The organism is Streptomyces sp. NPDC014891 (assembly GCF_043081085.1).
Classification (GTDB): domain Bacteria; phylum Actinomycetota; class Actinomycetes; order Streptomycetales; family Streptomycetaceae; genus Streptomyces.
The window spans coordinates 447091-504304 of the sequence record NZ_JBIBWF010000004.1; the positions used below are offsets into that span (position 1 = coordinate 447091).

The window sequence follows — 57214 nt, forward strand, 5'->3', positions numbered from 1 at the left end:
GCCAACGGCTGGACGCTGCGCGAGACCGTCATCGAGCTCGGCCCGCAGCGCGGTCACGCCGGGACGCCGGCCGGACTCGCCGAGAAGTTCGCCCGGTTCGTCCGGCACGGGGCCGTCGACGGCTTCAACGTCTCGCCCTACCTGGTGCCGGACGGACTCGACGACATCGTCGAACTGCTCGTGCCCGAGCTCCAGGAGCGGGGCGTGTACCGGTCCGCGTACACGGGCACGACGCTTCGGGAGCACCTGGGGCTCGCCCCGGCGGTGTGACGGCGGGAGGGGCGGGCCCGCGCGGGGGCGGCGGGCCCGCCCCTCCCGATCTCGACCGGCGCGATCCGTGCCGGGGCCCGGCCCGGGTCAGCCCGGCCGGGCCGGTTCCGTGCCGGAGCCCGGGTCAGCCCAGGGGCAGTTCCAGGAAGGACGGCTCCTGCTCGGGGGAGCCGATGACGGTCTGCGTCCAGGTGACGGAGGCGTCCCCGTACAGCGGGTCCTTGCTGTCGACGACCAGCATCAGCCGGTTCCCGGCGGGGAGGTCGTACGCGGCCGCCTGGAGCGTCCAGGCGACGGTGGTTTCCTGGTCGGGTGTCAGGCCGTACACGTTGAGGGGTTCGTGGCTGATGATCCGGGCCGTGCCGTCCGCGGCGACGTCCAGGAGGTGGGCGTAGAGGCTCGCGGAGGCGGCGGTGGAGCGGACGGTGAGACGGAGCCGGGGGATGCCCCGGATCCGGCGGCCGACGGTCCCGGCGCCGTCGCGCGGGACGAGGGGCTCCGTCGTCCACGCGACGGCGTGGCGGCGGTCGATCTTGTGGGTGTCGTAGATCTTGGGGTTGCCCCGCCACTCGGCCTGACCGGTCTTCATGAGGGCGTCCATGGCGGTGGCCTCGGTGTCCACGCCCGCGAGGAACGCCCGCCGCCAGCCGGTCTCCTCCGCCCCGGGCCCGCCCTGCGGGACGAGGCGTCCGTCGGTGCCGCCCGCACCGTCGCCGGTGAGACCGAACACCTCGGTCGCGCCGGTGACCTCGCTCCAGGTGGCGCTGGTCTCGCGGCGGGCGGGCACGACGATCCGGTTCTCCGCGGTGGGTTCGCCGGTCCCCGGGTCGAGGACGGGCTCCGTCACGTAGGAGAACATGACCTGGTTGCAGACCTCGGGCCAGTCCTCGACGCCGTTGCGTTCGCCCTTGAGGTGGTGGTCGAGCCAGGCGTAGGCCTCGGCCATGGGGAGGTCGGTCTCTCCCGGGACGGCGGGCGGCCCGATGAGCGCGGGACCCTCCGGTGCGGCGTGGTCGCCGATCCACAGGTTGAGCCGCTTGGGCACCTCCAGGCCGTTGAAGGTCACCAGGGTCTGGTTGACCGCGAAGAGGCTCTCGTGCCAGGTGTGGGAGAAGAAGGTGGGCGTGCCGTTCTCGTTGGTGAGGGCGAGGTAGGACTCGGGGGCGCGCCTGAGGCCCCACTCGACGACGGCGTCCAGGTTCCGGTCGGCCTGGAAGTCGGCGAGGATCGCCCGGTTGGCCGCGTCGAACCTGGTCTCGACCGGTCCGCCGGTGAGTGCGAGGAGGGCCTTCACCGCCGCGAGGTGGCGGGTGCCGTGGTCGTAGAGGCTGGTCGCGAGGTTGCCCCAGGTGCTGAGGGCGACGACGGCGGCGACCCGGTCGTCGTGGGCGGCGACGAGCTGGCTGATCCCGGAGCCGTACGACTCGCCCATGAAGCCGATGACGCTCGGGGCGAAGCGGTCGACGGCGAAGTCGACGACCGCGGAGCCGTCGGCCCAGTCGTGGGGGCCCGCGACGTCGACGAGGCCGCCGGAGGTGGAGGGGAGTCCGGGGAGGCCGAGGCCGCGCGGGGTGTAGGCGAGGACGTGGTAGCCCCTGCGGGCCAGTTCGAGGTACGACCAGAGGAACAGGGACCAGCCGAAGGGGGTCCATCCTGCGGGCACGACGACCAGCGGGTGCGGTCCGGGCCCGAGCTGCCGGAGGCTGAACGCGGACAGCCGTACGTTCTCCGCGGATCCGTCGGTCGCCGCGGCGCCCTCGACGCGGTGGTAGGCCGGCTGCGCCAGCCCGCGCACCTCCTCGACGGCCGCGGCGAGTTCGGCGGGGAGCAGCTCCGTGGCGGTGCCGGTGCCGTCGGGCCCGCACAGGAGCGCGTGGGCGAGGGTCTGGCCGAGCCGGACGGCGCCGGGGTCCACCGTGCCGTCCGCGGCCCAGAGGCCGCGTGCGGTGATCGCGGAGGTCTCGGCCGCGGTCAGGGCCGCCGTGACGTCCGGGAAGCCGGGGAAGTGTTCGGACGAGCCGGTGGTGAAGGCTTTCTCCTGGGGCACGGGCACCCGTTCCTCTCGCTGGGCCGGTGTCGTGGCGGTCCGCGCGGCGGACGGTCACGAGCCTCACGCATGCGGTGGGGAACGGGCCAGAGCGCATGAACGGCGCACGTGTCGCGCAACCGGGCGGGAACGACACAAGCCGCCCCGAACTCGATGTTTGGGGGTGCACGGGGGGCGGTCGGGTCAGCGGGGCACGGGCGGATACGCCACGACCACGGCGGCGACGTCGTCGTCGAGGCCGTCGGCTCCGTACGCGGCGAGGTCCTTGTGGAGGAGGTCCGGCACCTCGTCGAGAGGTTCCCGTGCCCAGCCGCGCAGACGGAGTTCCAGCGGATAGAAGGTGCCGGTCCGGTCGCGGGTCTCGCTGACGCCGTCGGTGTAGAGGAGCAGCCGGTCCCCCGGGCCGAACGGCACCTCCTCGACGCGGTGGTGGGACGCGGCGAGACCCGCGAGGTTCACCGGCAGCGAGGGGTCGGCGAACCGCACGGCCGCGACCTCGCCGCCGTGCTGGAGCAGCGGGGGCGGGTGGCCGCAGGTGAGCAGCCGGGCGACGTCCTCGTCGTCGGGGAGTTCCACGAGGACGACGGTGGCGAAGCGTTCGGCGGCGTCGGAGTCGGGGTCCCAGGCGCCGTACCGGGCGAGGCCCTCCTCCAGCCGGTCGGCGAGGGCGGGCAGGCCGGAGGCGTCGTCGACGGCGGCGCGGAAGGAGCCGAGCAGCACGGAGGCGGTCTCGACGGCGCCCAGACCCTTGCCCTGGACGTCGCCGAGCATGATGCGCACGGCGCCGGGGACGCGCACGGCCTCGTAGAAGTCGCCGCCGATCCTGGCCTTGGCCGCGGCGGCCACGTACAGCAGGCGGAGGTCGAAGCGGCCGAGGCGGGCAGGGAGCGGTCGCAGCACGACGCGCTGGACGACCTCGGCGACGGCGGTGAGTTCGCGCATGTCCCGCTCGTAGCGGGTGCGGACCCGGCTGACCCAGGCGGCGGCCGCGGTGACGCCGGCGATGACGGTCAGGTTGGCGACGAGTTCGGGCACTGCGGCGAAGTCGCCCCGGATGGCGCCGAGCAGCACCCGTGCGACGACGGCGAGCAGCCCGATGGCGACGGTCCCGCGCACGCTCCAGGTGACGGCGGCGAGCGCGGGGGCCGCGACCAGGAGCCGGTCGAAGCGCTCGCGGTCGGGGGTGACGAGATCGACGGCGAACGTCAGGACGAGGACCAGGAAGGGAAGCGCGCGGCCGAGGTTGAACTGGGCGCGCGCCGGAGCACCGGGGCGGCCCCGCTGACCTGCTGGCATCTCATGATCGTACGCAGGCTGGGCCGTCGGATCGGGCTGTCGGCGGCTCCGGGCGTGTCCGCCGCCCGCCGTCGCGGGGCAGCGCGAGCGCCGCGGGGAGCGCGAGGGCGGCGATCAGGACCAGGGCCGGGAGGGCGGCCCCGCGGGCCGGTACGAACCCGCCGTCCGGGACGAGGGCGAGGAGCAGGGTCGCCACGGCGACGCCGAGGGCGGGTCCGACGTTCATCACGGTCTGCTGGAGGCCGCCGGCGACTCCTGCGTGGGCCTCGGGGGCCCGGTGCACGACGACCGAGGTCGCGGTGACCATCAGGGTGACGAACCCGGCGCCGAGCAGGGCGGCGCTCGCCGCGACGGGTGCCGGTCCGGCCGTCGCGTCGAGCCGGGAGAGCAGGAACACGCCGAGGGTGAGCAGGGCGGCGCCCGCGGTCGCCGTACGGCGGGGGCCGAAGCGGCGCTGGAGCGGCGGGCAGAGCGGTGCGCCGAGCACCATGAGGGCGGCGAGCGGGAGCGTGCGCAGCGCGGACCCGAGGGGGTCGAGTCCCTGCACGTCCTGGAGGAAGTACGTCGCCACGAAGAGCGCGCCGAAGAGGGCGGTCGAGGCGGCCAGCAGGACGGCGAGGCCGGCCAGGACCGGGACGCTCCGGAGCAGCTCCGGGGGCAGCAGGGGGCGCTCGGCGCGGCGCTCGTGGCGTGCCAGGGCGAGCCCGGCGAGGACGGCTCCGGCGATGGCGAGGAGGCCGGCGGGGGCGCCGCCGGGGCGGGCGGTGCCGACGAGTCCGTGGACGAGGAGGCCGAGCGCGGCGGCGAGCAGCAGGGCGCCGGCGGGGTCGAGCGCGGACAGGCGGCCCGTGGGGGCGGAGGGCCGCGGGGGGAGGTCCGGCGGGGGCACGGCGCGGTCCCGGGTGGTGAGGGCGAGCAGGCCGATGGCCAGGGTCGGGGGCACGCCGAGGAGGAACACGGCCCGCCAGCCGTACGCGGAGACCAGCGCGCCGCCGACGAGCGGTCCGGCGGCCGCGGCGAGGCCGATGGCGGCGGTGCGCACGGCGATGGGGGTGCCGAGCCGGTCCGGTGGATAGGCGGTCCGGAGCATGCCGAGCGTGGCGGGCTGGAGGAGCGCTCCGCAGATGCCCTGGAGCACCCGCAGCGCGATCACGGCGCCGATGCCGGGGGCGAGGGCGATGCCGGTGGAGGCGGCGGCGAAGCCGAGGGCGCCGAGGGCGAAGACCCGGCGGTGGCCGTAGCGGTCGCCGAGCCGTCCGGCGAAGACGAGGAGGCTCGCGACGGCGACGAGGTATCCCGTGCTGGTCCACTGCACCTGGCCGATGTCGGCGTGCAGATCGCGCTGGAGCGCGGGCTGGGCGATGGTGAGGACGGTGCCGTCGAGGGCGACGACCGCCGCGCCGACGACGCTGCACGCCAGGACCGGGCCGCGGCGCGCGGTCACCGGGCCTCCCCGTCGGGTCCGAGGTGGGCGTCGAGGGCGGCGGCGAGGAGCGGGGCGGGGTCGTCGCCGCCGGTGGCGAGCCGGAGGCTGCCCCAGTGCCAGAGCTGGGCGATGCCGTGGAGGTTGGCCCAGAGGGCGCCGGCGAGGACGGTGGGGTCGGCCGCGTCGGGGCGGACGCGGGCGACGAGTCCGGTGAGGCGGGCGAAGAGCGGCAGGCTCGTCTCCCGCAGGCCGAGGCGGCCGCTCTCCAGCAGGTCGTGCCGGAACATCAGCTCGTACATGCCGCGCCGGGTGTCGGCGTAGTCGAGGTAGACGCGGGCCAGGAGCGCGATCCGTTCGCGTGGCCCGGCGTCCTCCCGGTCGTGCGCCGTGACGCGGTCGGCCAGTTCGGTGAAGCCCTGGCGGGCGATGGCCGACAGCAGTTCGAGATGAGTGGGGAAGTGGCGGCGGGGTGCGCCGTGGGAGACGCCCGCCCTGCGGGCGATCTCGCGCAGCGACAGGGCCTGGCAGCCCTCGGCGTTCACCAGCTCGACGCCGGTGCGGACGAGCCGCTCGCGCAGCCCTCCGTCTCCGGGCTCCTCGACGGGGCCGTCGCCGCCTCCGGTCGTCCTCGCGGGCGCCCGGCGGTCCTGTTCCGTTTCTTCGTCTCCCTGGTTCACAGACACTGTCTACCAAGATCGAGTAGACGCTGTCTACCCACTCTCGCGCCCCGGTCCGCTACACTGGGGCACAGCGAAGGGGAGTAGCCCTGCGAATCGGTCGTCGACATACTGGAGCCCTCGGGTTCCCGGTGACCGGGTCCGCGTTCCACGCGGGCGGGCGAGACCTTCGGCCAGGCATCAACCGCGTCCGCGTCTCCGTGGGCGTGGTCCGTCATGCCGGGCCGAGTGGTCCTCCCGTCGCCCATCGAGGCGCCGTGCCGGGTCCGCGGGCCCGGACCGAGCAGAGAGCCCCGGTATGCACCTCGACCCCTTGGCGATCCTCACCGCCTTCGGGCTGATCTTCCTCGCCGAGCTTCCCGACAAGACGATGTTCGCGTCCCTCGCCATGGGCACGCGGATGCGTCCCCTCTACGTCTGGATCGGCACCTCCACCGCCTTCCTCGCGCACGTCGCCCTCGCGGTCGGAGCCGGCAGCCTGCTCGGGCTGCTCCCCGGCTGGTCCGTGAAGCTCGTCTCCGCCCTGCTCTTCGGCTTCGGCGCGTTCATGCTGCTGCGCGGCGGGGGCGACGACGACGAGACCGACGAGGGCGGCACGACCGTCACCGGCTTCCTGCCCGTCTTCTCGACGGCCTTCATGGCCGTGTTCATCAGCGAGTGGGGCGACCTCACCCAGATCACCACGGCCAACCTCGCCGCCACGAACGGCACCTGGTCGACCGCGATCGGCTCCCTGGCCGCCCTGATGAGCGTCTCCGCCCTCGCCCTCGTCGCCGGCCGCTTCATCGCGAAGCGCGTACCGCTCAAGACCGTGCAGCGGATCGGCGGCGTCTGCATGGCCGGACTCGCGATCTGGTCCCTGACCGAGGTCTTCACCGGCTGACGCCGAGCAGCCCTGACCGAGGTCTTCACCGGCTGACGCCGAGCAGCCACCGCGACGGCGCGGCCTCCCCGCGACCACAGGCCCCCACCCACCCGGTGGGGGCCTCCCGCCGTCCCCTCCCACCGGCGCGGACCCCTTGATGAAGCGCTGAATCACTGCTTCACTCCTTCCATGCCCTACCGACGCACCCCCGCCGTCCAGGCCCGACTCGACGCCCAGCGCGCCTCCGTCGTCGACGCGGCCCGGGCCCTGCTCTCCGAGCAGGGCTACGCGGGATGCACGGTGGCGGCCGTCGCCGCCCGCGCCGGAATCGCCACCGGCAGCGTGTACCGCCACTTCCCCAGCAAGGCCGACCTCTCCGTGGAGCTCTTCCGGACCGTGGTGAGCCGGGAGGTCGCGGCCGTCTCCGAGGCGGCCGCCCACCCCGCCCACGACTCGGCCGCCGAGCGGGTGGTCGCCGTCATCGAGACCTTCGCCCTGCGCGCCCTCAAGTCGCCGCGCCTCGCCTACGCCCTGCTCGCCGAGCCCGTCGACCCGGCCGTGGACGCCGAACGCCTGGTCTTCCGGCGCGCGTTCCGCGACGTGTTCGCCGCGCGCGTCGAGGAGGGCGTGCGCTCGGGCGAGCTGCCGCCCCAGGACCCGGTCCTGACGGCCTCGGCACTGGTCGGGGCGGGCGCCGAGGCGCTCGTCGGCCCGCTGACGGAGGGGTCCGTCGGGCCCGGCGCCGTACCCGCCCTCGTCACCTTCACCCTGCGAGCTCTGGGAGTTCCCGATGCCGACCACGCATGAGGTCACCAACCAGGTACCGCCCCTGACCGGCTACGACGTCTCCGCCGACCCCGCGCTCCTGGAGGCTCTGCGCCGGGAGGGCGCGGCCTGGGCCGAGGCGGAGGTCCGCGAGCTCGGCGCACGCGCGGGCGGCGAGCAGGCCCAGGAGTGGGGTCGGCTCGCCGAGCGACACTCCCCCGTGCTCCACACGCACGACCGGTACGGCCACCGGATCGACGAGGTCGAGTTCCACCCGCACTGGCACGAGCTGATGGACGTGGCCGTCCGCCACGGGCTGCACGGCGCGCCCTGGCGCGACGACCGGCCGGGCGCACACGTCGCCCGCGCGGCCAAGCTGTTCGTGTGGGGCCAGGCCGACGCCGGGCACCTGTGCCCGATCTCCATGACGTACGCGGCGGTGCCCGCGCTGCGCGCCCAGCCCGACCTCGCCGAGGTGTACGAGCCGCTCCTGACCTCCTCCTCGTACGACTTCGGCCTCCGGGTGCCGACGGAGAAGCGCGGGATCATCGCCGGGATGTCGATGACCGAGAAGCAGGGCGGCTCGGACGTCCGGGCCAACACGACCCGTGCCGTACCGACGGACGAGCCCGGTCTGTACGCGCTGACCGGCCACAAGTGGTTCACCTCGGCGCCGATGTCCGACGTCTTCCTCACCCTGGCCCAGGCGCCGGGCGGACTCTCCTGCTTCCTGGTGCCGCGCGTCCTGCCGGACGGCAGCCGCAACGCGATCCGGCTCCAGCGGCTCAAGGACAAGCTGGGCAACCGCTCCAACGCCTCCTCCGAGATCGAGTACGAGGGCGCCCTGGGCCGGCTCGTCGGCGAGGAGGGCCGCGGCGTGGCCACCATCATCCGCATGGTCAACATGACCCGCCTCGACTGCGCCCTCAGCTCGGCGTCCGGGATGCGCCTGGGCCTGGTCCAGGCCGTGCACCACGCCACGCACCGCGAGGCCTTCGGCGCACGGCTCGTCGACCAGCCCCTGATGCGCAACGTCCTGGCCGACCTCGCGGTGGAGGCGGAGGCCGCCACCCTCGCGGCACTGAGGCTGGCCGGCGCGGTCGACCGGGCCACGCGCGGCGACGCGGAGGAGGAGCAGCTGCGGCGCCTCGGACTCGCGGTCACCAAGTACTGGGTGTGCAAGCGGGCGCCCGCCCACGCGGCGGAGGCCCTCGAATGCCTGGGCGGCAACGGGTACGTGGAGGAATCCGGTCTTCCGAGGCTCTACCGGGAGTCGCCACTGCCGTCGATCTGGGAGGGCTCGGGCAACGTCGCCGCGCTCGACGTGCTGCGGGCGATGGCCCGTCAGCCCCAGGCGGTGGAGGCCTTCTTCGCGGAGGTCGACCGGGCCGCGGGCGCGGATCGGCGGCTGGACGCGGCCGTCGCCGGCCTCCGCAAGGACCTCGCCGGGCTCGGCGACCCGGACGCGGCCGCCTACGGGGCGCGCCGCCTCGTCGAGCGGCTGGCCCTGGTCCTGCAGGGCTCGCTGCTCGTGCGGCACGGCGACCCCGCGGTGGCGGACGCGTTCTGCGCGTCACGGCTCGACGGCGACCGCGGCCTCGCGTTCGGCACGCTGCCCGCGGGCGTGGACACGGCGGCGATCATCGCCCGCAGCGGGCCGGACGCGGCGAGCGCGGCCTAGGGCAATGCGTACGGCGGTCGGCGCAGGCTTGGCCGGCCGTCCGGGCGACGGGCCGCGCCCATGTCGCCGGGCGCCGGGCCCTCCGTGGGCGCGGCGCCTCGGTGTCCCGGGGAAAACACCTGGCCCCGGCGCGCGGTGCTCGATACGATCATCGTGATGACGACTTCCTCTGCTCTCAGATCGGGGGTTCCGTCCGCGCAAGGTGAGTGCTGATGACCACTCCCCGCGTGAACGGCGACACCCGCCATTCCCTCTGGCTGCGCGTGCGCGAGTTCGCCGTGCCGCCCTCCATGATCGAGACCGCCGGCCGGCGCCGTTCCGTCGGCGACTGGGCGGGCGCCTGCGCCGCGGCCCGCGTCGACGTCGATCTCGACCTGCGCTCCGCCGCCCGCACGTACGGGCGGGAACGCGCCGCCCTCGTCAAGGCCGACCTCCGGCGACTCGCTCCCGACCTGCTGCGCTGGCACATGCCGCGGATCGCTCCCGACGGACTCCTGCGCCCGGGCCTCACCGTGCCGCTGGCGCGGTACGCGGCCCCTGGGGAGGACGGCTCGGGCGCCGCGCCCCCGGGCGCCGCCTCGTCGCCGCCGCTCTTCCTCGTGGTGCGGACCGCGCCCGCCTGGGCGGACGCCGGTCAGCGGCTGAGCCTCGCTCTGTGGGACGGTGCGCGGTCCTCCGAGGGCGAGCGCCGGCATCCGCATCCACGGCCGAGCCGGCGGTACCGCCTGGATCTGCACCGTCACCTCTGGGACGCGACCCGCAGTGACGAACTGCGGCTCCGTTCCGGGGCCGACACCGTATCGCCGCCGGATCCGCCGCTGCCGGACGAGGAGAGGGACGACCGGGCCGTCGACCGCTGGGCGGCGGAGGCCGGGATCCTCCTCGCGTCGGAGGGCCGGGGTTCCGGGCGGGTCGGGGTACGGCTCGGGGCCCGCCGGCACCTGGTGCTCGACGTGCCGCCGGACGGCGGCCCCGTCTCGATCCTGCCCGCTCCCCGCGCGGCGGTGGAGGCGCTGCCCACGCTGCCCGACGCGGCGACCTGGGTACCGCCCGACCTCGCGTTGCTGCGCGCCGGACTCGTCGAGGCCGGGCGGCTGCACCCCCTGGTCGCCGCGGCGCTCGTGCCCGGCCGGCCGGCCGCGGGACCGGCCCCGACCGCCGACCCGCCCGGGCGGCCACGCCTGGTGGACTGCCGGGGAGTCCCGCACCGCATCGGCTTCTCCGACGGCGTCCTGGCCCCGCTCGACCACGGTCCCGCCGAGATCCGGCGGGAGGAGCTGCTGGTCGCGCTCGGCGGCCCTCCGCTCCCCTGTCTCCAGGCCGTCGACGAGGCCCACCGGCGGCCGGACTGCCTGACCGGCGTCCGGGAGCGCCTGGACCACGGCGACATCGCGGGCGCGCTGGCCGTCGTCGAGGGCCTGCTGGGTCCCGGCGCGGCGCTGCGCAACGGCGCGCTGCGGGACGCCCTGGAGTCCGCCGCCCGGCGGCGCATCGCGTACGGGCTGTACCGGGCGGACCTGTACGGCCCTGGGCCGACCCGCGCGGGCCCTCCCGGCCCCGAGCGTCCCCGCAACCGTCGCACCCGCCCCCACCGCTCCCGCTGACCCGCGCGACACCGGCATCCGCGCCGGTACCACGTGTCCCCTTCCCACCACCGGTGTGCGCCGGTGCCGCCGACCACCACGGCAGCGCCGGTCCGCCCCACCGACGACGACCCACAGGTGATCACCCATGCCCTTGAGCACCCCTGCCCCCGCCCAGCTCGACGTCGCCGACGCCCTGCTCGCCCTGCTGCGCGACTCCACGACCGAACCGCGCCCGGACGACCAGCTGGAGGCCCTGACGCTCGCGGTCGCCGCCGACCTGCCCGTACTGCTCTGGGGAGAACCGGGCATCGGCAAGACGGCCGCGCTGACCCGGCTCGCCGAGTCCCTCGACCTTCCGCTCACGACGGTCATCGCCAGCGTCCACGAGCCGTCCGACTTCTCCGGGCTGCCCGTCGTCGGGGACGACCCGGCCGAACAGGGCGTGCCGATGGCCCCGCCGGACTGGGCGGTGCGGCTCGTGAAGGAGGGCCGCGGTCTGCTGTTCCTCGACGAGTTGTCGACAGCTCCGCCGGCCGTGCAGGCGGCCCTGCTCCGGCTCGTCCTGGAGCGGCGGGTCGGCGCGCTCCGGCTGCCGTCCGCGGTGCGCATCGTGGCCGCGGCCAACCCGCGCGCGTCGGCGGCGGACGGCTGGGAGCTGAGCCCTCCGCTGGCGAACCGCTTCGTGCACCTCCAGTGGACCCACGACCATGACGTCGTCGTCCGCGGCCTCGGCGGCACCTGGCCGCGGGCGACGCTGCCCCGGCTCGACCCGGAACTCCTCCCGCGGGCGGTGGACTTCGCCCGGCGCGCCGTGTGCGGGCTGCTCGCCACCCGGCCCACGCTGGTGCACCGGCTGCCCGGCGGGGAGGCCCGGCGGGGCGGCGCCTGGCCGTCCCCGCGCAGCTGGGAGATGAGTCTGTGTCTGCTCGCCTTCGCGACCGCCGCCGGTTCCTCCCGCGAGGTGCTCTCGCTGCTCGTCAGGGGCACGGTCGGGGACGGCCCGGGCCTCGAACTCCTGGCCCACCTGGACCGCATGGAGCTGCCGGACCCCGAGGTGCTGCTGGCCGACCCGGCCGGCGCCGAGCTGCCCGAGCGGGGCGACCTGCGCCAGGCCGCGCTCGACGGCGTGGTGTCCGCGGTCGGCGCGCGCCCGGAGAAGGCCCGCTGGGAGGCCGCGTGGGCGCTGCTCGCCCGGGCCGCGGAGACCGGCGCGCCGGATCTGGTCGTCGTCCCGGCGACCACGCTCGCCTCGCTCCGCCGTGCGGACTGGGACGTCCCGCCCGCCATCGAGCGCCTCGCGGGCGCGGTCTCGCTGTCCCGGCGTGCGGACGAGGCGGCGGCCCTGGTCGGGACCGGCGCACGGCGGGCGGGCCGCCCGGCGTCCTCCGCGGGCGCGCGATGAGCCCGGTCACCGGCGCCGGCCCGGCAGCGCAAGACGGCGCGGCAGCGCAGGCCGGCCCGGCAGCGCGAGACGGCGCGGGAGCCGAGCCGGGCCCCGGCCTCGACCTGGACAAGCTCTTCGCGGCGCGGCTGTACGCCGTCCGAGCCCGGCCCTATCTGGCGACCGCGCTGTTCGCCCTGCGCGTCGTGGAGTCCCGGCGCGTGCCGACCATGGCCGTCGACCGGCACTGGCGGTGCTACGTGTCGCCGGTGTTCGTGCAACGGACGCCCGTGGAGGACCTCGCCGGGGTCTGGGTGCACGAGGTGTCGCACCTCCTGAGGGACCACCACGGGCGCGGCGACCGGGTCGCCCGGGAGCGCGGCCTGACCGGACCGGGCGCCCGGTTGCTGATGAACATCGCGGCGGACTGCGAGATCAACGACGACGTGTTCGGGGACGGGCTCGTCATGCCGGAGGACGCGGTCACCCCGGATGCGCTCGGGCTCCCCTCCGGCGAGTTGATGGAGGACTACCTGCCCCGGATCGGGTTCGGCTCAGGCATGGAGCACCTCGCCTGGCTGGACTGCGGCAGCGGCGCCGACGGGCTGGACCGTGAGTGGGACCTGGGGGCCGACGGCGCGGACGGCCTCAGCGAGCAGCAGCGGGACGCCGTGCGGTTCCGGGTGGCGCAGGCCGTCAAGGGCCGCCCCGGGAACACGCCGAAGGCGTGGAAGCGGTGGGCGGAGGAGGTCTTCCACCCGCCGCAGGCCTGGCGGGACCTGCTGGGGGCGGCGGTCCGCTCGGCGGCGTCCGCGTCCGGGGCGGGCGAGGACTACTCGTACGGGCGGCCGTCGCGGCGCTCGGCGGGCCTGCCGGGCGTGGTGCTGCCCAGCCTTCGGCGGCGACCGCCCCGGGTCTCGGTGATCGTGGACACCTCCGGTTCGGTGAGCGACGCGGAGCTCGGCGGCGCGCTCCTCGAAGTGGCCGCGATCGCCCGGGCCGTGGGCGGGCGCCGCGACCTGGTGACGGTGATGTCCTGCGACGCGGCGGCCCGAACGGTGCATCCGCTGTGCAGCGCCGAGGGCATCCCCCTGGTGGGCGGCGGTGGTACGGATCTGCGGACCGGCTTCTCCCGGGCGCTGCGCACGGTGCCCCGGCCCGACGTCATCGTGGTCCTGACGGACGGCCAGACGCCCTGGCCGGAGGAACGGCCGCCGTGCCGGACGGTGGTGGGGCTGTTCCCGCGCTCCGGGCCGGGCCACGGGGCGTGGATCGAGAACGATCCCGACTACGAGCCGGACACCCCGCCCGACTGGGCGCGGGTGGTGACGATCGGCTAGCCCCCGCCGTACCGCCGGTGTCCCCTGCATCGACTCGACGACGTCCCCGGAGGCGGGCGCCGGCGACCGGCCGGGGGCGGGTCACTCCTCCCGTACCGTCCCGACCGCCGCGACGAACGTCCTGATCAGGGCCGATTCGGCGGCGGCGGGCCAGACCAGGCCGTACTCGAGGGGCGGGGCGTCCCGCAGCGGGACATAGGCGATGCCGGGGCGCGGGTGGTAGCGGGCGCCGCGGGCCGCACCCGGGGTGACGCCCCGGCCCGCCGTCACATGGGAGAGGACCTCCTGCCAGGTGGCCGCGACCGGCCCCCTGGGAATCGGAGCCCCGGACGGGGTGCGCCGGGGGTAGTGGTGGTCGAGCCAGTGGCGCGGATGGGCGCCCTCGGTGGTGATCAGGGGCAGCCCGGCAAGGTCCTCGAGACCGAGGGCGGTCCGTCCGGCCAGCGGATGCGAGGCGGGCAGCAGCAGGACACGGTCGTCGCGGACGGCGACGGGACCGGTGGTCAGCCCGGGCTCGCGCACCGGGAAGGCGGCCAGCTGGATGTCGAGGTCGCCGTCCAGGACGGGCCTGACTCCCCCGTCGAGGGGGACCTCGCGGACGCTGACCTCGCAGCCGGGGCGGTCGCGGCGGAGGGCTTCGGCGGCGGCCGTGAGGAGTTCCGCGTCCCAGGGTGTTCCGAAGCCGGCCCGCAGGCTGCCGTGCGCACCCCGTCCGGCCTCGGTGGCGCGTTCCACGGCGGCGCGGAGCTGCCGGTGGGCGGGCAGGACGTCCTCGTACAGGCGCCGGCCGACCGGGGTGAGGGCGACGCTGCGGCTGGTGCGGGCGAAGAGCGGGGTGCCGAAGCGGCGCTCCAGCTTCTTCACGGTCTGGCTGACACGGCCGGTGGAGACGCCGAGACGCTCGCCGGTGCGTCCGAAGTGGAGCTCCTCGGCGAGCACGAGGAACGTCTCCAGTTCGTACCGTTCGAGCACCGTTCCTCCCCCGCGGCCGCTCGGGTGCGGCCCCTCTGATCGTTGAGTGCGGCTCAACGCCGGTTCCATGATGACAGCTTGTTCCCCCGGTGCCGCGGCGGGGAGCCTGGAGGAGTCCCGCCCCCGGAACGGAAGAGACTCCGTGGACCCTCGCACCACCGACGCCCCCGCATCGACCGCCTCCCCCGCGCCCGCGACGCCGGTCCGGATGAACGTCCTCCTCCTCGCCGTCGCCGGCGCCGTCACCGTCGCCAACATCTACTTCCCCCAGCCGCTCCTCGCGGCGGTGGCGCGGAGCCTCGACGTCTCCGAGCGCACGGCGGGGCTGATCGCCACCGCCGCCCAGGTCGGCTACGCACTGGGCATCCTGCTGCTCGTCCCGCTGGCCGACACCGCGCGGCTCCGGCGTCTGACCTCGGTCCTGCTCGCCCTGACCGCGGCCGCCCTGCTCGGCGCGGCCGCGGCACCCGGCGTGCTCACCCTGGCGCTGGCGACGCTCGCCCTGTCGACGACCACGGTGCTCCCCCAGATCCTCACCCCCGTCGCCGCCGTGCTCGCGGGTCCCGGGCGGCAGGGCCGGGTCGTCGGGCTGGTCGGGCTCGGCCTCACGCTGGGCTCGACCCTCTCCCGTACGGTCTCGGGCGCCGTGACCGACGCGAGCGGCAGCTGGCGGGCGGCGTACCTCGTGGCCGCCGCGGCGACGGCGGCCGTGCTGGTCGTCCTTCCGCGCCACCTGCCCGAGCGGCTGGGGCCGCCCGGTCGGGTCTCCTACGCCGGGCTGCTCGCCGGACTGCCCGGGCTGCTGGCCGCCCACCGCGCGCTGCGCGTCTCGGCCCTGCTCGGGGCCTGCCTCTTCGGCGCCTTCAGCGTCTTCTGGGCGGTGCTCGCCTTCCACCTGGCGGATCCGCCCCTGGGATACGGCCCCGGCGCGGCCGGCCTCTTCGGCGTGCTGACGCTGCCCGCCGCGCTGCTCTCGGCCTCGGCGGGGCCGCTCACGGACCGCTACGGGGCGTCCCGGGTGAGCATCGCGGGCCTGGGGCTGGCGGGGCTCGGGATCGCCGTGGCCGGGCTGGCGCCGTACTCCCCCGTGGGTCTGGTCGCGGGGGCGAACCTGCTGGTGGTGGGGGTCGGCGCGGGGCAGGTGGCCCATCAGGCGAGGATCCTCGGCATCGGTCGCGCGGTGGCCGCCCGGGTCAACACGGTGTTCATGCTGGCCTCCTTCGGAGGCGGGGCGGTCGGTTCGCTCGCCGGGTCGTGGCTGTACGCCGAGCACGGCTGGTCCGTCGCGCTGCTCGGCGGCGGGGCGCTCGTCGCCGTCGGCGGGACCGCGGCGGTGCGCTCGGCGCGACAGCCGGTCCCGAGTTGCGTCCCGGACGCCACACGGGAGGCTGGGGTTATCCGCCCGCGCATCCCGCAGGGAGAGTCATGAAGCTGGACCTCACCGCCCTGGCCGACGAGCACATGGCCGCGGCCCGCATCGCGCCGCACGGGCGCAGCGCGCACCTGATCATGCACGACGGGGTGCTGCGGCAGTCCGTCATCGCCCTGACGGCGGGCACGTCCCTCGACGAGCACAACGCGCCGCCGGCGGCCAGCCTCCAGGTGCTCCGGGGCCGGGTGAACCTGACGATGGCGGGCCGGGCGGAGGAGATGTCGGCCGGCATCCTGCGGATGCTCACGGAACGGCACGGGATCACGGCGCTGGACGACTCGGTGGTGCTGCTGACGGCGGTGAACGACTGACGGCGGCCGCGCCGGGCGATGGTCTCCCGGGGTGGTGACGGCGCGCGGCCTCCTCCCCTCTCAGCCGATCGCGTCGAGGTCCCCGGCGTAGTGGTCGATGGCCCGGCGGTACTGCCGCACGGACGGGTCCTCGCTGGTGGCGGCGACGAGACGGAGCAGCAGGCTGGTGGACTCGTGGTGCCGGCCGGTGTTGTAGAGGGCCATCGCGAGGAAGGTGCGCAGGGAGCCGTCGTCCGGGAACTCCTCGACCGCGCCGGTCAGGAGCGCGACGGCGTCCTCGTAGCGGCCGAGGCAGCGGTAGGTGCTGCCGAGGCCGAGGAGCGCGCCGCGCCGGTCGTCCTCGTCAAGGGCGCCGTCGCCGGTCCCGCCGCCCGCGAGGGCGCGTTCGTAGTGGGGGACCGCCTCCGTCTCCAGCCCGAGGACGTCGTGCGCCCAGGCGGTCTGGTACGCGATCTCCGCGTCCTCCGGGTAGCGGGCGGCGAGGGCGACGAGCCTCTCGCGTGCCTCCTCCCGGTCGCCGCGGCCCCGCATCGCGACCGCCTCGGCCAGCCCGGCGTCCCTGTCCTGCTTCTCGTGCTCGTCGTGGTCGTGTCCCATGCCCGCATCCTTTCAGCTCCCCCGCGAGCGGCTCGGGGCGGTGCGGCCCCGGGCGGGTGCGGGACCGGGACCGGCGTCTCACAGGGCCGGGCGGAGGGCGACCGCGGCGCCGCCCGAGCGGGCTCCGGCGGCGCCGGAGGCGAGGGCGCTGCCGCGGAGCCACTCGGGCCAGCCGAGGTTCCAGTCGCCGAAGCCGTTGTCGAACGGGGTCATCGGTTCGCCGTGGCCGTTGACCACGCGGACGACGTCGCCCTCCCGCACGGTGGCGAACAGCCAGGCGGCGTCCTCGGTGCTCATGCCGGTGCAGCCGTGGCTGACGTTCTCGCTGCCCTGCGCGTCGAGCGACCAGGGCGCGGCGTGCAGGTACTCGCCGCTCCAGGTCACCCTGGTGGCCCAGCGGACCTTGAGGTCGAAGTAGTCCGGGTCGCCGCGGGTGATGCCGATGGAGTCGCCGCGCATCCGGACGAGCGGCTCCTTGCCGAGGACGACCTTGGTGCCGCCCCGGGTGCGGTACCCGGCCCTGCCCGTGGTCACCGGGAGGGTGCGGAGCGGCTCGCCGTCGCGGAAGACGGTCATCCGGAGCGCGGCGACGTCGGTGACGGCCTCGATCCGGCTGCCGGTGGTGAAGGTGACGGGGTGTGACCGGCCGCCGTACAGGCCTCCGGTGATCCTCGCCCCTTCGAGGCCGCTGCGCACCCTGACCGTGGTGCCGGCGGGCCAGTACACGGGCGGACGGTAGTGGAGCGTGTCGGAGTCGACCCAGTGCCAGGCGCCATCGACACGGGGCTCGCTCCTTACCAGGAGCGCGCGTTCCACGACCTGGCGGGCCTCGGGCTCGTCCGCCGGTACGGGATGGCTGAGTTCGGCGGTGACCGGCTGTCCCACCCCGTAGGTGCCGCCGTCGTCGGGGCCGAAGACGACCGTGAGCCGCTCCCCCGCGGGAGCCGGCGCCGTGCGGAAGTCCAGGCGGGCGCGGTGCCGGTCGGAGCCGAGGGCGCCGGCCCGCTCGACGACGAGGCGGGCGGCGTACCGGCCGCCCGCCGGGAGCGGGGCCGTACTGGTCCAGCGGGTGCCGTCGGCGTTCGCTGTTCCCGCGACGCGGCGGCCGCGCCGGTCGGTGACGGTGACGTCGGCGAGGACACCCGGGGTGCGGAGCGCGAGCTCCACCGGTCCGGTGGCCGGCGCTCCGAGCGTGAACGGCTCCCCCGTGAGGACCCGTCCGCCGCGGAGGGCGACGGTGTGGCGGGGTGCGAGGCAGAGGCCGTCGGGGGCGGCGCAGCCGTCGACCGTGACGAGGGCGGTGCGCTCCGGGGTCCCCCGGGCGCCTGCGGCCCGGACGGCCGGGGACTGGGCCGCCGTGCCGACGAGGACGACCCCGAGTGCCAGGGAGAGCGCTCCCCACCCCCGTACGTACCTGCGTGACGACGCGTCCGACACACCCTCCCCTTTCCGGCGGCGACAGGACGTCGGCGAACGGCACCGACATCGGCATCAAAACCGATGAAAGGAGGAAAGGATGATCCACGGCCCGGGCGTGGCGGCGCAGGGGCGGCCGAGACGACTCGAATGGGTCAGCGGCGGTTGCGCGCGGATCAGCGGGGTCGGCGGGACGTGCGGCATGGGTGGGTGGGGGGACGCACGCGGGTCAGCGGGGCGGTTCGGGGAGCTCCTCGCCCGTCTCCAGCAGGGACTTGAGGCTGGAGAGCAGCGCGGGCCACCCTTCGCCGATCATCCCCTTCATCAGGCCGTCGGGGGCCAGGTCCCCATGGGTGACGGTGAGTTTGACCGTGTCGCCCGAGGGCTCGATCAGGAAGGTCACCGTGGACCGGGGCTCCCGGGCGAGCCGCTCGTACACCTCACCGTCCAGGTGGACGGCCTCCGCCCAGGCCGGCGTGAAGGTGTGCCAGGTGTAGGAGAGGAGCCGGCCCGGTTCGGCCGCGAGCACGACCTGCTCCGGGTCGGCGGTACGGCGTCCGGTCTCGTCCCAGACCATGGGCGCGCCGGGGGTCCACTCGCTCTCGAAGGCGACGCCCCAGTACCGGCGGGTGGAGTCCGGGTCCGTGAGCGCCGTCCAGACCTCGTCGGGGGTGGTCCGGATGTAGGTGGTGTAGACGAACGTGTCGCTGTCCATCGCGCTGCCCCTCGGCTCTGCCGTCCCCCGCCTCCAGCCTAGGCAGGCGCCGGACGGACGTGCCAGCCTAGGACGCCCGTCCGACCCGGGAAGCGCCGGTTGAATAGGTGCGGAGGAAACTATTCAACGTGCTGCTAGCGTGTCGGAATGTCGCTCAAGCACGCCGTCCTCGCAGCTCTCCTGGAGGGCGAGGCATCCGGATACGACCTCGCCAAGATCTTCGACGTGTCCGTCGCCAACTTCTGGGCCGCCACCCCCCAGCAGCTCTACCGCGAGCTGGAGAAGCTCGCCGAGGCCGGCCTGATCACGGCGCGCGTGGTCGAGCAGGAACGGCGTCCCAACAAGCGGATGTTCAGTCTGACGGAGCCGGGCCTGCGGGAACTGGCCGCGTACACGTCCGCGCCGCCGCGCCCCAGCGCCGTCCGGGACGAACTGCTGGTCCAGGTGCAGGCGTGCGACGGCGGCGACAGCGCGGCCGTGCGCGGTTTCGTGGCCCAGCGGATGGAGGCGTCCCGGGCGAAGCTGGCCCGCTACGACCGGCTGCGGGAGCGGATGCTGGCCGGGCGGGACGAGGAGACGTACCTCGACGAGGCGGAGCGCGTCGGCCCGTACCTCACGCTGATGCGCGGCCGGTTCTTCGAGGAGGAGAACCTGCGGTGGGGCGAGCGCGCGCTGGCCGTGCTCGACCGGCGCGCGCGGGCCGGCCGCGGCATCACGGGCGTGGCGCCCGCCGTGCCCCGCGCCTGACCGGAACGGCCGGAAGGAGGCGGGGCACCCGCGAAGTTCCGGAAGGGTGACGGCGCGTCCTACCGTGCGGTAACGTCACCGGCCGGTCACCGGAGGCTCCGGTGACGTCGTACGTACGGATCGGGGACGGGCCTCTATGAACGTCGGTGACCTCGTCGAGGACTTCAGCCTTCCGGACGAGACGGGGGCCGACCGCTCCCTGAGCGGCCTGCTGGCCGACGGGCCTGTCGTGCTCTTCTTCTACCCGGCGGCGCTCACCCCCGGTTGCACCGCCGAAGCCTGCCACTTCCGCGACCTCGCCGCCGAGTTCCGCGCGGTCGGCGCGACGCCGGTGGGCATCAGCACGGATCCGGTGGAGCGTCAGCAGGAGTTCGCGGAGCGGCACTCCCTCGGCTATCCGCTGCTCTCGGACCCCGACGGCACCGTGCGCGACCGGTTCGGGGTCAAGCGCGGGTTCTCGCTGGCGCCGACCAAGCGGGTGACGTTCGTGATCGGCCAGGACCGGCGGGTGCGGGAGGTCGTCCGCAGCGAACTGCGCATGAGCGCCCACGCGGACCGCGCGCTCGCCGCCCTGCGCGGCGCCTGAGGGCCGTCCCCGGCCCGGCCCGCACGGCCCTGCCGTGCGGCGCGGGCCCTCCAGCGGACCACACCGCCGGGCCGCGCGCACGCGGAGCGGCCACGACGTGCGGGCACGGCAGGGCTGGGTGAGACTCGCTCCATGCCCGGCTTCCCGGCCGGTGCGGGAACGGAGTGCGCCGGTATGGACGACTACCCTCTCCTCAACGTGTTCTGGACCATGCTGTGGTTCTTCCTCTGGATCATGTGGCTGTTCCTGCTCTTCAAGGTGATCACCGACATCTTCCGGGACCACTCGCTGAACGGCTGGGCCAAGGCCGGCTGGCTGATCTTCTGCATCCTCCTCCCCTACCTCGGCGTGCTGGTCTACGTGATCGCCCGGGGCAGGAGCATGGGGGAACGCGACGTCAAGCAGGCCAAGGACAGCGAGGCCGCCTTCCAGGACTACATCCGCAAGGCCGCGGGCAAGCAGGGCGGCGGCAGCGCCACCGAGGAACTGGCACGGCTGGCGGAGCTCAAGGACAAGGGCGCCATCACGCCCGAGGAGTTCGAGAAGGCGAAGGCCAAGGTCCTGGCCTGAGGGCCGGGGCGGGCACAGGAGGAAGGCGCACGCCGAGGTGCGGAAGCGGACGCGGGCGGCACCGGCCGCCGGGCTCGCCGGCTCCCTGCTGAAGGAAGTCGTGGCGGATCCCGGCCGGCTCCCGGAGTCGCTCGCGTCCTTCGCCCTGCGCCACCTGGGTCCGGGTGCCGGACCCACCGTCGAGCGGCTGCGTGCCGCCCACCCCGAGGCCGACGCGGCCGCTCTGCGCTCCCTGATCGCGGCCCGGGGGCGCCGGGCCGTCACGGCCGAGGGCGCCTTCGTCGGCGGCCCGTTCCTCCTGCTCATCCCGGTGGCCTTCTGCGGCGCGCTCCTCACCCAGGTGCGCACGGTCCTGGAGATCGCCGCCGCGGAGGGCCGGAACTCCGCGGACCCGGAACGCGCCGCCGAACTCCTCGTCCTCCAGGGGGTGTATGAGGACACCGGGACGGCACGGGCCGCACTCGACCGGGCCGGGGCCCGGCCGGGAACCCGAGGGGACCGGGGGCGCCCGGCGGCCTTCCTGGACCTGATCGCCCGCATGGCCCGGCTGCTCGGCCTCGTCACGCCGGACGACGGAACGGGGCGCTGGGTCCGGGTCGGCAGGTGGGCCCTCCTCGGCGCGGTGTTCCTGGTCGGCCTGGTGGCGCCCCTGGTCTGGCTCCCGTACATGGCCTCGGGGTACCACCGGGGCACGACACGCATGACGGACCGCGCCGTCGTCTTCTACGTCGGGTCCGCCGACCCGCGCTCACCCCGGGCCGTACGCCTCGATCCGTACATGGCGCGGGCGGGACTGCGGGCCGTGGGATCCGTCCTGCTCCCGGCGGTCGCCCTCTTCCTGGTGGTCGTCACCGACATCCGCATCGCGGGCGGGCGGTGGCCCGTCGTGGGGATCGTCCTCACCACCAGCTGCCTGCTCTCGGGCGGATGGTGGCTGTGGCGGCACCACCGGCGGCGCTCCCGATCGACGGACGGGACCCGCTCGCGACCCTAATACGCATGCGAGATGCGGGTTTGATACGGTCACGGCGTGAGGCTGACGAAGTTCACCGATCTGGCGCTCCGTGCCGTGATGCGCCTGGCGGTCACCACCCCGGAGGAATCCGTCACCACCCGCGAGGTGGCGGAGTCGATGGACGTGCCCTACGCCCACATGGCGAAGGTGGTCACCCGGCTCCAGCACCTCGGCGTGGTCGAGGCCCGGCGCGGGCGGGGCGGCGGCCTGGTCCTCACGGAGTCCGGGCGCCGCTCCTCGGTGGGCTGGCTCGCCCGCACCCTGGAGGGCGAGGAGGAGGTCGTGGCCTGCGACGGCGACCCCCCGTGCCCCCTGCGGAGCGCCTGCCGGCTGCGGGGAGCGCTGCGGGAGGCACAGGAGGCGTTCTACCGCGTGCTGGACCCGCTGACCGTGGCGGAGCTGGTCGACTCCCCCACCGGCCCCCTGCTCCTCTCCCTCACTCCGCGCCCCACCTCCTGAGGCGTCGGCGCGCGGCGGCGGCGACGCGCGGCCGCTCGCGCACGAGGCGCCCGCGCGCCGGACCCGCGCACGGGCACGAGGCACGCCCCCGTCCGACGCACGCCTTCGCGCGCGGCACAGCCGCGCGCGATCTTAAATACGTAGATCATCTACCAGATTGAGAGTTCCCATGCTGTCCGAGCAGGCCGTCCCGGTCGTCCGCGCCACCCTGCCTGCCGTCGGCGGCGCGCTCGACCGCATCACCGAGCGGTTCTACGACCGTCTGTTCGCGGCTCGTCCGGAGCTCCTGCGCGACCTCTTCAACCGGGGGAACCAGGCCGGCGGCGAGCAGCAGAAGGCACTGGCCGGGGCCATAGCCGCGTTCGCGGGCGCCCTGCTGGAGAGGCCGGACGAGCGCCCCGACGCGATGCTGTCGCGGATCGCCCACAAGCACGCCTCGCTCGGCGTGACGTCCGCGCAGTACAAGACGGTCCACGAGCACCTGTTCGCCGCGATCGCCGAGGTCCTCGGCGAGGCCGTCACACCCGAGGTCGCGCGGGCGTGGGACGAGGTGTACTGGCTGATGGCGAACGCGCTGATCGCCGTGGAGGCGCGGCTCTACCGGCGGACCGGCGTCCCGGAGGGACAGGTATGGCGGTCGATGGAGATCGCCGAGCGCCGGGAGGAGACCCCCGACACCGTCTCCTTCGTCCTCCGGAACCCGGACGGGACGCCCACACCGCCGTTCCGGCCGGGCCAGTACGTGAGCGTCCGGGTGCCCCTGCCCGACGGCGCACGGCAGATCCGTCAGTACAGCCTGTCCGCCGCGCCCGGCCGGTCGCAGTGGCGGATCACCGTCAAGCGGGTCGCCGGAGAACCGGCCGGGGAGGTCTCCTCCCGCCTGCACGACCGGGCCCGCGCCGGTGACGTCCTGACGGTCTCGGCACCGTTCGGCGACCTCGTCCTGCCCGAGGGCGAGAGCCCGCTGCTGCTCGCCTCCGCCGGCATCGGCAGCACCCCGATGCTGTCCATGCTCGACCACCTGGCGTCCACGGGGTCGACCCGGCCGGTCGTCGTCGTCCACGCCGACCGTTCCCCCGCGACGCACGCACACGCCGCCGAACTGCGGCGTCTGGTGGCGGCGCTGCCCGGGGGAGCTCTGCACCTCTGGTACGAGGAGCCGGGCGACTCCGGAGCCCGGCCGGGCCGCGCCGACGTCACGACGCTCGACCTGCCGGCCGGGGTCACGGCCTACCTCTGCGGACCGCTCCCCTTCCTCCGTGCGGTCCGCGGCGATCTGCTCCGCCGCGGCGTCGCGGCCGCCGACGTCCACTACGAGGTCTTCGGTCCCGACCTGTGGCTGGGCCACGAGGGCTGAGGGAGCCGTACCGTCCCGCCGCCCCGCCGGTAGGGGCGGGGGCGGCAGGACGGTCGTCCGCTCCGCGACGCGGGGAGACGCGGTGGAGCGGTCAGCAGCCCGTCGACCAGATGTGGGAGTCGCCCCGGTCGTTGGCCGCGCCGTTGTAGCCGACCTCCTGGCCGGGGGCGAGACAGATGGTCATGCCGCCGCCCTGCCAGGCGCTCTCGTAGACCTTGACGTGGTCCTTGATCCCCGGTCCGGAGATGCCGTGGTTGGCCCAGGAGGAGTCGGTGTCGGAGATCCAGCTCTCCCACCAGCCGTCGTCGCCGCTCCAGTTGGCACGCTGACCGCCGAAGTGGGCGTCCTGCCACACGCAGAACTCTCCGCTGGGACACTCGGCCGCCCCGGCGGAGGTCGCGAGGGCGAGGCCCGCGGTGGCGGTGAACAGGGCCGCCGCGGCGGCGGTGACGAGAAGTCGCTTCACGAGGAAGTGGCGCCTTTCTGGGGTGGGGTGGAGGCGGGCAGTTCGACTGCCCGCCGCAGTGCGCGGTCGCGCAACTGCCGGTAGGTGGTGAGTTCGTCCCGGCGCAGCGCGCGCACCGTCACCAGCTCGACGGCCTCCAGCCGCCCCCGGACCTCGTCTAGTCCGCTCTCGCGCGCGCAGCGGGTGGCGACGGCCGGATCGGGTCGGTCGGGACGGGGGGCGCCCGCCGGTGCCACGCACCGGGTCCACCGGGCGAGCGCCGCCTGATGAGCGGGATCGGCGCGCATCCGCGCCTGGGCCTCGGTGCGGAGGTTGTCGACGACGACCTGCGCTCTGAACCAGCGGCGCTGGTCGCCGTAGAGCCGCCGGCGGGACTCGGCGACGCAGCCGTCCTCGTGGGCGGTGACCGTGGCGCCCGTCGCGAGGGTGACGGAGAGCTCTTGTGGGCCGGCGCCGAACAGCGCCGCCTGGAGTTTTCGCTCCTCGTCCGGGGCCCGGGGGCGGGACGCCAGGGACAGTCCCCGTCCGCTCAGGCAGTCGACCACGAGCCGGTGCTCGGCGGCCTCGAGGAGTGCGTCCTGGGCCGTCACGGCGGCCGGGGCCGCGGGGGCCGAGGAGGAGCCCGGACCCACGGCCGCGCAGCCGGACAGCAGGAGTGCCGCGGCCGCGGTCAGGAGAGCGCTGGGCCTCCGCGGGGCGCTGCTGAACATGGGATCCCCCTTCGATCGTCCCTGGTCGGAGCGCCGACAGGTGATCGGATCGGCGCTCGGGACGATCACTGCCCGAGTGCGGGACCGCCATGCCGTGGCTCACTCGAACGGGTCGAACGCGCCGGGGTGCACGCCGCTCACGCGCTGCGGTCCTGCCCTGCGGACGGGTGACCCACGCCCACGGGGCCGCCGGGCGGGATGCCGGTCGGGTTTCGGCCGGGATGCCGGTCGCGCGTCGGGGTGCGGGCGGGGCTGCGGGCCATGCCGGCCGGATGGGGCCGCGTGGCCCGGGAACGACAGAGCCCCGGTTGGACGGGGGATTCCAACCGGGGCCGTTCTGCCGCGACGCGAAGGGCGGTCACCTCATGGGGGGGACCTTGGGGACCGGGCCCCTTGGGCGTCACATACGTAGCAACGGTCGACCTTTCCCGAATGTTCCGAGCATCCCTTTGTGGGCGGTGTGAGTCACCTCACCCTGTTTCGGGATCTCCTCCGCTCAGTCCTTCTCGGGGCGGTAGACGGCGCCCGGCTCGGCCCTGCCCGGGGCCAGGAGCTCGGGGACGGTCACGAAGGTGTAGCCCCGCCGCTTCAGCTCGTCGATGATGGAGGGGACGGCCGGGACCGTTCCGTCGTAGATGTCGTGGAGCAGGATGATCGCGTCGCCGTGCGCCTGCTCCAGCACCCGCTGCCGTATGAGGGCGGAGTCGGTGGTGGAGTAGTCCTTGGCGGTGACGCTCCACAGGATCTGGGCGAGTCCGAGTTCGCGGCTGACGTCGGACACGGTCCCGTCGGTACGGCCCTGCGGCGGGCGCATGAGGGTCGGCTTCCGGCCGGTGATCTTCTCGACGGCGTCCTGGGTGCGGGACAGCTCCTCGCGTATCTCGGACTCGTCGAGGTCGGTCAGGATCCGGTGGGTCCACGTGTGGTTCGCGACCTCGTGCCCCTCGTCGGCGATGCGCTTGACCACCTTGGGGTAGCGGTCGACGTGCTTGCTGCCCAGCAGGAAGAAGGTCGCGGGGACCTGCTTCTCCTTGAGCACGTCGAGGAGTCGGGGGGTGTCCTTGCCGGGCCCGGCGTCGAAGGTCAGCGCGATGCACTTGGCCTTGGCGCAGTCCACGCGGCGGGCGGCGGCGCCCGCCTTGTCGTCCGATCCCCCCTCCCCCCGTGCGTCCTGCGGGGTGACGGTGTCGACCCCGCAGCCTCCCAGCGTCAGCGTCAACGACGCCGCGGCGATCAGGGCGGTGGCCGTCCCCCTGCGTCGGCCCGGCCTGGATCGGAACATGGTGGAACCTGCTTTCCCCGGTGTTGTCTGCGATACGGCCGGCGACCGCCTGGTCAGGGCGGCTCTCACGGCAGATCGAGAACTCTACACACGGTGTATACCGGGGAGGGCAGGGGGGTCCCCCATACGTTCGAATCTCGGCACGGGCGGTCCTCACCTGCCCGGGACCGTCCAGGAGGGGGTCCGCCCCCTCACGGCCACGCGCACGGGCGCCGGCGCGAGCGGAGCACGCGGACGGACAGGCTGAACGCGGGGGCAGGAGAGCATGAACGGACGGACACGCGGACACGCACGGGCGAGCGACGGGGCGGCACGGCGGACGGGCACACGTGAACCCCGGACGGCGCCCGTCCGCTCCGTCCGGGGAGTCACCGCCTCCGGCTCAGCGGGAGGCCAGCATCAGTCGGGCCTCGGTCTCCTGGTCACCGGAGACGGACTGCTGGGACTGGATGTCGAAGCCGGCGGCGAGCACCTTCTCCACCTCGTGGACGGCGTGGTAGCCGCCGCTCAGCGTGGCCCCGACCGGCGAGGACAGCCGGGTGGGAGACGCATCCTGGTGGCGTCCGCCGGCGGTGTCGAAGGTCGCGGTCCAGACAGTGGGGGACGGCCCCGCGGCCGCCTGGGAACCGGGGGCCGCCATGTCCTCCAGCTCGTAGAAGCCGCCGAGGACGCCGAAGACGGCCTGCGCGTCCTCGCGGCTGCAGCCACTGAGCTGCACGGTCACGTCGGTGTCGATGTGCAGGTCGTACACGTCGCTCATCTCCTCGCGGCCGGCCGGTCTCTCGTGGCGCTCCGCGCTCGTCGGGCCGGCGCTCGTCGTGCCACGTCTCCAGGATCCCTCGCGGGGCGGCTTCCCGCGAGGCCCGGCGTCCTCCGCTCACGTGCGGCCGATGATCCCCTCGACGGTGTCGGCCTCGGCCGCCCGCTTGTCGGGGCGGTGGCGGAGCACGCGGGCGAAGCGCAGCGTGACACCGCCCGGGTAGCGGGTCGAGGCCTGGAGCCCGTCGTAGGCGATCTCCACGACCAGTTCGGGCCGCACGCGCACGGTGAACCCGTCGTCCTCCACGGCGAGTTCGCCGAGCCGTTCGGTCTGCCAGCGGAGCATCGCGTCGGTGAGGCCCTTGAAGGTCTTCCCGAGCATGACGAAGCCGCCGTCGGCCGCGCGCGCACCGAGGTGGAGGTTGGACAGCAGCCCGGTTCTGCGCCCGTGGCCCCGCTCCACGGCCAGCACGACGAGGTCGACGGTGTGGACGGGCTTCACCTTCAGCCAGGTGCGCCCCCTGCGGCCGGCCACGTAGGGCGCGTCGAGTCCCTTGACCAGGACGCCCTCGTGGCCCCTGGCCAGGGTGTCGGTGAAGAACCGCTCGGCCGCCTCCACCTGCGCGGGATCGGCGGGGTCGGTCACGACGAGGCGGCGCACCCGACGGTCCTCGGGCAGCAGTCGCGCGAGGGCCGCGTGCCGTTCCCGGCCCGGCCGGTCGATCAGGCCCTCACCGCCGACCGCCAGCACGTCGAAGAAGACCGGGGTGAGGGGAAGCGTGGCGTGCGCGCCGGCGACGTCGGTACGGGAGCCCACCCGGGAGGCGATGGACTGGAACGCCGCGGGGCGCCCGGTCCCGGGATCGAGCGCGATCACCTCACCGTCCAGGATGAAGTCGTCGGCCGGCACCGCGCGGGCGGTCGCGACCACCTCGGGCAGCCGGTCGGTGATGTCGTCCAGGGAGCGGGTGTGGACCCTGACGTCGTCGCCGCGCCGGTGGACCTGTACGCGGATCCCGTCGAGCTTCTCCTCCACGACGCAGGGTCCGAGGTCGCCGATGGCCTCGGTGACGGAGGAGGCGGTGTGCGCGAGCATCGGCTGCACCGGGTTCCCGACGCGGAGGGTGAAGCGGTCGAGGGCGGCGGCGCCGTCGGCGAGCACCGCCTGGGCGACCGGGGGGAGCGAGCCTTCGAGCATCACGGCGCGCCGCAGCTCGGCCGCGGGCACGCCGGCCGCCTGCGCGACGCCTTCCAGAGCGACGGCGTCGAGGGCTCCCTGGCGCACCTCCCCGGTGAGCAGGCGTAGCAGCAGCTCCTGTTCGGCGTCGGTGGCGGCGGCGAACAGCGCGTGGACGAGTCGGGTGCGCTCCGCCCGGGAACCCGCGCCGGAGACCACAGCGAGGTCCGCCATCGTGCGGTCGACGCGCTCCAGGGTGAGCCCGGGCCGGTCGGCGGGCGGGACGGCGGGCGGGGCGACCTCCTTGAGGACGCTCCAGCCCACCCCGATCCGGCCCTGTGGCAGCCGTCCCGAGAGGTAGGCGATGACGAGGGGGCTCTCCGCGGGCTCCGCCTCCGCGAACAGCTCGGCGAGGAGGCGGATCTTGCGCGAGCGAGCCGACTCGGCGGCGACCTGCCGGGACACCTCGGCGACACGGGCGAGCAGCATGGGCCCATCCTCTCCGGACCGCGCCCGCACCGCACGCCGCGCGGCGCCGTCGGGGCCGGGACCACGCCGGGGCCGCAAGGGCGGCACGCCGTAAGGGCGCCAGGGCCTCAGAGCGTCAGCGCTCCACGCCGTGAGGACGTCAGGGCCAGGACATCGGGCGCTTCCGTCCGCCGACGTGCCTGCCGCCGCCCGCCCTCCTGCGCCGGAGCCGGGCGAGGAGCCCGGCGCGGGCCGCCGTCCGGCTCGACGGTGGTTCGGTCACGGCAGGCCGCCCGGCCGGAACCAGGAGGGGCCCGGGTGGGGTCGACGCCGGCGGCGGCGCGGACCGCGCGGGCGGCACGGGAGGTCCGGGCGGGAGAGAGGGCGCCGCCGTCAGGACCGGCTGTCGGCGCATGCGGCCAGGCACCCAGGGACCCGGCGCCTCCCCACTCTCCCGTGGCGGACCCGCATCGCCCGGGTGGGGCGCCGGCCCCCTGCTGCGCGCCTCGTCGAGCGCGAGGGCGAGGCTCAATCGGTGCCAGAGGATCTCGTCCGGGTCGTCGGCCCGCGCGAGCCGCTCGGCGATGTCGCGCGCCGCCGCCCGCACCGGCGTTCCCGGCGGCTCCGGCGGGCGGAGCCGGTCGAGGTGGGCGCGCTCGTACGGGTCGTCGACGACCTCGGCGACCTGGACGGGGTCGAGCATCGAGGCCATGGCGGCGGCCTGCGCCCACGGGTCGTCCGTGGCGCGGAGGAGTACGCCGAGACGCCGCGCACGCCAGTTCCTCGGCCTCAGGTCCTCGTGGGCGGCGAGCCGTTCGCGGAGTTCCGCCGGCAGTCTCCCGCTGAGCAGCGCCGGGCAGGTGCGGCCGAGCGTGGCGACGTCCTCCGCGAGGTACGTCCAGACCACCGCCCGGTAGCGGTTCAGGGAGAACCGGACGGGGCTCACGTGCCCCGTCCGGGCGAGCCGGGTGAAGCGCTCGGGTGAGATCTCCAGGAGCGCCGCCGCCTCCGCCGTACCGATCGCGTGCACCCGGTCGCGCAGGCCGGCGGGGAAGTCGGGTGCGGTCCTGAGCCGGTCGAGCTCGGCCCGCTCGACCCGCCGGCGGCCGCTCTCCCCCGCCGGCACCGTCCTCACCAGGCCCAGCTGGACCGCGAGCCGGAACTCGTCACGGCCCAGCTCCAGTTCCTGTGCGGCCCGCCCCGGTGTCACCGTCACCGTGCGCGCCCCGCCGTCCACCGCCATGCCGCGGCCCTCCCCCGTACGTCCGTGGTCCTCCGTGTCGCGGGCCGCTTCGACCCGACACCAAGAACGTAACGCAGAGTGACGAGATGCGCACCACCTGTGGACAACCGTCTGTGGACAACCCCGGCCCGCCCTGGAGGCCCGCCTGGAACCCGGCCGTCAGAACAGGCCGCCCTCCGGGTGCCCGGGCTGGCGCGCCGCCACGCCGAGGTGCTCGCCGACCCGGTTGACCAGCAGCGTCATCTCGTAGGCCACCTGACCGACGTCCGCCTCCGCCGCGCTCAGGACGCAGAGGCAGCTGCCCTCGCCCGCCGCGGTCACGAAGAGGAGCGCCTCGTCGAACTCCACCATCGTCTGCCGCGCCCGACCGGCCCTGAAGTGCCGGCCGGAACCCCGGGCCAGGCTGTGCAGGCCCGAGGAGACGGCTGCCAGGTGCTCGGCGTCCTCACGGGCGAGTCCGCTGCTCGCGCCGGTCACCAGGCCGTCGTTCGACAGCACGAGGGCGTGCCGTATGAAACCGACCCGCTGCGTCAGGTCGTCGAGCAGCCAGTCCAGTCCCTTGTCCAACGCCATCAGTGGTCCTCCCCCTGGGTGGTGCGGCCCGGTGACCCGGCTGTCCCGTGGTCCCGTACCGCAGTGGTCCGCCGTATCGCCGCAAGCCTTACGCACTGTCGTGAACAGGGCAAGCACTGCACCACGCCCGCGCGTGCCGACTGCGCCGTGCCCGCGTGTGGCGCAGGATGGGGCCATGACGAGGATGACCGACGATCAGTGGCGGACCTTCGTGTCCGAGGGGACCCGTACCGGCAAGCTGGCGACCGTGCGCGAGGACGGAAGTCCGCACGTGGTGCCGATCTGGTTCCTCCTGGACGGGGACGACCTCGTGTTCAACACGGGCAAGGACACGGTGAAGGGGCGCAACCTCGCGCGCGACGGGCGGGTCGCGCTGTGCGTCGACGACGACACTCCGCCGTTCGCCTTCGTCTCGCTCAGCGGACGAGCCGGACTGAGCGAGGAGCCGGAGGAGTTGCGCCGCTGGGCCGGCCGCATCGGCGCCCGCTACATGGGCGAGGACCGGGCGGACGAGTTCGGGGAGCGCAACGCGGTCCCGGGCGAACTCCTCGTCCGGGTGCGCATCGAGAAGGTCGTCGCCCAGGCCGGCGTGGCCGACTAGGGACCGCGGGGCCGACAAGCCCCCCCCCGCCGTGCGCATCGGGCCACCGTGCCGATTGGACTCCGCCGTGCCCGATCGACCGTGTGGATCGGACTCGCCGTGCGCATCGGGATCCGCGGCGCACGGGGCCGCTCAGCCGACCGTGTCGAGGAGTCGCGCCGTGTGCATGCGTCCGGCGTACTCGACGAGCCGGATCAGCACCTCCTTCCCGGAGTCGCGGTCGCGCGCGTCGCACAGCACGACGGGGGTGCCCCGGTCCAGGTCGAGTGCGCGGGAGACGTCGGCCGCGCCGTAGGTACGCGCGCCCGTGAAGCAGTTGACGGCCACCACGAACGGGATCTTCCGGTGCTCGAAGTAGTCGACGGCCGGGAAGCAGTCCTCCAGCCGCCGGGTATCCGCGAGCACGACGGCCCCGAGGGCGCCCTGCGACAACTCGTCCCAGAGGAACCAGAAGCGGTCCTGGCCGGGGGTCCCGAAGAGGTACAGGGAGAGCCCGGAGCGGATGGTGATGCGGCCGAAGTCCATCGCGACGGTCGTGGTGGTCTTCTGGTCGACTCCCCCGGTGTCGTCGACCGCCTCCCCGGCCCGGCTGAGCTGTTCCTCGGTACGGAGCGGCCGGATCTCGCTGACCGCGCCCACGAGCGTGGTCTTGCCCACGCCGAATCCGCCGGCGACCAGGATCTTCAGGGCGAGGGCGGTGCTGTCCGATCCGCCGTCCCCGCCGTCGTCCGCGCCGGTGCTCTCAGAGCGCTCGTAGACCATCGATTACTTCCCTCAGGATTCTCTCGTCCGGGAGCTGTGCGGGCGGTACGGGTCGGCTGACCCGTACGAAGCCCGATTCGAGCAGGTCGCCCAGGAGGACCCGGACGACGCCGACGGGGAGGTCGGCGTCGGCGGAGAGCTCGGCGACGGACTGGGTCTCGGCCCGGCACAGCGCGAGCAGGGACCGGTGCTCGGGACCGAGGAGGGACTCCTCGGCCGGTCCTGGCGGATCGTCGTCCACGACGACGAGGGCGATGAGGTCGAACCGTACGTTGCTGGGCCCGGGCCTGGTGCGGCCGCCGGTCATCGCGTACGGGCGCACGAGCGGTCCGGCGTCGGCGTCGTACCACTGACTGCCCGGCACGGACGGGCCGCCGCCGGTGCTCTCCTCGTTCATGGGCCTTCTCCGGGTCAGCCGGCGGCCGGCGGGGTCACCGTGAGCCGCGGCGGGGTGTGCAGGTGCTCGCCGACGCGTTTGACGAGGCGGGCCATCTCGTAGGCGATGAGGCCGATGTCGGCGCTCACCGCGCTGAGGACGGCGAGGCAGGACCCGTCCCCCGCGGCGGCGACGAAGAGGAAGCCGTCGTCCATCTCGACCATGGTCTGGCGGACGCCGCCGGTCCCGAACTGCCGCCCCGCTCCCTTCGCGAGGCTGTTGAAGCCGGAGGCGATGGCAGCCAGGTGCTCCGCGTCCTCGCGGCTGAGGCCGTTGGAGGCTCCGACGGCGAGTCCGTCGTTGGAGAGCACCACGGTGTGGCGGACCTCCCGGACCCGCATGACGAGGTCGTCGAGGAGCCAGTCGAGCTCGCCGGACCGATGGTGGGAGATCCTCTCGTGGTCGATCATGGCTGGTCTCCTTCGGGGCGGGGGTCGTCGAGGGGGGTGATGCCGTGACCGGGTTCGTGGCCCGTGCCGGGGCCGAGGGGGCGCCTGCTGCCCGGGGCCGCGCCGCCGCCCCGCCGCCAGCCGTCGCGGTAGGCGGCCATCCGGTCCCGGACCACCTCGGGGGTGCGGGTCGCCGGGCCCGGATCGGCCGGCACGGACAGCGGCTCCGGGGCGGGTGCCTCGCGCAGCTGCGGAACCAGGCTGGCCTGGCGCACCCGGCGGGGCAGTTCGCCCTCGGCCCCGTCGTCATGTCCGGCGTGCCGGGGCCCGGGGCCGGTTCCTCCCGCGGGCGTGCCGGGCTGCCGCTCCCGTGCCGGCGGCGGTACGGAGGGGCCTCGGCGGCGGAGTTCGGTGACCCCGGCGGGTGGCGGCCCCTGTTCCGGCGGCGGTGCGAGGGCGGGCACGACGGTCGGGCGCGGCAGGGGCTGCGGGCGCGGGGACGCGGGCGCCTGGGGCGGGACCGGCGGCCGGGAGCCGCTCGCCGCTCCGGGCGGTGTGCCGGGGCGCGGACCGCCCGTCGGCTGCGGGGCGGTCCTACGGGGTGCGGGGACGGGTCCGGTGGGAGCGCCGGCTTCGGCGGTGGGCGGGCCGGACTCCGCGGGCGGGCGGGCGACCTGGGGGCGGCCGAAGCGGCGGGCCTCGGCGCGCTGCGCCTCTTCGCGTTCGCGTGCGGCGCGTGCCGCGTCCGTACGCGGGTCGGTGCCGGGGCGGCCGGGACGGAAGCCGCCGTCGAGCCGGTCGCCCGCGGTCTGTTCGTCGCCGCTCTGCCGGTGGTCCGGGCCGGGCTCTTCCCGGCCGGCGACGGGCGTGCGGGGATCGCGCGCCCTCGGGGTTCCGGCGGGCGGCGTGTCGGCATCGTGACCGGGCGGGCCCGCGGGCCCGCCCGGCGGCAGGGCGCCCTGGAGGAGGTCGGTCGGGAGCAGTACGACGGCCGTGGTACCTCCGTACGGGGAGGTGCGCAGCTGGACCTTGACGTCGTGGCGGGAGGAGAGCCTGCTGACGACGAAGAGGCCGAGCCGGTCGCTGTCGAAGAGGTCGAGGGCCTCGGACTGGGCGATGCGGGCGTTGGCCTCGGCGAGGGTCTCCTTGCCCATGCCGAGCCCGCGGTCCTCGATCTCCAGGGCGTACCCGTTGCCGACGGGCTCGCCGCTGACCCTGACCTTGGTGTGGGGCGGGGAGAACTGGGCGGCGTTCTCGATGAGTTCCGCGAGGAGGTGGGTGAGGTCGGCGACGGCGCCGCCGACGACGGCCGTCTCGGGGAGCCGGCGCACCTCCACGCGCGCGTAGTCCTCGATCTCGGAGACGGCGGCGCGGACGACGTTGGTGAGCGGGACGGGCATCCGCCAGGCGCGGCCGGGGGCGGCGCCGGAGAGGATGATGAGGCTCTCGGCGTGGCGCCGCATGCGGGTGGTGAGGTGGTCGAGCCGGAACAGGTCGCCGAGTTCGTTGGGGTCGTCGGCGCGCCGCTCCATGCTGTCCAGCAGGTTGAGCTGGCGGTGGACGAGGACCTGGCTGCGCCGGGCGAGGTTGACGAAGACGCCGGAGATGCCGCTGGCGAGTTCGGCGCGCTCGACGGCCGCGGAGAGGGCGGCTCGGTGGACGGTGGTGAGGGCCTCGCCGACCTGGCCGATCTCGTCCTGGGAGAGGGTGCCGGGCGGGGCCTCGGCCTGGACGTCGATGTCCTCGCCCGCGCGCAGCCGTCGCATGGCGGAGGGGAGTTTGCCGTGGGCGATGCCGAGTGCCGTGTTGCGGAGGCTGACGAGTTCGACGACCAGGCCGCGGCCGATGCGGACGGAGATGACGAGGGAGGCGGCGACGGCCGCGAGGCCGAGGACCACCGCCGCGCCGCCCGCGGTGAGGACTCCGCCGGCGACGGGGTCGGCCCGGTCGGCCGCGGCGGTGCGGGCGTCGGTCTCGATCGCGGTGAGTCCGGCGCGTACGGCGGCGAGGGTGTCGTCCCAGTCGGCGCTGGGGACGGCCTGCGCCGCGGGGCGGCCGGGGCTCGCGGCGCGGATCAGGTCCTCGGCCCGGGTGAGGCGGGTGTGGTCGCCGCCGGCGGCGAGCCGGTCCCAGGCGGCGCGGTCGGCGGCGGGCAGGTCGGCGGTGGCGGAGGCCGTGAGGGTGCGGCGGGTCTCCACGGCGCCGGAGAAGGCGCGGAGTCCCCCGTCGGTGAACCGGCCGGTGAGGTGGGCGACGGTGAGGAGGGCGTCCTCGCGGGCCAGCATCTCGCCGGCCCGGCCGAATTCCAGGAGCACGCGCGCGTCGGAGCCCTGCCGGGTGTCCTGGATGCCGGTGAGGGCACCGCCGACGGCGAAGGCGGCGGAGACCGCCGCGGTGTACTCCTCGTACACCTGGTCGCCGTCGGCGCGGCCGTCGACGGCGGCGGTGCGGAGCCGGGCGAGGCCGGCGACCTTGCCGACGAACGCGCTGACCCGCTGTCCGACTCCGGCGGGGAGGTCTCCCGTGTCGCCGACGGTGTGGGTGTCGTCCAGCCGGAGGCGGTCGACGGCCTCGTCCGTGCGGCGGATGCGGTCCTTGAGCTCGGCCGACCGGGTGGCGCCGGGCGCGGCGACCTGCCGTACGGCGGCCCGCCGTTCGTCCTGGAGGGCGGCGAGGGCCTCCGTCACGGGCAGCCGGATCTCGGCGTCGACGCGCTGGAGCTGGCGGAGGCGGGCGACGTCCTGGGCGGTGGTGACGGTGGCGAAGCCCCACAGGGCGAGGAGCGACACGACGGGGACCATCAGCAGCGAGACGATCTTGGCGCGGACGGTGCGGGGCCGCAGGCCGCGCCGCGGGCGGTCGGGGGTTCGGGGGCCGTGCGCCGCGGCGGGGGAGGGACCGCCGGTGGTACGGCCGGTGGTGAGGAGGGCGCGCGCCCCCGGGGCGGGGCCCGCCGCGTGTCCCGCGCCGGCGGTGCGCACGGCGGTGTCAGGGGCGGGTCCGCCCTGCTCGTCGGCGGGCGGGCCGGCGTGTGCGCGCCGCCCGCGCGCGGCCGCCGACGGCGGCGTCGGCGCCTCTGCGTCGTTGGTCCTGCGGGGAGTTCGCATGGCCTCCTCGTTCCGGCTGCGACGGTCTCTGGTGCGCGGCGCGCGGGGTCGGGTTCAGCTCGTGGGCGTGCGGAGGGGCGGCGCGGGGTGGAAGCCGGGGGGTGCGACGTCCACCGCGCGCTCGTCGGTGAGGCGGCCCGCCGAGGCGTAGGCCGCCCGCTCCCCGGCCGTCGGCGAGAGGGCGACGAACGCGGAGGTGATGAAGAGGTAGGAGCCGAGGCCGACGGCGAGCGGGAAGATGAACTGCATGACGGTGGCGCCGGAAAGGGGCGCGGCGGAGGGGGCCACGTCCACCCGCACGGCGAGCATGCCGGTGTAGTGCATGCTGCTGACGGCCGCGCCCATGACGAGCGAGGCGACGGCGACGGCCGCGGGCGCGTGGATGTGGAGGGCCGCCCACAGGGCGGCGGTGGCGGCGACGACGGCGATGACCACGGAGAGTCCGACGAGCAGCGGGTCGAAGCGGACCTCGCCGTGGAGCCGGAGGGCGGCCATCCCCAGATAGTGCATGCTCGCCACGCCGACCCCGGTGGTGAGTCCGCCGATCAGGAGGGAGCGGACCCGGTCCCGTCCGTAGCCGACGACGAACACGCCGACGCCGACGACGGCCATCGCGACGACCAGGCTGAGGATGGTGAGCGGGACGTCGTAGCGGATGTCGGTGCCGGTCACGCCGAAGCCGAGCATCGCCACGAAGTGCATCGTCCAGATGCCGGTGCCGATCGCCGAGGCGGCCGTGAGCAGCCAGTTGCGGCGGGAGCGGCCGGTCGCGTCGAGCGCGCGGACCGTGCAGCGCAGCCCGAGGGCGGCGCCGACGCAGGCCATCGCGTACGACAGTGCAGGTGTCAGCCAGCCGAAGGTGGCGTGGTCCAGGTGTCCCATGGCTCCGGGACGCTAGTGCGCATCAGGGGGCGCATCTGGGGCGCATTTCGAAAGCTGATGGAATATGACAGGGAGCTGATCCCGAACGATCGCACCGCGCTCGAACGTGTACGCAGCGAGTGCGCACAACATGTTCACATGAGGCGGTCACTCCTCCGGGTGCGGAATCATGGGCTCATGACCGACGACCCCACACACGTCCGAGAGTTCTTCGGCGCCCGCGCCGCCGACTGGGACAGCCGCTTCCCCGACGACGGCCCCGCCTACGCGGCCGCGGTGGAGGAGCTCGGCCTGCGCCCGGGTGACGCCGTACTCGACGCGGGCTGCGGCACCGGGCGCGCCCTCACCCCGCTCCGCGCCGCCGTCGGTCCGTCCGGCACCGTGCTGGGCGCCGACCTCACGCCCGAGATGCTCGAACGGGCGGTCGCCGCGGGGCGGGGCGGCACGGAGGGCACGGCGGCGCTCCTGCTCACCGACGTCGGACGGCTGCCGGTCCGCGACGGCGTCCTCGACGCGGTCTTCGGGGCGGGGCTCGTCTCCCACCTCGCGGACCCCGTCGCCGATCTGCGCGAACTCGCGCGCGCCGTACGGCCCGGGGGCCGGCTCGCGCTCTTCCATCCGATCGGTCGGGCCGCCCTCGCGGCCCGCCACGGCCGCACGATCACCCCGGACGACCTGCGTGCGGAGCCCCGCCTCCGCACCGTACTCAGCGAGGCGGGCTGGCGGCTCGTGCGGTACGTCGACGAGGACGCGCGCTACCTGGCCCTGGCCGTCCGGGAGTCCTGAGGACCCGGCCGATCGCGCCACCACCCGTGCGCCCGAACGCCGATGCGACCCCGCGGGGCTCTTGGCGCATCCCTTCGAACGGGCGGTGTGCCCCCTCCCCGATCCGGCCGGAGCCGCCCTCCCGATGTGGCAGAGTCGGAACGGACCGGCGGTCCGGCGGAGGGGGCTGTGAGTGGCGCGGGTGGTCGACGACCGGTTCGAGCTGGTGGAACGGCTCGGCGGGGGCGGCATGGGCACCGTGTGGCGGGCGCGCGGCCTCGCCCTCCACCGGGACGTGGCCCTCAAGGAGGTACGCCCGCCCGACCCCTCGCCGGCCGAGTACGACCCCGGGGGCGCGAGCGAGCTCCGCGTCCGGGTGCCGCGCGAGGCCCGGGCACTCGCGCGCGTGGCGCACCCCCACGTGGTGACCGTCCATCACATCGTGGACGGCGGCGAGGGCACGTATCCCTGGCTCGTCATGGAACTGGTGCCCGGCGGTTCGCTCCAGGACCGCCTCGACCGCGGCGCCGGCGAGGCCGCGACACTCGGACGCGGAATCCTCGGGGGGCTGCGGGCGGCGCACGCGGCGGGCATCCAGCACCGGGACGTCAAACCGCCGAACGTGCTCATCCGGCCCGGCGGACAGCCCGTCCTCACCGACTTCGGCATCGCGGCGATCCACGGGGCGCGGCCAGGACCGGCAGAGCCGCCCCGGGCTTCCCGAACGGCCTCAACGCACCCTTCTTTCGCGGCACTTCACTGACTACCGTGGATCGTGCCGGGCAGTCGTGCCCGGGAGAGGCGGTGCGGCGTGGCACGGGTACCCGAAAGACTGCGCAAGCTCCTTCCGTCCGCCCGGCGGGCACCGGAGGCGGCTCCGCCGGCGCCACCGCGCCCCCGGCAGGGGCACAACCTCTTCGAGGCCGCCGCCGAGTACGTGGCCGCCTGCGCCGAGGACGATCCGGCACGGGCGGAGGAGGCGGCGAGCCGCGTCTCCCCCGGGATGCTGTCGTTCGGGGTCAACGAACTCGCCTGCCGTGCGCTCCTCACCCTCGCCCGGGAGCGGAACGAGTCACCGAGGACGGTGGCCCGCTCGCTGCTCGGTCTGCGGGAGCGGCCGGCGCCCCGCCCGGCGGCCGACGCGTAGCGGACACGGACCGGAGCGGACGCGGGCGCGGGAGTCCCGGGCCGGGCCGCACGGCGATGCAGGTCACGACGCGCGGCTCTGGACAGGCCTCCCTACTCACTGGTTAAGGTGCGCCGACAACCAGATGGGGAGGCATGCGTGGCTGGGACGGACCCGATCGCCGAGGCCGAGGTCGAGGGCGCTGCCGACGCGCTGTTCGTGCTGACCGCGGCACTGCTGACGCCCGCGCGTTTCCCGAGCGTCCTCGGCGACGACTACCCGGCGGCCTGCGCCGCCCTCGGACTCCGGCCGCACGCGGAGGGCTACGGCCTCGTGTTCGGCCAGGACGGGCTCGGCGCCCGCTGGACGGTGGTCGTCGACGACGTGTCGCTCGTCGCCGTGGCCATCGCCTCCTGGGACTGCGGCATGGCCTACGACCTGTCGCCCGACGAGGACTCGGTGGTCGCCGGGCTGCCGGGCTGGCCCCTCGAGGTGGTCACCCGCGCGCCCGGCGTGCCGGACCCGCACGACCCGGGACCCCAGGAAGGCGATCCCGCCCCGCTGGTACCGCCGTCCGGCGACGTCTGGGGGCCCGCGCAGCGGCGTCTCGGCGCCGACGAGGTGGGGCGCCACTGGGCCGCCTGGCGCAGCCAGGTGACGGACGACGAGCCGTCGGCCACAGCTCCGGCGTCCGCCGGCGGCCGGACGCCGGAGCCGCCCGGGAGCGTGGCCCCGACCCCGACCGCCACCCCGCCCGAGCGGTCCGCGACGCACGCGCCGGCCGCCGCACCCGCGGCCGTACCGGGCGAGGCCGCGGCCAGGCCCATGACCTGGTTCGAGAGGCCGTCCCGCGCACGGGCCACGCCCGCCCCGGCGCCGCAGGCTCCCCCCGCCGCCGAGGCCGCGGGAGCGGACCGGTCCGGCGCGGCCCCGGCCGCGGACGCCGCCTCCGACCCCTACGCGGGAGTCCGCCGGGCCCTCGACCAGCTCCGCGGCTACCTGGAGGAGCCCCCGCCGGTCGGCCGGGTCCGGTCCTCCGGCACCGAAGCGGAGGGCGGCGTACGGACGCTGCGCGCGGACGGCCCCGGCTGGTCGCTGGTGGCACGGCCCGACGACATGGCCTTCGTGCTCCTCGACGAGCTGCCGGGCGAGGTCATGCCGGTGGCCCGCGGCCCGCGGCTGCCGGCGCTGCTGGAGGGGCTCGACGCGATGGCCGTTCGACCCACCTGACCGCGCCCCGGGCGGCTACGGTCCTCCACCGCCCCCGGGGCGGCTACGGTTCTCCACCGCTCCCCAGGCGCGTAGCGGTCTCCGCCATCCGTGGCGCGCGGGTCAGACCTTCTCCAGAGGCCGGTGCGGGCCGACCGGCAGCTCGACTCGGATCGGGTCGCCGGGGCGCACGTCGCCACCGGTCAGGACGACTCCCATGATCCCGGCCTTGCGCACGACGTCTCCCTTCTCGTCACGGCCGAGCACCTGCTTGAGCAGTCCGTGGCGGAAGGCGTCGATCTGGGCGCACGGGTTGCGGAGGCCGGTGATCTCGACGACCGCCTCCGCGCCGAGGTGCAGTCGCGCGCCCGTCGGCAGGCCGAGGAGGTCGATCCCCCGGGTGGTGACGTTCTCGCCGAGGTCGCCGGGGGCGACCTCGAAGCCCGCTCCCGCGACCTCGTCGAAGAGCTCCGCGTGGATGAGGTGGACCTGGCGCAGGTTCGGCTGGGTGGGGTCCTGGGCGACGCGGGACCGGTGCTTGACCGTCACGCCCGCGTGGACGTCGCCCTCCACCCCGAGCCCCGCGAGGAGGGTGATGCCCGCCCGGTTGGGCTTGGTGAACGTGTACGTGCCGTTGCTGCTGACGGTGGTGACCGTGCCGTCGCTCATGGCGAGGGGTTCCCCTTCTCCGCTCCCCGGCGGGCCGGAGCACCGGCCCGCCGAACCGATGATCACATCGGGTGTGACCGTCTGCGACCCTACTCGGCCGCCTCGGAGCGCAGGGGTGCCCCCACGTCGTGCAGATGACCGAGGGCCTGGCGGTACGAGTCGACGAAGCCGGTCTCCGTGTACGGAATGCCCAGGGCAGCGCAGTGCGCACGGACGGCCGGCTGCGCCAGGCGCAGGTGGGGTCGCGGCATGCTCGGGAAGAGGTGGTGCTCGACCTGGTAGTTGAGGCCGCCGAGGAACCAGTCGGTCAGGGCGCCGCCCCGGATGTTGCGCGAGGTGAGGACCTGGCGCCGGAGATGGCCCCAGCTGTCACCGTCGGCGTGCTCGTCGGGCCGTTCCATGCCCTTGTGGTTGGGGGCGAAGGCCATGCCCAGGTGCACCCCGAGCAGCATCTGGTGGACGAGGGCGAAGACGAGCGCCTGAAGGGGGGTCAGGAAGGCGAGGAGCAGGGCGGTGTAGCCGGCGAAGTGGGCGAGGAGCAGGCCGCCTTCCACCAGCCGGTCGCGGCGGGTGCGGCAGGGGCCGTCCTCCGCGAGCAGGGCCCGTACGCCGTACACCTTGAGCGCGATGCCCTCCAGCGTCGTCAGCGGGAAGAACAACCAGGCCTGGTGCCGGGTGAGGAAGCCCCGCAGTCCGGTGCGGCCGGTCGTCTGGTGCTCGGCGAAGACGAGGATGTCGGCCGCGACGTCCGGGTCCTTGTCGAGGTGGTTGGGGTGGGCGTGGTGCCGGTTGTGCTTGTCGTTCCACCACTCCCGGCTCATGCCGAGGAGGAGGTTGGCGTGGACGAGTTGGAGGATCCGGCCGGCCTTGCGGTTCGCGGTGATCTGCGCATGGCCCGCGTCGTGGCCGACGAACGCGGCACGGGCCGAGAGCAGCGCGAGGGGGAGGGCGAGGGGCAGCGCCCACCAGGAGGGGCCGGTCAGGGCGAGTGCGGCCACGACGGCGCCGATGCCGAGGAGGTTGACCGCGATCCCGCGGGCGTACCAGCCGGGGCGGTGTTCGAGGAGTCCCTGCGACCTGACCAGCCGCAGGAGCGGGGTGAACTCGCTGCCGCCCCCACCGCGGGCGGGCGCGGCGGCGGGCGCGGCGGCGGGCGGGGGCAGGACGGTGGCCTGGGACACGGCGGGCTCCGGTTTCTGTCGGTCGGAAGTAGCGGTGCCACCGCCGGAAGGGGCGGCGGCACGGTCGAGGGGGGGGCGGCCGCGCGCGGGGCGTGGTGGTGGCGTGGTGGTCGCGTCCCGGAGACCGGGGTGGCGGGCGGGACGGGGCGGCGGATCGCGGTGCCGGGGCGGTGGACGCGTCTGGTCCGGCGCCCACCGAGAACGTACGGATCGGCGCCCTGTCGGAGCCATGGCGTCACCACCCGACCCGGGGAGGGGGCGCGCCGGGGGCCGGGGGTGGGGAGTTCCCCACCCCCGGCGGCGAGGGACCCCGGCTCCGGAGGCGAGTGTGGTGTGGATCACGCACGGAAACATCCGCGTCTCGGCCGGGCCGTGAGGTACCCTCGGCCGCTCGGACGTCAGGTAGTCAAATTTGAGGAATGCATTGTCGCTGTCGCACGGACCCGATGAACTCGCCCGCCACTCCGCCGTCTTCCTCCCCGCCGAGCCGCCCCGCGCGGGCTTGATCGCCTTCTGGTCGTCGGAGGACGACGACCCGGATCCGCACACCGGTGCCGGCTCGGGCGCCGCGGGCGTCGGCGCCGCCGGTGTCCACACCGTCGAGATGTCGGGCGTCGACCTCCCGGGCGTCGACACCGTCGAGCCCGCCGGCAGCGACACCGCCGGAACCGCCGACCGCACCGTCGTCGACATCACGGTCGTCGACGCGGAGACCCTCCGTCCGGTGGCCGTTCCCGCGCGTGTCCTCCCCGTACGGGACGCCCTGCCGCTGCTCGCGCGGGCCCGCTTCTCCGACGGCGCGTCGCCTTCGAGCGCCTTCTGGGGCGCCGCCGCGCTCCTCGCCCTCGACCTCGTCTCCCGCGGTCTGCTGCTACCAGGCCTCACCCCGGGTGACCTCGACGCCTGGCGGGCCGGTCCGCTCGGCCCCGAGGAGCTCGCCTCGCTGCGGACGCTCGCGGCCTCGATGCCTCCCGAGGCCCACGCCGCACCCCTCTCACCGGACGAGCCGCTGCTGCTGCCCGAACCCGAGGCGCTGCTGCGGGCGTTCGCCGACGCCGTCGCGGACACCCTCCCCCGCACACCGGCCGCGCCGCTCGCCGCCGGCGGACCCGCCTTCGCCGCCGACGCGCCGCATCCGATCCCCGGACAGCGGGCGTGGGCCGCCGATGTGGCGGCGGTGCACGACGCGGGCGTCCGGCTCTCGCTCCGGCTCGAACTCCCGGGCTTCACCGCCGAGTCGGAGAAGGCTCCGGACTTCCGCGCGGTCCTCCAGCTGCGCGGGGTCGCCGACCCGACCCTGGTGGCGGACGCGGCCGAGGTGTGGGCCGGCTCGGGCCGGACGGCGGCCGCCTTCGGCCCCCGGGTCCGCATGGACGCCCTCCTCGCCCTGCGGCGCGCCGCCCGGGCCTGGCCGCCGCTCACCCCGCTCCTCACGGCGGCGGTGCCCGACACCGTCGAACTCGACGACGAGGACGTCGCGGAACTGCTCGGCACGGCGGGCCGGGCTCTGGCCGCCGCGGGCGTCCAGGTGCACTGGCCGCGCGAACTCGCGGACCGGCTCACGGCCAGTGCCGTGATCGGTCCCCTGGACGGCGCCGCGACGGACGGACCGGACTCCGCCCGCGCCCAGGACGGGCCCGCGGGCCCCGGATCACCCGCCGGGACGGCCGGCGCCGGAGGGGGCGACGCCACGGCGCCCGGTCCCGACGGGGTGCCGGACGAGGGGCGTTCCGCCGCGGGCCTCCCGTCCTTCCTCTCCGCGAACGCCCTGCTCGGCTTCAACTGGCGCTTCGCCGTCGGCGACCAGGAGCTGACCCGCGCCGAACTCGACCTCCTCGCCGAGGCCGGGCGGCCGCTGGTCCGCCTGCGCGACCGGTGGGTCCTCGTCGACCCGGCCGAGGTGCGCCGGGCCCGCTCCCGGCAGGGCCGCCCGGTGACCCCGGTGGAAGCCCTCTCGGCCGTCCTCACCGGCACGACGGAGATCGACGGCCGGCCCGTCGAGGTGGCGGCGAGCGGCTGGCTGGAGCGGCTGCGGGAACGGATCGCCGACCCGGAGGGCGGTCGGCCGCAGGTCTCCCCGCCCGCGGCGCTCACCGCGACGCTGCGCGACTACCAGCTCCGGGGACTCGACTGGCTGCACCGGATGACCTCGCTGGGCCTGGGCGGCTGCCTCGCCGACGACATGGGCCTCGGCAAGACCGTCACGGTCATCGCGCTGCATCTGCACCGCCAGACCGATCCCGCCTCCGCCGGTCCCACCCTCGTCGTCTGCCCGACCTCCCTCATGGGCAACTGGCAGCGCGAGATCGGGAGGTTCGCGCCCGGCACGCCGGTGCGCCGCTTCCACGGCGCGACCCGCGACCTGGAGGAACTCGCCGACGGCGACGTGGTCCTCACCACCTACGGGACCATGCGCCTCGACGCGCCGCGGCTCGCCGGGCGGAACTGGGGTCTCGTCGTCGCGGACGAGGCTCAGCACGTCAAGAACCCGTACTCGGCGACGGCACGGCAGCTGCGGACCATCGGGGCACGCGCACGCGTGGCGCTGTCCGGCACTCCCGTGGAGAACAACCTCTCGGAACTGTGGGCGATCCTCGACTGGACCACTCCGGGGCTGCTCGGCACCCTGGGCGCGTTCCGGACCCGGTTCGCCGCCGCGGTGGAGGGAGGCCGGGACCCGGCCGCCGCCGCCCGACTCGCGGCACTGGTCCGCCCGTTCCTGCTGCGCCGCCGCAAGTCGGACCCCGGCATCGCGCCCGAGCTGCCGCCGAAGACGGAGACCGACCGGACCGTCTCCCTGACGCCGGAACAGGCCGGTCTCTACGAGGCGGTGGTGCGGGAGACCCTGGCGGCGATCTCCGAGGCCGACGGCATGGCGCGGCGCGGTCTGGTCGTCAAGCTGCTGACCGGGCTCAAGCAGATCTGCAACCATCCCGCCCAGTACCTCAAGGAGGACCGGCCGAGGATCGAGGGCCGCTCGGGCAAACTGGAGCTCCTCGACGAACTCCTCGACACCATCCTCGCCGAGGGGGCGTGCACCCTCGTGTTCACCCAGTACGTGGGAATGGCCAGGCTCCTGGAGGAGCACCTGGCGGCGCGCGGCGTGCGGACGCAGTTCCTGCACGGCGGTACGCCGGTCGCCGAACGGGAGGCGATGGTCGCCCGTTTCCAGTCGGGCGAGGTCCCCGTCTTCCTGCTCTCCCTCAAGGCGGCCGGTACGGGGCTCAACCTCACCCGGGCCGAGCACGTCGTGCACTACGACCGCTGGTGGAACCCCGCGGTGGAGGCCCAGGCCACCGACCGCGCCTACCGGATCGGGCAGGACCGCCCGGTGCAGGTGCACCGGCTGATCGCCGAAGGAACCGTCGAGGACCGGATCGCCGCCATGCTCGACCGCAAGCGGGAGCTCGCGGACACCGTCCTGGGCACCGGCGGCGACACCCCGCCGGAGCTGACCGAACTGACCGACGCCGAGCTGGCGGAGCTCGTACGACTGCGGGGTGACGCGCGATGAGCGGGTACGGACACGAGGGCGACGAGCGGACGTTCGCGGCGTTCCCGCCCGCGCGGGGCGGGTCCTTCGCCCGGACCTGGTGGGGACTGACCTGGCTGAAGGCGCTGGAGGACACCGCGCTCGACGGCCGGCAGCTCAAGGCCGGACGGCGGCACGCGCGCGCGGGAGCGGTGGGCGCCGTGTCGGTGCGGCCCGGGCGGATCACCGCCGTGGTGCAGGATTCGGACGGCACCGCGTACCGCAGCGACGTCCTGGTGCGGGAGTTCTCGGCGGAGGAATGGGAGCGGCTGCTGGACCTCGCGGTCGACAGCGCGGGCCACATCGCCGCCCTCCTCGACCGCGAGATGCCGCCGCACCTGGTGGAGGACGCGGCGGCCGCCGGCCTCGAACTGCTGCCGGGGATAGGCGACCTCGAACCGCAGTGCGGCTGCGAGGCGTGGGACCACTGCCCGCACACCTCGGCGCTCTGCTACCAGGTGGCCCGTCTGCTCGACGAGGACCCGTTCGTCCTGCTCCTCGTGCGGGGCCGTGGCGAGCGCCTCCTCCTCGACCAGTTGCAGGAGCGCAGCGCCTCCCGGGCCGCGCGCGGGGGTCGGGGGGCGGAGGACGCGCCGGCCGCGGAGACGGCCGGGCAGGTCGGGGGGATGCCGGGCGTGTCGGCGGAAGAGGCCTACGCGGCGGGATTCCTGGTGCCGCCGCTGCCCGCGCCTCCGGTCCCCCTGCCCGCGCCGGGCCAGTCGCCGTCCCTGGAGGCGGAGACGGACCCCGAGCCGGGCGTCGACCCGACGGCCTTGGAGTTCCTCGCGTCGGACGCGGCGGACCGCGCGCACCGGATGCTGGTCGAGGCCCTGGCGGCCGGGGACCCGGCCGGCGGAACCCCGCCGAGCGGGGTACCGGACGTCCGTACTCCGGCGGGCGGGTCCGGCGTGTCCCCGGCGTCGCCGACGGTCGCCCAGGACGCGGTGCGGCTCGCCGTGGGCTCCCCCGTGCCGTGGATCACGGCACGGCTGACCTCGGGTTCCGGCCGGACGCGCGCGGAGATGGACCTCGCCACGCGCGCGTGGCGGTTCGGGGGCGCCGCCGCCCTCGCCGTACTGGAGGAGGAGTGGACGCCGGACGCCGAGGCGCTCGCGTGGGCCGGAGCGCGGCTCGCGGAGGCCTGGGAGGACGACGAGCGTCCGGTCCTCCGGCGGTCCGCCGGCGCGCGCTGGACGGTGGTGGGGGCGGAGGCGCAGCTGCGGCTCGGCGAGGACGGGCGCTGGTGGCCCTATCTCAAGGACGGTGCCCGCTGGTCCCCCGCCGGGCCCGCGGACCGCGACCCGGCGACGGCGCTGGCGACGGCCCTGTCCTCCGCGGCTACTGGAGCGGCCGGCTGAGGGTGCCGCCGCCGGTGGCGGCCAGACTGCAGGCGACGGCGTCCGAACCGAGGAGGTAGCTCGTCCGGTACGGGTACTGGACGAAGGTGGTCCAGCGCGTACCGATCGGCTGCCGCGCGGCCTTGACGCGCAGGGGTGCGCGGCAGAGCACCGCGGCCGCCTCGCGGATCGCCGTGTCCGTGGCGTGGCGGCCGGTCAGCCGGAGCCGTGCGACCAGTTCGGCGTGGTGCGGCGTGTCGCACGCCCGGCGGACCGCCGTGCCGGGCGCGCCGCGGTCGATGTCGAAGCACTCGCCGACGCGCAGCGCCTCGAAGGAGACCGGGCGCGGCGAACCGCCGCCCTGCGCCGCGGGGCGGGTCCGCCGGGGTGCGGCGGGGGTGCCACCGGTCCGTGTGGGTGTCGAGGAGGCCTTCCGGGGCTCGCCCGTCCGGCGCGGGGCGGCGGTACGGGTCGGCGACGCGGTCGGCGTGTCGGCGGCACGGCCGCCGTCCGTTCCGGTGCCGGCGGTCCCCGTGGCGGCCGGCGCCCGGCCGGCCGGCGGGGTGGCCTCGGCGGTGCCTCCGTCGGAACCGACCGGGGACGGCACCCCGATCCGGTCCCCGCCGGGGCGCCCGCCCGCGGACGGGCCCTGCTCGGTCCCGCCGCGCGCGGCGACGAACGCCGTCGCCACGAGCCCGGCGACGAGCAGCGGGACGAGCGGCACGCCGAAGCGGCGGGCACCTCTGGCGGCCGGTCCGGGACGGGGCGCGCCGAGGCGGACGAGGCGGGGGGACCAACCGGTGTCGGCGCCGGTGGGTGCGTCCGCACCGGCACCGCGGAGGTCGGAGGGGGCCGCCGCGCCGGACGGTCCGGAACTCTCGGGGGTGTCGGCGGACTCGGCGGACTCGGCGGAACGGGACGAGCCGGCGGGCGCTGCGGACTCGGCGGTCCGATCCGGCTCGGAGGGCGCGCCGTACCGGGTCGAGTCGGCGGGCTCGGCGATCCGGTCTGAAGCGGCGGGCTCGGCGGGCTCTGCGGGCTCGGCGAAACGGGACGAGTCGCCGGGCTCGGCGATCCGGTCTGACTCGGCGGGCTCGCCGGAACGACCCGACTCGCCGGATCGACCCGACTCGCCGGCTCGACCGGACCCGTCGAGGGCTTCGGGCAGCGGGGCGGGACGGCCGAGCGGTTCGGGCTCCCCGGGGCGGCGGTCGGGCGGCGGGGCGGGAGTGGACGGGTGGGGCACGGGTTCAAGGTTCGCCGCTCCGCGGCTCCGCGGCCACCTTTTTAGGGCGGCGGGGAGCGGCCTGTACGGAAACGTGACCAACGCTCCCCCCGATCGCGCCCCTCCCTCCTTCCGTCGCCCCGTCACGATCCGGTCCTACAGGCCGAGCTGACGCTCGGCGCCCTCGACGGTCTGGGCGAGGAGCACGGCGATGGTCATGGGGCCGACACCGCCCGGCACGGGGGTGATGAGGGAGGCGCGCTCCGCGGCCGAGGCGAAGTCGACGTCGCCGATGTTGCCCGGGTTGTAGCCGGCGTCGACGACAACGGCACCGGGCTTGATGTCCGCGCCCTTGATGAAGTTCGGCTTGCCGACGGCGGCCACGAGGACGTCGGCCTCGCGGACGACCGAGGAGAGGTCCTCGGTACGGGAGTGGCAGTACGTGACGGTGGCGTCCCGGCCGAGGAGGAGCAGACCGGCCGGCTTCCCGAGGATCGCGCTGCGGCCCACGACCACCGCGCGCCTGCCGCGGAGTTCGACGTCGTACGCGTCGAGGAGGCGCATGATGCCGCCGGGCGTGCAGGAGACGAAGCCGGGCAGGCCGAAGCCCATGGCGGCGAAGGAGGTCATGGTGACGCCGTCGACGTCCTTCTCCGGGGCGATGGCCTCGAAGGCGGCGCGTTCGTCGATGTGCGGGCCGACGGGGTGCTGGAGGAGGATGCCGTGGACCTCGGGGTCCTCGGAGAGGTTCGTGATCACGGCGACGAGTTCGGCGGTGGTCGTGGTCGCGGGCAGTTCCACGTGCCGGGAGCGGATTCCGGCCTTCGCACAGCGGTTCTGCTTCATCTTCACGTAGGTGACCGAGGCCGGGTCCGCCCCGACCAGGACGGTCGCGAGACAGGGCGTGACCCCGGTGCGGCGGGTGATCTCGGCGGCGCGGGCGGCGGTCTCCTCGACGGTGCGACGGGCGAGGGCGGTGCCGTCCATGAGGGTGGCGGTGCTGGTGGACACGGGAACTCCTGGGCGTCGTCTCTGACAGGTGGTCGCCCAGGCGCACGGCATCGGTGCGGTCGCGCCGGTCGGGCACGCCTCCGCCGGGCCGCTCCCCGGTGGTGATCCACCTCAAGCGCCAGTCACGGCCCGAGCCCCACTCTACGTGAGCGGTCGGGGGCCGGTCCCGGACAGGGTGGGCGGGACCGGCGCCGGGACGCTTGTCGACGGCGTCCCCGGGCATGACGATGAGCCGGACGGGCCGGGACGACCTCGATGAGGAGGCCGAGTTGAGCGGGAGACGGATACCAGGACGGACGGCGTCGGGGAACCGGCCGGCCGACTGCGGACAATCGACGCCCGCGGCACCGCCCGCCGCGGTCCCGCGGCCCGGCGGGGCCTCCGGGTCGGGCCGGCCGGATCCCGGGATTCCGGCCGGGATCCCGGGGACCGGGGAGGTCCGGCCGCTGGTCGCGGCGTCGTGGCGACGCTCCGCACGCGCGCGGGTGAGTCCGGACGGAGCGGCCCGGGTGGAGCTGGACGAGGACGAGCTCGCCGACCTCCGGGACGGCCATCCCCTCGCGGCCGCGATGCCGGTCGTCCGGGAGCTGATGGGTGCGTACGCGACGGACGGGGAGCACCTCCTCGCCGTCTGCGACGCCGCCGGGCGGATGCTGTGGGTCGAGGGGCACCCGGCCACGCTCCGCAGGGCGCGCGGGATGAACTTCGTCGCCGGGGCCCGCTGGTCGGAGGCGGCCGCCGGGACCAACGCGCCCGGGACCGCCCTGGCCGTCGACCGGCCGGTGCAGGTGGTCGCCGCCGAGCACTTCCGGCACCCGGTGCGGGCGTGGACCTGCGCCGCGGCCCCCGTGCACGACCCGCGCAGCGGGCAGGTGCTGGGCGCGATCGACATCACCGGCGGGAGCCGGCTCGCCCACCCGCACAGTCTCGGTTTCGTCCAGGCGGTGGCACGGGCGGCGGAGTCACAGCTCGCGCTCCTCGCTCCGGCACCGGCGACGGGCCGGGCGAGCCTCGCCGCGCTCGGCCGCGACGAGGCCGTCCTGACGCTCGACGGGCGCCGGACCAGGCTGAGCCGGCGGCACAGCGAGATCCTCGTCCTGCTCGCGCACCGCCCGGAGGGCATCGGCGGCGAGGAGCTTCTCACCCTCCTCTACGAGGACGAGTCCGTGACCCCCGTGACGCTGCGGGCCGAGTTGTCGCGGCTGCGGGCGCTGCTGGGGCCGGAGCTGCTGCGATCGCGGCCGTACCGGCTCGCGGACGGGGCGGACGCGGACTTCGCGGCGGTGGACCGGCGGTTGTCCGCGGGGGCCGTCGCGGCGGCGGCCGGAGCGTACGCGGGCCCCCTGCTTCCGGCCTCGCTCGCCCCCGGTGTCGTACGCCTGCGGGAGCGGCTTGCGGGCCGGCTCCGGGCCGCGCTGGTCGACCGGGGAGACCCCGGGCTGCTCGCGGACTGGGCGTACAGCGGCTGGGGCGAGGACGACCTGGTGGTCTGGCGGGCGCTGTGCGCGGCGGTTCCGGCGGCCCAGCTCCCGCCCGTACGGGCGCGCCTCGACTTCCTGGAGGCGGAACTGTCCGCCGGCGCAACGGTGTTGCAACCTCCGGGTCCGCACACTCGGCGGTGACGTCGGCCAGGGACGGCCGGCGCGTCCGAGGGGAGCCCTGCCCATGACCCGTTACGCCGCACCCGGTACCGAGGGCGCGCTCATGTCGTACGAGGCCCGGTACGACCACTGGATCGGCGGCGCGTACGTCGCTCCGGCGCTCGGCCGCTACTTCGAGAACCCGAGCCCGGTGGACGGCCGCCCGTTCACCGAGGTCGCGCGGGGCACCGCCGAGGACGTGGAGCGCGCCCTCGACGCGGCGCACGCGGCCGCCCCGGCGTGGGGGCGGACCGCGCCGGCGGACCGCGCGGCCGTGCTGCTGCGGATCGCGGACCGGATGGAGAGCCGCCTGGAGGAGCTGGCGGTCGCGGAGAGCTGGGACAACGGCAAGCCGGTCCGTGAGACGCTGGCGGCCGACATCCCGCTCGCGATCGACCACTTCCGCTACTTCGCGGGCGTGCTGCGGGCGCAGGAGGGCACGCTCAGCGAGATCGACGACGACACGGTCGCGTACCACTTCCACGAGCCGCTGGGAGTGGTGGCGCAGATCATCCCGTGGAACTTCCCGATCCTGATGGCGGTCTGGAAGCTGGCGCCCGCGCTCGCCGCGGGCAACGCGGTGGTCCTCAAGCCGGCGGAGCAGACCCCGGCCTCGATCCACTTCTGGCTGGGGCTGGTGGCGGACCTGCTGCCGCCGGGCGTCCTCAACATCGTCAACGGGTTCGGCGAGGAGGCCGGCAAGCCGCTCGCGTCCTCGCCGCGCGTCGCCAAGATCGCGTTCACCGGCGAGACCTCGACGGGCCGGCTGATCATGGGGTACGCCTCCGAGAACCTGAAGCCGGTGACGCTGGAACTCGGCGGCAAGTCGCCGAACATCTTCTTCGACGACGTGTGGGCGGCGGACGACGACTTCCGCGACAAGGCGCTGGAGGGCTTCACGATGTTCGCCCTCAACCAGGGCGAGGTCTGCACCTGCCCCTCGCGCGCCCTCGTCCAGCGGGGCCACTACGGCGAGTTCCTGGAGGCGGCGGTCGCCCGCACGGAGAAGATCGTCCCGGGCCACCCCCTCGACACCGACACGATGATCGGCGCACAGGCCTCGGCCGAGCAGCTGCGGAAGATCGTCTCGTATCTGGAGATCGGCCAGAAGGAGGGGGCGCGGATCCTGACGGGCGGCCAGGTGGTCGAGCATGGCGGCGACCTGGCGGGCGGCTACTACGTCCAGCCGACGATCTTCGAGGGGGACAACCGCATGCGGGTCTTCCAGGAGGAGATCTTCGGCCCGGTGGTGGCGGTGACCTCGTTCACGGACTTCGACGACGCGATCAGCACGGCGAACGACACCTTGTACGGCCTGGGGGCCGGCCTCTGGACCCGCGACACGAACACGGCCTACCGCGCGGGCCGCGCCATCCAGGCGGGCCGCGTCTGGACGAACTGCTACCACGCCTACCCGGCCCACGCGGCCTTCGGCGGCTACAAGCAGTCGGGCATCGGCCGCGAGACCCACCGGATGATGCTGGACCACTACCAGCAGACGAAGAATCTTCTGGTGAGCTACTCGCCGAAGAAGCTCGGGTTCTTCTGAGCGGCCTCGGCGAGGCGGTTGACAACGTGTCCGGGCGGATCGGCGACAGCCCCGTGAACGACCGCCTGGCCACGCCGCGGTGTCCGGGAGGGCCCCCCGTGGCCACGGGGGGCACCTCAGGAGGTCGATGGCCAGGTTCTCCACGGTGCGGGCAAGGGTGACCTCCTTCGCGATCGCCCATTCGCCCCGAGCCCAAGAGCGACCTCTCAATCCGCTGGACGGTCCGGACGATCGCCCCCATCGCCAGCGCGCACCTCGCTGCCGAGTGCCCAGGAACAGACGGATGGTTCTGTGGCGATAGATGCCTGTACGAGTCGGAACTGCGGTCCGTGCAGAGGACCGCGCTGGCCACAGAGCCCGAACCGGGCGGGAGCGAGGTCGCATTGATCGACCGTGCTCTCCCGTGACAAAGTGTTCGCACTCGCATTCTGCGAACAGATTTACGTACGGGGGCTCTTCGACCATGGCTGTCACGGTGCCGGACTGGGCGGACACGCTGCTCGACCTGGTGGGGGTGAACTGGCCCAACGTCGACGAGGACGCCTACCGCGACATGGCTGACGCGCTGCGGGAGTTCCCGGACGATCTCGCCGACGACGGGCAGCTCGCCAACAACCACATGGAGCGTCTGCTGTCGTCGGGGCACGGCGAGGCGATGGACGCTCTGAACGAGCACTGGTCCAAGGTCAAGGGCAAGCACCTCAAGGACATGGTGTCCGCGGCCCGTACGATCGCGGACGCGCTCGACCTGGCGGCGGGCGCGATCGAGGGCATGAAGTGGAAGGCCGTCGCGGAGCTGGGAGTTCTCGCCGGCCAGACCGGCCTCGCCATGGCGCTGATCCCGGTGACCGGTGGTCTGTCCGCGCTGCTCGGCGCGGGAGCCATCGCCTTCACGAAGAAGCAGCTGCTGAAGCTCATCACCGACGCGATGCAGGAGGCGGTCGGCCACATCGTCTCCGTCATGACCGAGCCGGTCGTCGCCGCCCTGGAGAACATGGCGGCGGACCTGGTCGTCCAGGTGAGCATGGACGCGCTGGGCGTCCAGAACGGTGTGAACCTCGACCAGACGAAGCAGGCCGGCAAGGACGGCTTCGACCAGGGCGTGCAGGGCGCCAAGGAAGGCCTGAACCTCGCCTCCGCCGGAGGCGGTGCCGGTGGCGGCAAGGGCAAGGGCTTCCACATTGAGCACGACGAGCACGAGCAGGCCGGTACGAAGCTGAACGGGGTGAGCGTCGGCATCCACGGCAAGACCGCCGGGAAGCTGACCAAGGCCAAGGGGCACCAGGGCCGCAACAGGGGCCGGGACGACATCGCCGACGCGCTGGACCCGGTCATCGAGAAGGCCATGGGCGCCCTGGTGAAGTCCGGCAAGACCATGGGCGACCACATCGGCGGGACGCTCCCCAAGGCCGTCAAGCAGATCTCCAAGGACCACAAGAACAACGACGACGACATCCGCGACCGCCTCGCCCGTCAGCGCAAGGGCGACCACGACAGCGACAGCGGCGGGGGCGGCTCCCGGACGCCGAACCGAAGGAAGCCCGGCGACGACGTTCGAACGAGGCCGAACGGGCTGCGCGAAGTCCGTGACGACCCGCGGCGTCACTCCATCCCGCAGGACCGCAAGACGTGCAAGTCCGACCCGGTCGACATCGCGACGGGCGAGATGACCCTGCCGCAGGTAGATCTCTCCCTACCCGGCGTGCTCCCCCTCGTCGTGGACCGTACGCACCTGTCGTCGTACCGCTACGGTCACTGGTTCGGCCGCAGCTGGTCCTCGCTGTTCGACGAGCGCCTGGAGACCGACCCCGTGGGGCCGGGTGTCGTCTGGGCCCGCAGCGACGGAACATGCCTCGTCTACCCCCGACTCCCGCAGCCCGGCGACGATCGGGTCCTGCCCGTCGAGGGACCGCGGATCGCCCTCGCCCACGGCGGTGTGCACGAGGACGAGACCACCTACACCCTGTCCGAGCCCGAGCCCGTGGGGCTCGTCCGCTCGTTCACCGGGAGTCCGTACCACACCTCCGCGGCCTACTGGCTCTCCGAGATCCGGGACCGCCACGACAACACCGTCGTCTTCGCCCGCCGCCCGGACGGCGCGCCTTCCGTGGTTTCCCACAGCGGCGGCCACAGGGTCCAGGTGGACGTGGCCGACGAGCGGATCAGCGCCCTGCGTGTGCACACCCCGCAGGGCCCGGTCACCATCATGTCGTACGGATACGACGCGGACGGCAACCTCGATGCCGTCACCAACTCCTCCGGCACGGCTACACGCTTCGCCTACGACCCCACCGGCCGCATCACCTCGTGGACCGACCGCAATCGGTCCACCTACCTGTACGTCTACGACGCCGCCGGCCGCGTGGTCCAGACCGTGGGACCGGACGGGTTCCTGTCATCGTCCTTCTCCTACGACAGCTTCTCCTACGACAGCGAGGGGGGGCACCACCCGTTACACCGATTCCACCGGTGCCACGAGCGTCTTCCACCTGAACCACCTCCTGCAGGTCGTCGCCGAGACCGACCCCCTGGGCAACACGGTCAGCCAGATCTGGGACCGCTACGACCGGCTCCAGAGCCGCACCGACAGCCAGGGCCGCACTGTCACCTACACCTGGGACGAGGACGGCAACCCCACTTCCGTACGCGAGCCGGACGGCTCCGTCGCCACCACGCAGTACGACGAACGTGGCCTGCCCACCGTCGTGACCGCCGCCGACGGAAGCATGTGGCACCGCGGCTACGACGACCGCGGCAACAACGTCTCCCTGACCACACCGGACGGGGCCACCACCCACTACGCGTACGACCCGAACGGCGCCCTCGCCGAGGTCACCGACCCCCTGGGCATCCGGCAGACCTACCGCTCCGACGAGGCCGGCATGGTCCTGGCCCACACCGACGCCCGGGGCAGGACGACCACCCTGGTCCGCGACGCGTTCGGCCGGCCCGTCTCCGTCACGGATGCCGACGGCGCCACCACCACATGCACGTGGACCGTCGAAGGACACATCGCCTCACACTCCCGCCCCGACGGCGCCACCCGGCGGTGGACCTACGACGGGGAGGGCAACTGCCTCACCGAGACCGACGCCAACGGCGGCATCACCCGATACGAGTACACCCACTTCGACCAGCCGGCCTCCCGCACCACTCCCGACGGCGCCCGCCACGACTTCCGTTACGACACCGAACTGCGTCTTTCCGAGGTGCACAACGCCGCCGGACTGACATGGAGTTACGCGTACGACGCCGTGGGGCGCCTGGTCTCCGAGACCGACTTCGACGGCCGCACCCTGCGCTACGCCTACGACCCCTCCGGCCGCGCGCACAGCCGCACCAACCCGCTGGGCCAGACCGTCACCACCCACCTGGACGACGCCGGCCGCGTCACCGCCCGCGACGTCGACGGCGCCGTCACCACCTACGCCTACGACCGCTCCGGCCGCCTCACCGAGGCACACTCCGCCGACTCCGCCCTCGCGCTGGAGTGGGACGCCATGGGCCGCACGCTCGCCGAGACCATCGACGGACGCACCAGCCGGTACGACTACGACGCGCTCTCGCGCCGGACCCTGCGGGTCACTCCCGGCGGGTCCACCACCCGCCTCGCCCACGACGAGGCGGGCAACCGCACCCACGTGTCCCTCGACGGCCATGTCATCGCCTTCGCCCATGACGCCGCCGGCCGAGAGGTGGCCCGGTCCTTCGGCAGCCCCGAGCGACCCGTGGTCCTCTGCACCGACTACGACGCGGTGGGCAGGATCAGGGAACACCGCCTCACCGCCCTGGACCGGACCCTCAGCCGCCGTCTCTACGCATACCGCGCCGACGACCGTCTGGAGGCCGTCACCGACGGGCTGACCGGCAACCGCAGGCATTACGAACTCGACCCGGCGGGACGGCCCCTGCGCGTCGAGGCCCACGGCTGGAGCGAGACCTACGCCTACGACAGCGAGGGCAACCAGACCTCCGCCCAGTGGCCCGACAAGGCCCCGCACCCCGAGTCCCGCGGCGAACGTGCGTACAGCGGCAACAGACTGCGATCCGCCGGCGCCCTGCACTACACCTACGACGCGGCCGGCCGCATCGCCGAACGGCGCAAGAAGCGGATGTCCCGCAAGCCGCACGTCTGGCGCTACGAGTGGGACGCGGCCGACCGGCTGACCGCCTGCACCACCCCCGACGGCACCCGATGGACCTACCGCTACGACCCCCTCGGCCGCCGCATCGCCAAGCGGCGGCACGCCGACGACGGGACGGTCGTCTCCGAGACCCTCTTCAGCTGGGACGGCAGCCGTCTGGCCGAGCAGACCGACTCCGCCACCGGCACCACCTTGACCTGGGAGTACGACGGCCACCGCCCGATCGCCCAGGCCGAGCGCCGCACGACACAGAGCCCCGGCGGCGACCAGGAATCCGTCGACGCCCGCTTCTTCGCGATCGTCACCGACCTCGCCGGCACACCCACGGAACTCGTCGACCACGCCGGCGCCACCGTCTGGTACAGCCGCGCCACCCAGTGGGGCGCCACCGCCTGGAACCGGGACGCGACCGCACACACCCCGCTGCGCTTCCCCGGCCAGTACGCCGACCCCGAGACCGGCCTGCACTACAACTTCTTCCGCCACTACGACCCCGAGGCCGGCCGCTACGTCAGCCCCGACCCCCTCGGCCTGGACCCCGCCCCCAACCCCGCCGGCTACGTCACCAACCCCACCACCGAGGCCGATCCGCTCGGTCTGGCGCCCTGCATGCAGGGGCTGGAGGACATGGCGCACAAGATCTCCCAGGTCCTGCCCAACAAGCGGCAACGGGAGGGGCAGACCGTCGCGATCATCGCCACCCGCCACAAGGGCAAGGACGTCCTCATCGTCGCCGGAACCAGCAAGAGCAAGCTGACGCCCGCCCAGCGGAAGCTGGCCGAGGAGATGGGCCTCTACCCCCTCCCGAACGACCAGTACCTTCCCCCGACACCGCCCAAGGTCCCGGGCGGGCACGCGGAGCAGAACATCCTCCACTACCTCAGCCGCCTGCACAGCAAGGGCTCGGACGACTGGCTGCCCACCCATGGCGCGGCCATGCGCAGCGTCTGCCCCGACTTCTGCGCCCCCATCATCCGCATCGAGGGCATGCTCGCGGGACCAACGTATGGTGACGACAAACCCACCCACCGGCGGCAGTTCTACTGGCCCAGCCGCTACACCCCGGACACGGACTAGGAAGAGCGCATGAACCATCCCCGCGTACCCGCACAGCTCCTCGCCCGCGAGTCCCTGCCCGGTATCGCCGAGGCACTCGGGAGCATGGACGGCTGGCTCCTGCGCGACGGGGCGAACTGGCTCGTCACCCGGCACGAGGGCGTGATCACCGTCAGCAGGGTCGCCGCCGATCCGTCCCAGGTGCTCGCGGACCGCGCCACGTGGACCGACCCGGCCGCGGACGGCTCAGACACCTACTGCTCACCGCTGCCGGACGACGCCCTCGCCATCAGCAGCCGGAAGGCCGTCACCGTCCACGAGCCCGACGGAACCGTCCGCTGGGAACACCGCCACCGGGACTGGCAACACTCTCCCGAGGCCTCCGGCGCGTGCACGCCCGACC

At 74.7% G+C, this 57214-nt stretch carries 48 protein-coding genes, 2 pseudogenes and 1 riboswitch (2 of these 51 running past the window's edge); of the genes and pseudogenes, 26 read left to right on the plus strand and 24 right to left on the minus strand.

Annotation, left to right across the window (positions count from 1 at the left end):
• Positions 1 to 270 carry the 3' end of an NtaA/DmoA family FMN-dependent monooxygenase gene (locus ACF09E_RS13980; protein WP_392205401.1) on the plus strand. It extends 1095 nt beyond the left edge of the window, so 270 of the gene's 1365 nt are visible here — the last part of the coding sequence; its start codon lies beyond the left edge, outside the window; its stop codon occupies positions 268 to 270.
• Positions 271 to 394: 124 nt separating this feature from the next.
• Here the strand turns inward: ACF09E_RS13980 and ACF09E_RS13985 are convergent, their stop codons facing one another.
• The 4 genes from ACF09E_RS13985 to ACF09E_RS14000 form a co-directional block, all read right to left on the minus strand.
• Positions 395 to 2317 carry a CocE/NonD family hydrolase C-terminal non-catalytic domain-containing protein gene (locus ACF09E_RS13985; RefSeq protein ID WP_392205402.1) on the minus strand — a complete coding sequence of 641 codons (1923 nt, stop codon included), beginning with the start codon at positions 2315 to 2317 and terminating at the stop codon, positions 395 to 397.
• Between the two features lie 183 nt (positions 2318 to 2500).
• Positions 2501 to 3613, minus strand: coding sequence for a PP2C family protein-serine/threonine phosphatase (locus ACF09E_RS13990; protein ID WP_392205403.1), 1113 nt, complete (start codon positions 3611 to 3613; stop codon positions 2501 to 2503).
• A 1-nt stretch (position 3614) separates the two neighbouring features.
• Entirely contained in the window at positions 3615 to 5057 is a 1443-nt protein-coding gene (locus ACF09E_RS13995; protein ID WP_392205404.1) for an MFS transporter, read from the minus strand.
• Positions 5054 to 5617, minus strand: a complete 564-nt coding sequence (locus ACF09E_RS14000; protein ID WP_392205654.1) for a TetR/AcrR family transcriptional regulator — start codon at positions 5615 to 5617, stop codon at positions 5054 to 5056. Before ACF09E_RS14000 ends, ACF09E_RS13995 begins: the two co-directional genes overlap by 4 nt.
• Before the next feature lie 397 nt (positions 5618 to 6014).
• Between ACF09E_RS14000 and ACF09E_RS14005 the strand changes: the two genes are divergently transcribed.
• The 6 genes from ACF09E_RS14005 (at position 6015) to ACF09E_RS14030 (ending at position 13334) form a co-directional block, all read left to right on the plus strand.
• Entirely contained in the window at positions 6015 to 6599 is a 585-nt protein-coding gene (locus ACF09E_RS14005; protein ID WP_392205405.1) for a TMEM165/GDT1 family protein, read from the plus strand.
• A gap of 171 nt (positions 6600 to 6770) precedes the next feature.
• Complete coding sequence (locus ACF09E_RS14010) at positions 6771 to 7388, plus strand: TetR/AcrR family transcriptional regulator (RefSeq protein ID WP_392205406.1); 618 nt, start codon at positions 6771 to 6773, stop codon at positions 7386 to 7388.
• Complete coding sequence (locus ACF09E_RS14015) at positions 7372 to 9027, plus strand: acyl-CoA dehydrogenase family protein (RefSeq protein ID WP_392205407.1); 1656 nt, start codon at positions 7372 to 7374, stop codon at positions 9025 to 9027. The genes ACF09E_RS14010 and ACF09E_RS14015 overlap by 17 nt, the downstream gene beginning before the upstream one ends.
• Before the next feature lie 212 nt (positions 9028 to 9239).
• Positions 9240 to 10631: a hypothetical protein gene (locus tag ACF09E_RS14020; RefSeq protein WP_392205408.1), complete on the plus strand. Its 1392-nt coding sequence runs from the start codon at positions 9240 to 9242 to the stop codon at positions 10629 to 10631.
• 127 nt (positions 10632 to 10758) lie between these two features.
• A complete protein-coding gene (locus ACF09E_RS14025) occupies positions 10759 to 12015 on the plus strand; it encodes an AAA family ATPase (protein WP_392205409.1) in 1257 nt (418 codons plus the stop codon).
• Positions 12012 to 13334: a VWA-like domain-containing protein gene (locus ACF09E_RS14030; protein ID WP_392205410.1), complete on the plus strand. Its 1323-nt coding sequence runs from the start codon at positions 12012 to 12014 to the stop codon at positions 13332 to 13334. The genes ACF09E_RS14025 and ACF09E_RS14030 overlap by 4 nt, the downstream gene beginning before the upstream one ends.
• Before the next feature lie 81 nt (positions 13335 to 13415).
• Here ACF09E_RS14030 and ACF09E_RS14035 read toward each other — a convergent pair whose 3' ends face one another.
• The gene (locus ACF09E_RS14035; protein ID WP_392205411.1) at positions 13416 to 14306 is read right to left on the minus strand and encodes a LysR substrate-binding domain-containing protein; all 891 of its coding nucleotides are present in this window, start codon (positions 14304 to 14306) and stop codon (positions 13416 to 13418) included.
• Positions 14307 to 14448: 142 nt separating this feature from the next.
• On the opposite strand from ACF09E_RS14035, the gene ACF09E_RS14040 reads away from it, so the two are divergent.
• Together ACF09E_RS14040 and ACF09E_RS14045 are read left to right on the plus strand one after the other, a co-directional pair.
• Positions 14449 to 15735, plus strand: coding sequence for an MFS transporter (locus tag ACF09E_RS14040; RefSeq protein WP_392205412.1), 1287 nt, complete (start codon positions 14449 to 14451; stop codon positions 15733 to 15735).
• Positions 15732 to 16049, plus strand: coding sequence for a cupin (locus ACF09E_RS14045; RefSeq protein WP_392205413.1), 318 nt, complete (start codon positions 15732 to 15734; stop codon positions 16047 to 16049). The genes ACF09E_RS14040 and ACF09E_RS14045 overlap by 4 nt, the downstream gene beginning before the upstream one ends.
• 60 nt (positions 16050 to 16109) lie before the next feature.
• Here ACF09E_RS14045 and ACF09E_RS14050 read toward each other — a convergent pair whose 3' ends face one another.
• The 3 genes from ACF09E_RS14050 to ACF09E_RS14060 form a co-directional block, all read right to left on the minus strand.
• The gene (locus ACF09E_RS14050) at positions 16110 to 16646 is read right to left on the minus strand and encodes a tetratricopeptide repeat protein (RefSeq protein WP_392205414.1); all 537 of its coding nucleotides are present in this window, start codon (positions 16644 to 16646) and stop codon (positions 16110 to 16112) included.
• 78 nt (positions 16647 to 16724) lie between these two features.
• The gene (locus tag ACF09E_RS14055; RefSeq protein WP_392205415.1) at positions 16725 to 18083 is read right to left on the minus strand and encodes an Ig-like domain-containing protein; all 1359 of its coding nucleotides are present in this window, start codon (positions 18081 to 18083) and stop codon (positions 16725 to 16727) included.
• 208 nt (positions 18084 to 18291) lie between these two features.
• Positions 18292 to 18777, minus strand: coding sequence for an SRPBCC family protein (locus ACF09E_RS14060; protein ID WP_392205416.1), 486 nt, complete (start codon positions 18775 to 18777; stop codon positions 18292 to 18294).
• A 147-nt stretch (positions 18778 to 18924) separates the two neighbouring features.
• Here ACF09E_RS14060 and ACF09E_RS14065 point away from each other — a divergent pair, with 147 nt between their 5' ends.
• The 6 genes from ACF09E_RS14065 to ACF09E_RS14090 all read left to right on the plus strand — a co-directional run bounded on the left by ACF09E_RS14065 (position 18925) and on the right by ACF09E_RS14090 (position 23511).
• On the plus strand, positions 18925 to 19524 hold the full coding sequence (locus tag ACF09E_RS14065) for a PadR family transcriptional regulator (protein ID WP_392205417.1): 600 nt from the start codon (positions 18925 to 18927) through the stop codon (positions 19522 to 19524).
• 136 nt (positions 19525 to 19660) lie between these two features.
• Positions 19661 to 20110 (plus strand): peroxiredoxin, encoded by a 450-nt coding sequence (locus ACF09E_RS14070; protein WP_392205418.1) that lies wholly within the window; start codon positions 19661 to 19663, stop codon positions 20108 to 20110.
• A gap of 174 nt (positions 20111 to 20284) precedes the next feature.
• Positions 20285 to 20680 (plus strand): SHOCT domain-containing protein, encoded by a 396-nt coding sequence (locus ACF09E_RS14075; RefSeq protein WP_392205419.1) that lies wholly within the window; start codon positions 20285 to 20287, stop codon positions 20678 to 20680.
• Positions 20681 to 20717: 37 nt separating this feature from the next.
• On the plus strand, positions 20718 to 21674 hold the full coding sequence (locus ACF09E_RS14080; protein ID WP_392205420.1) for a hypothetical protein: 957 nt from the start codon (positions 20718 to 20720) through the stop codon (positions 21672 to 21674).
• A 36-nt stretch (positions 21675 to 21710) separates the two neighbouring features.
• Positions 21711 to 22154, plus strand: coding sequence for an RrF2 family transcriptional regulator (locus ACF09E_RS14085; protein WP_392205421.1), 444 nt, complete (start codon positions 21711 to 21713; stop codon positions 22152 to 22154).
• 169 nt (positions 22155 to 22323) lie between these two features.
• Positions 22324 to 23511, plus strand: a complete 1188-nt coding sequence (locus ACF09E_RS14090; protein ID WP_392205422.1) for a globin domain-containing protein — start codon at positions 22324 to 22326, stop codon at positions 23509 to 23511.
• 91 nt (positions 23512 to 23602) lie between these two features.
• Here the strand turns inward: ACF09E_RS14090 and ACF09E_RS14095 are convergent, their stop codons facing one another.
• The 7 genes from ACF09E_RS14095 to ACF09E_RS14125 all read right to left on the minus strand — a co-directional run bounded on the left by ACF09E_RS14095 (position 23603) and on the right by ACF09E_RS14125 (position 30189).
• A complete protein-coding gene (locus ACF09E_RS14095; protein WP_361858041.1) occupies positions 23603 to 23977 on the minus strand; it encodes a peptidase inhibitor family I36 protein in 375 nt (124 codons plus the stop codon).
• A complete protein-coding gene (locus ACF09E_RS14100) occupies positions 23974 to 24687 on the minus strand; it encodes a hypothetical protein (RefSeq protein WP_392205423.1) in 714 nt (237 codons plus the stop codon). The genes ACF09E_RS14095 and ACF09E_RS14100 overlap by 4 nt, the downstream gene beginning before the upstream one ends.
• Positions 24688 to 25183: 496 nt before the next feature.
• Positions 25184 to 25969: a polysaccharide deacetylase family protein gene (locus ACF09E_RS14105; protein WP_392205424.1), complete on the minus strand. Its 786-nt coding sequence runs from the start codon at positions 25967 to 25969 to the stop codon at positions 25184 to 25186.
• A 382-nt stretch (positions 25970 to 26351) separates the two neighbouring features.
• On the minus strand, positions 26352 to 26729 hold the full coding sequence (locus ACF09E_RS14110; RefSeq protein ID WP_392205425.1) for a hypothetical protein: 378 nt from the start codon (positions 26727 to 26729) through the stop codon (positions 26352 to 26354).
• Positions 26730 to 26846: 117 nt separating this feature from the next.
• Positions 26847 to 28394, minus strand: coding sequence for an ATP-dependent DNA ligase (locus ACF09E_RS14115; protein ID WP_392205426.1), 1548 nt, complete (start codon positions 28392 to 28394; stop codon positions 26847 to 26849).
• Positions 28395 to 28533: 139 nt separating this feature from the next.
• Complete coding sequence (locus ACF09E_RS14120; protein ID WP_392205427.1) at positions 28534 to 29616, minus strand: DUF6397 family protein; 1083 nt, start codon at positions 29614 to 29616, stop codon at positions 28534 to 28536.
• Between the two features lie 159 nt (positions 29617 to 29775).
• Positions 29776 to 30189 (minus strand): roadblock/LC7 domain-containing protein, encoded by a 414-nt coding sequence (locus tag ACF09E_RS14125; protein WP_361858057.1) that lies wholly within the window; start codon positions 30187 to 30189, stop codon positions 29776 to 29778.
• A gap of 175 nt (positions 30190 to 30364) precedes the next feature.
• Between ACF09E_RS14125 and ACF09E_RS14130 the strand changes: the two genes are divergently transcribed.
• The gene (locus tag ACF09E_RS14130) at positions 30365 to 30790 is read left to right on the plus strand and encodes a PPOX class F420-dependent oxidoreductase (RefSeq protein WP_392205428.1); all 426 of its coding nucleotides are present in this window, start codon (positions 30365 to 30367) and stop codon (positions 30788 to 30790) included.
• A 132-nt stretch (positions 30791 to 30922) separates the two neighbouring features.
• Here the strand turns inward: ACF09E_RS14130 and ACF09E_RS14135 are convergent, their stop codons facing one another.
• The 5 genes from ACF09E_RS14135 to ACF09E_RS14155 are packed head-to-tail and all read right to left on the minus strand — an operon-like array spanning position 30923 to position 36366.
• Entirely contained in the window at positions 30923 to 31552 is a 630-nt protein-coding gene (locus ACF09E_RS14135) for an ATP/GTP-binding protein (protein ID WP_392205429.1), read from the minus strand.
• Positions 31533 to 31949, minus strand: coding sequence for a DUF742 domain-containing protein (locus tag ACF09E_RS14140; protein WP_361858066.1), 417 nt, complete (start codon positions 31947 to 31949; stop codon positions 31533 to 31535). The genes ACF09E_RS14135 and ACF09E_RS14140 overlap by 20 nt, the downstream gene beginning before the upstream one ends.
• Before the next feature lie 14 nt (positions 31950 to 31963).
• Positions 31964 to 32398: a roadblock/LC7 domain-containing protein gene (locus tag ACF09E_RS14145; protein WP_361858069.1), complete on the minus strand. Its 435-nt coding sequence runs from the start codon at positions 32396 to 32398 to the stop codon at positions 31964 to 31966.
• Positions 32395 to 35484: a nitrate- and nitrite sensing domain-containing protein gene (locus ACF09E_RS14150; RefSeq protein WP_392205430.1), complete on the minus strand. Its 3090-nt coding sequence runs from the start codon at positions 35482 to 35484 to the stop codon at positions 32395 to 32397. Before ACF09E_RS14150 ends, ACF09E_RS14145 begins: the two co-directional genes overlap by 4 nt.
• Positions 35485 to 35538: 54 nt before the next feature.
• Positions 35539 to 36366 (minus strand): MHYT domain-containing protein, encoded by an 828-nt coding sequence (locus tag ACF09E_RS14155; protein ID WP_392205431.1) that lies wholly within the window; start codon positions 36364 to 36366, stop codon positions 35539 to 35541.
• 177 nt (positions 36367 to 36543) lie between these two features.
• Between ACF09E_RS14155 and ACF09E_RS14160 the strand changes: the two genes are divergently transcribed.
• The 4 genes and pseudogenes from ACF09E_RS14160 to ACF09E_RS14175 all read left to right on the plus strand — a co-directional run bounded on the left by ACF09E_RS14160 (position 36544) and on the right by ACF09E_RS14175 (position 39487).
• A complete protein-coding gene (locus ACF09E_RS14160) occupies positions 36544 to 37152 on the plus strand; it encodes a class I SAM-dependent methyltransferase (RefSeq protein ID WP_392205432.1) in 609 nt (202 codons plus the stop codon).
• Positions 37153 to 37324: 172 nt separating this feature from the next.
• Positions 37325 to 37810: pseudogene (locus tag ACF09E_RS14165) on the plus strand (serine/threonine-protein kinase); the annotation flags it as partial.
• A gap of 132 nt (positions 37811 to 37942) precedes the next feature.
• The gene (locus ACF09E_RS14170; protein WP_392205433.1) at positions 37943 to 38278 is read left to right on the plus strand and encodes a hypothetical protein; all 336 of its coding nucleotides are present in this window, start codon (positions 37943 to 37945) and stop codon (positions 38276 to 38278) included.
• Between the two features lie 138 nt (positions 38279 to 38416).
• A complete protein-coding gene (locus tag ACF09E_RS14175) occupies positions 38417 to 39487 on the plus strand; it encodes a hypothetical protein (protein ID WP_392205434.1) in 1071 nt (356 codons plus the stop codon).
• 102 nt (positions 39488 to 39589) lie between these two features.
• Here ACF09E_RS14175 and ACF09E_RS14180 read toward each other — a convergent pair whose 3' ends face one another.
• Positions 39590 to 40135 (minus strand): MOSC domain-containing protein, encoded by a 546-nt coding sequence (locus ACF09E_RS14180; RefSeq protein ID WP_392205435.1) that lies wholly within the window; start codon positions 40133 to 40135, stop codon positions 39590 to 39592.
• Positions 40136 to 40224: 89 nt separating this feature from the next.
• Positions 40225 to 41316, minus strand: a complete 1092-nt coding sequence (locus ACF09E_RS14185) for a fatty acid desaturase family protein (RefSeq protein ID WP_392205436.1) — start codon at positions 41314 to 41316, stop codon at positions 40225 to 40227.
• A gap of 424 nt (positions 41317 to 41740) precedes the next feature.
• On the opposite strand from ACF09E_RS14185, the gene ACF09E_RS14190 reads away from it, so the two are divergent.
• Entirely contained in the window at positions 41741 to 44830 is a 3090-nt protein-coding gene (locus tag ACF09E_RS14190; protein WP_392205437.1) for a DEAD/DEAH box helicase, read from the plus strand.
• Positions 44827 to 46206, plus strand: a complete 1380-nt coding sequence (locus tag ACF09E_RS14195) for an SWF or SNF family helicase (protein WP_392205438.1) — start codon at positions 44827 to 44829, stop codon at positions 46204 to 46206. Before ACF09E_RS14190 ends, ACF09E_RS14195 begins: the two co-directional genes overlap by 4 nt.
• Here the strand turns inward: ACF09E_RS14195 and ACF09E_RS14200 are convergent.
• Positions 46187 to 47431 carry a hypothetical protein gene (locus tag ACF09E_RS14200; protein WP_392205439.1) on the minus strand — a complete coding sequence of 415 codons (1245 nt, stop codon included), beginning with the start codon at positions 47429 to 47431 and terminating at the stop codon, positions 46187 to 46189. The genes ACF09E_RS14195 and ACF09E_RS14200 overlap by 20 nt on opposite strands.
• 135 nt (positions 47432 to 47566) lie before the next feature.
• The gene (locus ACF09E_RS14205; protein WP_392205655.1) at positions 47567 to 48397 is read right to left on the minus strand and encodes a bifunctional 5,10-methylenetetrahydrofolate dehydrogenase/5,10-methenyltetrahydrofolate cyclohydrolase; all 831 of its coding nucleotides are present in this window, start codon (positions 48395 to 48397) and stop codon (positions 47567 to 47569) included.
• Between the two features lie 51 nt (positions 48398 to 48448).
• A riboswitch (ZMP/ZTP riboswitch) is annotated at positions 48449 to 48557 on the minus strand.
• Positions 48558 to 48642: 85 nt separating this feature from the next.
• Between ACF09E_RS14205 and ACF09E_RS14210 the strand changes: the two genes are divergently transcribed.
• The 4 genes and pseudogenes from ACF09E_RS14210 to ACF09E_RS14225 form a co-directional block, all read left to right on the plus strand.
• A complete protein-coding gene (locus ACF09E_RS14210; protein ID WP_392205440.1) occupies positions 48643 to 50043 on the plus strand; it encodes a GAF domain-containing protein in 1401 nt (466 codons plus the stop codon).
• Positions 50044 to 50086: 43 nt separating this feature from the next.
• Positions 50087 to 51610, plus strand: a complete 1524-nt coding sequence (locus ACF09E_RS14215) for an aldehyde dehydrogenase family protein (protein ID WP_392205441.1) — start codon at positions 50087 to 50089, stop codon at positions 51608 to 51610.
• Positions 51611 to 52073: 463 nt separating this feature from the next.
• A pseudogene (locus ACF09E_RS14220) lies at positions 52074 to 56364 on the plus strand (DUF6531 domain-containing protein); the annotation flags it as partial.
• A 477-nt stretch (positions 56365 to 56841) separates the two neighbouring features.
• Positions 56842 to 57214, plus strand: partial view of a hypothetical protein gene (locus tag ACF09E_RS14225; protein WP_392205442.1) — the 5' portion only. It continues 638 nt past the right edge of the window; the window shows 373 of its 1011 coding nt (coding positions 1–373); its start codon is at positions 56842 to 56844; the stop codon falls past the right edge of the window.

Bases quoted from the DNA above. Each gene is read 5' to 3' on its own strand.
- ACF09E_RS13990 (WP_392205403.1), bottom strand. From the start codon at position 3,613: ATGCCAGCAGGTCAGCGGGGCCGCCCCGGTGCTCCGGCGCGCGCCCAG.
- ACF09E_RS14005 (WP_392205405.1), top strand. From the start codon at position 6,015: ATGCACCTCGACCCCTTGGCGATCCTCACCGCCTTCGGGCTGATCTTC.
- ACF09E_RS14010 (WP_392205406.1), top strand. From the start codon at position 6,771: ATGCCCTACCGACGCACCCCCGCCGTCCAGGCCCGACTCGACGCCCAG.
- ACF09E_RS14015 (WP_392205407.1), top strand. From the start codon at position 7,372: ATGCCGACCACGCATGAGGTCACCAACCAGGTACCGCCCCTGACCGGC.
- ACF09E_RS14020 (WP_392205408.1), top strand. From the start codon at position 9,240: ATGACCACTCCCCGCGTGAACGGCGACACCCGCCATTCCCTCTGGCTG.
- ACF09E_RS14025 (WP_392205409.1), top strand. From the start codon at position 10,759: ATGCCCTTGAGCACCCCTGCCCCCGCCCAGCTCGACGTCGCCGACGCC.
- ACF09E_RS14030 (WP_392205410.1), top strand. From the start codon at position 12,012: ATGAGCCCGGTCACCGGCGCCGGCCCGGCAGCGCAAGACGGCGCGGCA.
- ACF09E_RS14045 (WP_392205413.1), top strand. From the start codon at position 15,732: ATGAAGCTGGACCTCACCGCCCTGGCCGACGAGCACATGGCCGCGGCC.
- ACF09E_RS14050 (WP_392205414.1), bottom strand. From the start codon at position 16,646: ATGGGACACGACCACGACGAGCACGAGAAGCAGGACAGGGACGCCGGG.
- ACF09E_RS14060 (WP_392205416.1), bottom strand. From the start codon at position 18,777: ATGGACAGCGACACGTTCGTCTACACCACCTACATCCGGACCACCCCC.
- ACF09E_RS14065 (WP_392205417.1), top strand. From the start codon at position 18,925: ATGTCGCTCAAGCACGCCGTCCTCGCAGCTCTCCTGGAGGGCGAGGCA.
- ACF09E_RS14070 (WP_392205418.1), top strand. From the start codon at position 19,661: ATGAACGTCGGTGACCTCGTCGAGGACTTCAGCCTTCCGGACGAGACG.
- ACF09E_RS14075 (WP_392205419.1), top strand. From the start codon at position 20,285: ATGGACGACTACCCTCTCCTCAACGTGTTCTGGACCATGCTGTGGTTC.
- ACF09E_RS14090 (WP_392205422.1), top strand. From the start codon at position 22,324: ATGCTGTCCGAGCAGGCCGTCCCGGTCGTCCGCGCCACCCTGCCTGCC.
- ACF09E_RS14100 (WP_392205423.1), bottom strand. From the start codon at position 24,687: ATGTTCAGCAGCGCCCCGCGGAGGCCCAGCGCTCTCCTGACCGCGGCC.
- ACF09E_RS14105 (WP_392205424.1), bottom strand. From the start codon at position 25,969: ATGTTCCGATCCAGGCCGGGCCGACGCAGGGGGACGGCCACCGCCCTG.
- ACF09E_RS14110 (WP_392205425.1), bottom strand. From the start codon at position 26,729: ATGAGCGACGTGTACGACCTGCACATCGACACCGACGTGACCGTGCAG.
- ACF09E_RS14115 (WP_392205426.1), bottom strand. From the start codon at position 28,394: ATGCTGCTCGCCCGTGTCGCCGAGGTGTCCCGGCAGGTCGCCGCCGAG.
- ACF09E_RS14120 (WP_392205427.1), bottom strand. From the start codon at position 29,616: ATGGCGGTGGACGGCGGGGCGCGCACGGTGACGGTGACACCGGGGCGG.
- ACF09E_RS14125 (WP_361858057.1), bottom strand. From the start codon at position 30,189: ATGGCGTTGGACAAGGGACTGGACTGGCTGCTCGACGACCTGACGCAG.
- ACF09E_RS14130 (WP_392205428.1), top strand. From the start codon at position 30,365: ATGACGAGGATGACCGACGATCAGTGGCGGACCTTCGTGTCCGAGGGG.
- ACF09E_RS14135 (WP_392205429.1), bottom strand. From the start codon at position 31,552: ATGGTCTACGAGCGCTCTGAGAGCACCGGCGCGGACGACGGCGGGGAC.
- ACF09E_RS14140 (WP_361858066.1), bottom strand. From the start codon at position 31,949: ATGAACGAGGAGAGCACCGGCGGCGGCCCGTCCGTGCCGGGCAGTCAG.
- ACF09E_RS14145 (WP_361858069.1), bottom strand. From the start codon at position 32,398: ATGATCGACCACGAGAGGATCTCCCACCATCGGTCCGGCGAGCTCGAC.
- ACF09E_RS14150 (WP_392205430.1), bottom strand. From the start codon at position 35,484: ATGCGAACTCCCCGCAGGACCAACGACGCAGAGGCGCCGACGCCGCCG.
- ACF09E_RS14155 (WP_392205431.1), bottom strand. From the start codon at position 36,366: ATGGGACACCTGGACCACGCCACCTTCGGCTGGCTGACACCTGCACTG.
- ACF09E_RS14160 (WP_392205432.1), top strand. From the start codon at position 36,544: ATGACCGACGACCCCACACACGTCCGAGAGTTCTTCGGCGCCCGCGCC.
- ACF09E_RS14180 (WP_392205435.1), bottom strand. From the start codon at position 40,135: ATGAGCGACGGCACGGTCACCACCGTCAGCAGCAACGGCACGTACACG.
- ACF09E_RS14195 (WP_392205438.1), top strand. From the start codon at position 44,827: ATGAGCGGGTACGGACACGAGGGCGACGAGCGGACGTTCGCGGCGTTC.
- ACF09E_RS14205 (WP_392205655.1), bottom strand. From the start codon at position 48,397: ATGGACGGCACCGCCCTCGCCCGTCGCACCGTCGAGGAGACCGCCGCC.
- ACF09E_RS14210 (WP_392205440.1), top strand. From the start codon at position 48,643: ATGACGATGAGCCGGACGGGCCGGGACGACCTCGATGAGGAGGCCGAG.
- ACF09E_RS14215 (WP_392205441.1), top strand. From the start codon at position 50,087: ATGACCCGTTACGCCGCACCCGGTACCGAGGGCGCGCTCATGTCGTAC.